Origin of the sequence: Pseudomonas sp. Sample_23 (assembly GCF_004307595.1) — a bacterium.
GTDB classification, from domain to species: domain Bacteria; phylum Pseudomonadota; class Gammaproteobacteria; order Pseudomonadales; family Pseudomonadaceae; genus Aquipseudomonas; species Aquipseudomonas atacamensis.
The window spans coordinates 1-54,378 of the sequence record NZ_RCNX01000052.1 but is presented as its reverse complement, the minus strand read 5'-3'; the positions used below and the strand labels follow the sequence as shown (position 1 = coordinate 54,378).

Sequence of the window (54,378 nt, the reverse complement as noted above, 5' to 3'; positions counted from 1 at the left end):
ATTCGTAGGGGGAGGTGGGATCGGTTTCGGGTGGGTTGGGTGTTGGTTTGATCATGGTGAAGCTCCTGAGGTTATGGAGCCACTTTCCCCCTGTCGCTAAACAAGTGAAGGTGGCAGCTGTACGCAGGTTAGCGAACCGGTCTCAGGCACCCCGGTAGACCCGAAGGTCTCCCGCATACAGCCGCCATAACGTTATTGCGGGCGACAAATCCCGCAACGAAGCCATGATCGCTGATGCACTGAGTTGATCCGAGTCGCTAAACCCGATCGCTGATTCTTCAGCGACCGGACCACAATAGAACCCGGCCCCCAGGTGCACAAGCCGGCGGATTCTGGCTTGGCTGTAGGCAATGGCGCAAGGATTTGTAGCCTTGAGACCGTGTCAGCAGGTGTCTTTTAAACAGCTTCGTTTAAATCGAAAAAATGCGCCGCATTCGATGGCCTTTTCGCGAGCAGGCTCGCTCCCACAGCGGCCGTATTCCAAATGTCCGATTGGGAATGCATTTCAAACGGTGGGAGCGAGCCTGCTCGCGAAGGGGTCAGCCCAATCAGCCGATAATCCCAAGTAAAACCGCTCTATTTCATTCCCTGGCAAAAGTTGGAAAGCTTCTTGCAATAGCCGCCCTGCGCCCGTTCGGGGCGTCAAAAGTTTGCTTTAAAGGAACGGGGAAAACCGGTGGATCGCACTCAGTTATTCAATACAGCACGCACCAACGTTGCCGACCTCAGTCGAGGCAATCTGGGCGTGCCGTTGTTGCTGCTGGTCATGCTGGCGATGATGATGTTGCCAGTACCGCCGTTCCTGCTCGACGTCTTCTTTACCTTCAACATCGCTCTGTCGATCGTCGTCCTGCTGGTCTGCGTGTATGCGCTGCGGCCGCTGGATTTCGCGGTGTTCCCGACCATTCTGCTGGTGGCGACGCTGCTGCGGCTGGCCTTGAACGTGGCGTCGACGCGGGTGGTGATGCTCCACGGTCAGGACGGCCACGCCGCTGCCGGTAAGGTGATTCAGGCCTTCGGTGAGGTGGTGATCGGCGGTAACTACGTGGTCGGTATCGTGGTCTTCGCGATCCTCATGATCATCAACTTCGTCGTGGTGACCAAGGGTGCCGGGCGGATTTCCGAGGTGAGCGCGCGTTTCACCCTCGATGCGATGCCCGGCAAACAAATGGCGATCGACGCCGACCTCAACGCCGGTCTGATCGACCAGAATCAAGCCAAGTCGCGCCGTCAGGAAGTCGCCCAGGAGGCGGAGTTCTACGGTTCGATGGACGGTGCGAGCAAGTTCGTCCGCGGTGACGCCATCGCCGGCCTGCTGATTCTGTTCATCAACCTCATCGGCGGTATGGCGGTCGGTATCTTCCAGCACGGCATGAGCTTCGGCGATGCCGGCAAGGTTTACGCTTTGTTGACTATCGGTGACGGTTTGGTGGCGCAATTGCCATCACTGTTGTTATCGACAGCGGCGGCGATCATGGTGACCCGTGCCTCCGGCTCGGAAGACATGGGCAAGCAGATCAACCGCCAGATGTTCGCCTCGCCGAAAGCGCTGGCCGTGGCCGCTGGTTTGATGGCGGTGATGGGCTTGGTGCCAGGCATGCCGCACTTCTCCTTCCTGAGCATGGCGGCGCTGGCTGCGGGCGGCGCGTACCTGTTCTGGAAGAAGCAGAACGTCGCCAAGGTTGTGGCGCTGGAAGAGGTCAAGCGTCAGCAGGAACTGCTGCCGTCGCCGGCCCGCGCCATGGAAACCAAAGAGCTGGGCTGGGACGACGTTACGCCGATCGACATGATCGGCCTGGAAGTCGGCTACCGCCTGATTCCGCTGGTGGACCGCAATCAGGGTGGGCAATTGCTTGCGCGGATCAAGGGCGTGCGCAAGAAGCTCTCGCAGGATCTGGGCTTCCTGATGCCGACCGTGCACATCCGCGACAACCTCGATCTGGCGCCGAGCGCGTATCGCTTGACGCTGATGGGCGTGATCCTCGCCGAGGCCGAGATCTACCCGGATCGCGAACTGGCGATCAACCCGGGCCAGGTGTACGGCTCGCTCAACGGTATCAACGCCAAAGATCCGGCTTTCGGCCTGGAGGCGGTGTGGATCGAAATCAGCCAGCGCGCCCAGGCGCAATCGCTCGGCTACACCGTGGTCGACGCCAGCACCGTGGTCGCCACCCACTTGAACCAGATTCTGTACAAGCACTCCAGTGAGCTGATCGGCCACGAGGAAGTGCAGCAACTTATGCAATTGCTGGCCAAGAGCTCGCCGAAACTGGCGGAAGAGCTGGTGCCGGGCGTGGTTTCGCTGTCGCAGTTGCTCAAAGTTCTGCAAGCGCTGCTCGCTGAGCACGTGCCGGTGCGTGACATCCGCAGCATCGCCGAGGCGATCGCGAACAACGCTGCCAAGAGTCAAGATACCGCCGCGCTGGTCGCCGCTGTGCGGGTCGGCGTATCCCGTGCAATCGTCCAAAGCATTGTAGGCACTGAGTCCGAGCTGCCTGTAATCACATTGGAACCAAGGTTGGAACAGATATTGCTCAATAGTCTGCAGAAGGCAGGACAAGGCTCGGAAGAGGGCGTTCTGCTGGAGCCGAGCATGGCCGAGAAGCTGCAGCGTTCGTTGATCGAAGCGGCCCAGCGTCAGGAAATGCAAGGCCAACCGGTGATCCTGCTGGTAGCCGGCCCGATTCGCGCGATGCTCTCGCGCTTCGGCCGCCTCGCAGTGCCAGGGCTGCATGTACTGGCCTACCAGGAAGTACCGGACAACAAGCAAGTGACCATCGTTGCGACAGTAGGGCCCAACGGCTGAGGTAGTGGTTTATGCAAGTTAAGCGTTTTTTCGCCGCCGATATGCGTCAGGCCATGAAGCTGGTTCGCGATGAGCTGGGCGCTGATGCCGCCATCATCGGCAACCGCCGCATTGCCGGCGGCGTCGAGTTGACGGCGGCTCTGGATTACAAATTGTCGGCGCTGGCGCCACGGGTTCCGAACATGGAACTCGAAGACGAGCTGCGCAAGACCCAGTCGCGCATCGTCACCGCCCAGGCCGAGCTGAGCCTGCGTGGCGAAGCCGACGGCAACACCAATCAGCAGTTGTTCGCCGGGCTGCCGTTGACCGCAGGCCTGCCGCTGACCGCTGCCGAGCCGCTGAGCGAGCCGACCTACGCCGCACCGACGCGCCCGGCCGCAGCGCCTGCGCAGGCCTCGGCGGGCGTCGATCCGCGTGCCCTGGATTCGATGCGTTTTGAATTGAACAGCCTGCGCGAGCTGATGGAAGTGCAGCTCGGCACCCTGGCCTGGAATCAGTTGCAAGGCAGCCGTCCGGCCCAGGCCAATCTGTATCGCCGTCTGCAGCGCATCGGCCTGTCCGGCCCGCTGTCGCGCGATCTGTTGGCGATGATCACCGATATCGAAGAACCCCGTCAGGCCTGGCGCATGCTGCTCGCGCACCTGGCGCGGATGATTGCCGTACCGGAAGTCGAGCCGCTGGAAGAGGGCGGTGTGATTGCCATGGTTGGCCCCGCCGGCATGGGCAAGACCACCACGCTGGCCAAGCTCGCCGCGCGTTACGTGCTCAAGTACGGCGCGCAGAACGTTGCACTGGTGAGCATGGACAGCTTCCGCATCGGCGCGCAGGAACAACTGAAAACCCTCGGGCGCATCCTCAACGTGCCGGTAACGCACGTCGATCCAGGTCAGTCGCTGGTGCAGGCATTGGATCCACTGCTACGCAAACGCGTGGTTTTGATCGATACTGCCGGGCTGCAAGCCAGTGATCCGGCGTTGCGCATGCAGCTTGAGAGCCTGGCCGGGCGTGGCATTCGCTCAAAAAATTATCTGGTCCTGGCAACCACCAGCCAGAAACAGGTTCTAACCGCCGCTTATCACAGTTACAAGCGTTGCGGGCTGGCCGGCTGCATCCTGACTAAACTGGATGAAACGGCCAGTCTCGGCGAAGTGTTGAGCCTGGCGATCAGTCATGAATTGCCGGTCGCGTATCTGACCGATGGCCCACGGATTCCGGATGATTTGCATCTGCCGCGCCGTCATCAACTGGTCAGCCGCGCCGTCAGCGTGCAAATGCAGGAAGAACCCAGCGAAGAAGCCATGGCTGACATGTTCGCTGATATCTATCACAGCCCGACCAAGCAGGTTGGCTGAGGTAATCATGAACAGTTTTTGTACCTACATCGATGGTCTGCCACGCATTGTTCCGATCAGGAACGCGCAGCCAGTAATGTGGCCTCCGTCTATGCAAGACAAGGTAAAGAAATAACATGGGCAGCATGCATCCCGTACAGGTGATCGCGGTGACCGGCGGCAAAGGTGGCGTCGGCAAGACTAACGTGTCAGTGAACTTGTCGCTGGCGCTGGCAGAGCTTGGCCGTCGGGTCATGCTGCTGGACGCCGACCTGGGCCTGGCGAACGTCGACGTTCTGCTGGGGCTGACACCCAAGCGCACACTGGCCGACGTTATCGAAGGCCGTTGCGAACTGCGCGACGTGCTGTTGCAAGGCCCGGGCGGGATTCGCATCGTGCCGGCGGCCTCCGGCACGCAGAGCATGGTGCACCTGAGCCCGGCGCAACACGCCGGCCTGATCCAGGCGTTCAGCGACATCGGCGACAATCTCGACGTGCTGGTGATCGACACCGCTGCGGGTATTGGTGACTCGGTAGTCAGTTTCGTACGCGCCGCGCAAGAGGTGTTGCTGGTGGTCTGCGACGAGCCGACTTCGATCACCGACGCTTACGCGCTGATCAAGTTGCTCAACCGCGACTACGGCATGAACCGCTTCCGCGTGCTGGCCAACATGGCGCAGAGCCCGCAGGAAGGGCGCAACCTGTTCGCCAAGTTGACCAAGGTCACCGATCGCTTCCTCGACGTCGCCCTACAATACGTCGGCGCCGTGCCGTACGACGAAAGCGTGCGCAAGGCAGTGCAGAAGCAGCGCGCCGTCTACGAAGCCTTTCCCCGTTCCAAGTGCGCGCTGGCCTTCAAGGCCATCGCCCAGAAGGTCGACACCTGGCCGCTGCCGGCCAACCCGCGCGGGCATCTGGAATTTTTCGTCGAGCGTCTCGTGCAGCAAACCGCAGGGCCTGTGATATGACCGCCAGTGGCATGAATCTTTACAAAAAGTCGGCGCGTGACGCGCAATACGAATTGATCGAGCGCTACGCGCCACTGGTCAAGCGCATTGCCTATCACTTGCTGGCGCGCCTGCCGGCCAGCGTGCAGGTCGAAGACCTGATCCAGGCCGGGATGATCGGTTTGCTCGAAGTCTCGACCAAATACGACGCCAGCAAAGGCGCCAGTTTCGAAACGTACGCGGGCATTCGAATCCGCGGCGCGATGCTCGATGAAGTGCGCAAAGGGGATTGGGCGCCACGCTCGGTTCACCGTAATACCAGGATGGTCAGCGACGCGATTCGCTCGATTGAAGCTAAAACCGGCCGTGACGCTAAAGATCACGAGGTTGCGGCCGAACTCCAATTGAGTCTCGACGATTACTACGGGATTCTGAATGACACCTTGGGCAGTCGCCTGTTCAGTTTCGACGACCTGTTGCAGGACGGCGAACACGAAGGGCTGCACGAGGATGGCGCGAGTGCTCATATGGAGCCGTCACGCGATCTGGAAGATGAACGCTTCCAGGCGGCGCTGGCGGACGCGATTGCCAATTTGCCGGAGCGTGAGCGACTGGTGTTGGCGCTGTACTACGACGAAGAGCTGAACCTCAAGGAAATCGGTGAAGTCCTTGGCGTCAGTGAATCGCGGGTCAGCCAGTTACACAGCCAGTGCGCGGCCCGTCTGCGGGGGCGTTTGGGGGAGTGGCGAGCGCGCTGAAGGCAGTGTGGGGACACTGCGAAACGAGGCTGGTGCGGTGATGAACGGCGCCGGTCTCGATCCGTTGTGCTCCAGACAAACTTTAAGTGCTGCGCCGATTGATTGAAGTGGCGCGTCCAGGTGCTGGGCGCGTTTAAGACTGCTTGGAGGTCGAATTGAACAAAGACATGAAAATCCTCATCGTTGATGACTTCTCAACGATGCGGCGGATCATCAAGAACCTGCTGCGCGATCTTGGGTTCACCAACACCGTCGAGGCCGACGATGGCACCACTGCCATTCCGGTGCTCAACAGCGGCAGCATCGACTTTCTGGTAACGGACTGGAACATGCCGGGCATGACCGGTATCGACCTGCTGCGTCACGTGCGCGCCGATGAAAAACTCAAGCACCTCCCGGTGTTGATGGTGACTGCTGAAGCCAAGCGCGAGCAGATCATCGAGGCCGCCCAGGCCGGTGTGAACGGTTACGTGGTCAAACCTTTCACGGCTCAAGCGTTGAAAGACAAAATCGAGAAGATTTTCGAACGCATCGGCTGATGAATGCGCGGGGGAGCTATGGAGCATAACGAATCATCACAGGGCGATTTCGAATCGACCCTGAAAAAACACGCGGTCGAACTGGTCGAGAGCCTTGAAAAAGGCAGGTTCGGCGACGCGGTGCAACTGATCCATGAGCTCAATCAGACCCGTGACCGCGGCCTGTATCAGGAAGTGGGCAAGCTCACACGTGAACTGCACAGTGCGATCGTCAATTTCCAGATTGATCCGCACATGCCGCAGGCCGAGGAAGTGTCGCAAATCACCGACGCCACCGAACGCCTGGGCTATGTGGTCAAGCTGACGGAAGCCGCGGCCAACCGCACCATGGATCTGGTGGAAAGCGCCACGCCGGTGGTCAACAGTCTCGCTGATGAAGCGCAGACGTTGAGCGCCGATTGGGGCCGCTTCATGCGTCGCGAGGTCGGGGCTGAAGAGTTCCGCGAACTGGCGCGCCGGGTCGACGGTTTTCTGTCACGCAGCAGCACGGACAACCGTGCGGTGTCGAGCAACCTCAACGACATCCTGCTGGCTCAGGATTACCAGGACCTCACAGGTCAAGTGATCAAGCGTGTGACCCAACTGGTCACCGAAGTCGAAAGCAATCTGCTCAAACTCGTGCTCATGGCCAGTCAGGTCGACCGCTTTGCGGGCATCGAACATGACCGCGCCGCAATGCTTGCTGAAAAAGATCCACAAAAACATCTCTCGCAGGGTGAAGGTCCGCAGATTCATGCCGATAAACGAGAAGACGTTGTGTCCGGTCAGGACGATGTGGACGATTTGTTATCCAGCCTTGGATTCTAGAGTTTCGGAATTCGGGTTTTTTGGGTTTTTAGACCTGTAGGAGCACCCCATTAATGAGCTTCGGCGCCGATGAAGAGATCCTTCAGGATTTCCTGGTTGAGGCCGGCGAGATTCTTGAGCAACTGTCCGAACAACTGGTCGAGCTGGAAAGCCGCCCGGATGATGCAGATCTGCTCAATGCAATTTTTCGCGGTTTCCACACTGTAAAAGGGGGCGCCGGCTTCCTTCAGCTCAATGAGCTGGTGGAGTGCTGTCACATCGCCGAAAACGTGTTCGACATCCTGCGCAAGGGTGAGCGTCGCGTTGATGCAGAACTGATGGACGTGGTGCTCGAAGCACTGGACGCGGTGAACAGCATGTTCAGCGAAGTCCGTGAACGTGCACCGATCACCGCTGCCACGCCGGAACTGCTGGCCGCGCTGGCGCGTCTGGCCGAGCCGCAATCGGCGGATGAAGCCGTTGCCGCGCCAGTGGAAGTGGTGGAAGAACCGGTCGCCGAAAGCGCATCGGACGACATCACCGATAACGAATTCGAACAACTGCTGGACTCGCTGAATGCCGTCAAGGCCCAGGCCGAGGCCCCGGCCGCTGCTGTGGCGCCCGCGCAGGTTGCCGACACGGCGGCCAGCGATGAAATCACCGACGCCGAATTTGAATCGCTGCTCGATCAACTGCACGGCAAAGGCCAGTTTGCTGTCGATGCTGTCGCTCCGGCGGCACCAGCAGCGCCGGCCGCACCTGCTGCGGGCGACAGCTCGGACATCACCGACGACGAATTCGAAGCCTTGCTCGATCAGTTGCACGGCAAGGGCAACTTCGCCGTTGACGCGCTGGAATCGGCCATCGCTTCGGCCCCGGCCGCACCTGCTGCACCGGCAGCCGCTGCGGCCGGCAGTGATCTGATCAGCGATCACGAATTCGAATCGCTGCTCGACGAATTGCACGGCAAAGGCAAGTTTGACGCCAGCGCTGCGACTGCCGGCTCTGCGTCGAGCGTCGCCACGCCAGCGGCGAAAGCTCCGGCTGCCGCTGCTGCGCCGAAACCTGCCGCCAAGCCTGAACCGAAAGCCGAGGCGCCGAAACCGGCCGCCGCTGCTGCACCGGCTGCGGCCCGTGCCCCAGCCGCTGCTCCGGCGGAAAAACCGGCCAGCGAAGCGGAAACCACCGTGCGCGTCGATACCGCGCGGCTCGACGAGATCATGAACATGGTCGGCGAGCTGGTGCTGGTGCGTAACCGTCTGGTGCGCCTGGGCCTCAACAGCGGCGACGAAGCCATGTCCAAGGCCGTGTCGAACCTCGACGTGGTCACCGCTGACCTGCAGACCGCCGTGATGAAGACGCGGATGCAGCCGATCAAGAAGGTCTTCGGGCGCTTCCCGCGTCTGGTTCGCGACCTCGCACGTCAGCTCAAGAAAGAAATCAACCTGGAACTGGTGGGTGAAGAAACCGACCTCGACAAAAACCTTGTCGAGGCTCTTGCCGACCCGCTGGTCCACTTGGTGCGCAACGCTGTCGACCACGGCATCGAGTCGCCGGAAGAACGCGAAGCATCGGGCAAGGCTCGTGGCGGTCGCGTGGTGCTGGCGGCCGAGCAGGAAGGCGACCATATCCTGCTGTCGATCTCCGACGACGGCAAAGGCATGGACCCGAACGTCCTGCGTTCGATCGCGGTAAAACGCGGTGTGATGGACAAGGACGCGGCCGATCGCCTGAGCGATACCGAGTGCTACAACCTGATCTTCGCCCCGGGTTTCTCGACCAAGACCGAGATCTCCGACGTGTCCGGCCGTGGTGTCGGCATGGACGTGGTGAAGACCAAGATTTCCCAGCTCAACGGTTCGATCAACATCTACTCGACCAAGGGCCAGGGCTCGAAGATCGTCATCAAGGTGCCGCTGACCCTGGCGATCATGCCGACGCTGATGGTCATGCTCGGCAATCAGGCGTTCGCGTTCCCGCTGGTCAACGTCAACGAAATCTTCCACCTCGACCTGTCGACCACCAATGTCGTCGACGGTCAGGAGGTGGTGATCGTGCGCGACAAGGCGCTGCCATTGTTCTACCTCAAGCGCTGGCTGGTCAGCTCCGCCGCTCACGAAGAGCAGCGCGAAGGCCATGTGGTGATTCTTTCGGTGGGCACACAGCGGATCGGCTTCGTCGTCGATCAGCTGGTCGGCCAGGAAGAAGTGGTCATCAAGCCATTGGGCAAAATGCTCCAGGGAACTCCGGGCATGTCCGGCGCCACCATCACCGGTGACGGCCGCATTGCGCTGATTCTCGATGTTCCAAGCATGCTCAAGCGTTACGCCACAAAGCGTATTTGAATCCGGGGCGGCGGCGCGATGACGCGCCGCTGCACCTAATGGAGTGTTTATGGCAGTCAAAGTCCTGGTGGTGGACGATTCGGGTTTTTTCCGCCGCCGCGTCTCGGAAATTCTTTCGGCGGATCCGAGCATCCAGGTGGTCGGCACGGCCACCAACGGTAAAGAGGCGATCGATCAGGCCATGGCCCTCAAGCCTGACGTGATCACCATGGACTACGAGATGCCGATGATGGACGGCATCACGGCAGTGCGGCACATCATGCAACGCTGCCCGACCCCGGTGTTGATGTTCTCCTCGCTGACCCACGAAGGCGCGCGGGTAACCCTCGATGCGCTGGACGCCGGCGCGGTGGATTTCCTGCCGAAGAATTTCGAAGACATCTCGCGCAACCCTGAGAAGGTCAAGCAACTGCTGTGCGAGAAAGTCCACAGCATCTCGCGCAGCAATCGTCGTTTCAGTGCCTACAGCGCGCCGGCTCCCGCCGCTGCGCCAGCGCCGACGCCTGCTCCGGCAGCGTCGAGCTACGGCAGCCACACGAGCCACAGCAGCCCTGTCCCGGCACGTCCGGCGCCCGCGCCAGCGCCTGCTCGCGCATCCGCTGCCAGCGCTTCGTCGCCAGCACCGAAACGCAAAGCCTACAAACTGGTAGCCATCGGTACTTCGACTGGCGGCCCGGTTGCGCTGCAACGCGTACTGACGCAGTTGCCGGCGAACTTCCCGGCGCCGATCGTGTTGATCCAGCACATGCCGGCGGCGTTCACCAAAGCGTTTGCCGAACGTCTCGACAAACTCTGCCGCATCAGCGTCAAGGAAGCCGAGGATGGCGACATCCTGCGTCCGGGCCTGGCGCTGCTGGCGCCGGGTGGCAAGCAGATGATGATCGACGGCCGTGGCGCGGTGAAGATTTTGCCGGGTGACGAACGTCTGAATTACAAGCCGTGCGTGGACATCACTTTCGGTTCTGCAGCCAAGTCCTACGGCGACAAAGTTCTGGCAGTGGTGCTGACCGGCATGGGCGCCGACGGCCGCGAAGGCGCGCGTCTGCTCAAGCAGGGCGGCAGTTCGGTGTGGGCGCAGGACGAAGCAAGCTGCGTGATCTACGGCATGCCGATGGCCATCGTCAAAGCCGATCTGGCTGACGCCGTGTATGGTCTGGACGACATCGGCAAGCACATCGTCGAGGCGTGTATCTGATGGATGTTCTCAGCCTTATCGGCCTCATCATGGCGTTCGTCGCCATCATCGGCGGCAACTACCTTGAAGGCGGCCACCTCGGCGCGCTGGCCAACGGCCCGGCAGCGCTGATCGTGCTGGGCGGCACGGTCGGTGCTGCGCTGCTGCAATCGCCGATGAGCGCGTTCAAGCGCGCTATGCAGATTCTCGGCTGGATCTTCTTTCCACCGCGTGTCGACCTGGCCGGCGGCATCGACCGCGTGGTCAATTGGAGCCTTACGGCGCGCAAGGAAGGCTTGCTCGGCCTCGAAGGCGTGGCCGACGCCGAACCTGACAGCTACTCGCGCAAAGGTCTGCAACTGCTGGTCGACGGCGCCGAGCCGGAGGCGATTCGCAGCATTCTCGAAGTGGATTTCTACACTCAGGAATCCCGCGATATCGAAGCGGCCAAGGTGTTCGAAAGCATGGGCGGCTACGCGCCGACCATCGGCATCATCGGTGCGGTGATGGGCCTGATTCACGTGATGGGCAACCTCGCCGATCCGTCGCAACTGGGTAACGGCATTGCCGTGGCGTTCGTCGCGACCATCTATGGCGTGGCCAGTGCCAACCTGATCCTCTTGCCGGTCGCGGCGAAGCTCAAGTCCATCGCGTTGCGGCAGTCGCGTTATCGCGAAATGTTGCTGGAAGGAATTCTGTCGATCGCCGAAGGTGAAAACCCTCGTTCCATTGAGTTGAAGCTGCAAGGCTTCATGGATTAAGGGAATAACCTCATGGCTCGTCGTCGCCACCAGGAAGAACACGTCAATCACGAGCGCTGGCTCGTGTCCTACGCGGATTTCATCACTTTGCTGTTCGCGTTTTTCGTGGTGATGTACTCGATCTCGTCGATCAACGAAGGCAAGTACAAAGTCATTTCCGAAGCGCTGATCGGCGTGTTTACCGACTCCGATCGCTCGCTCAAACCGATTCCGATCGGCGACGAACGACCGAAAACCGTGACCCCGGCCAAGCCGCTGGTCAAGGATGCCGAGCAGGTCGACGCCGGTATTTCCGGGGCCAGCGACCCGCTGAAAAGCATCGCCGATGACATCAGCGCCGCCTTCGGTGATTTGATCAGCTCCAACCAGATGACCGTGCGCGGCAACGAGTTGTGGGTCGAGATCGAGCTCAATTCCAGCCTGTTGTTTGGCAGCGGCGACGCCATGCCGAGCGACATCGCGTTCAACATCATCGACAAGGTCGCGGCCATCCTCAAACCGTTCGACAACCCGATCCACGTCGAAGGCTTCACCGACGATCAACCGATCCGCACCGCGCAGTACCCGACCAACTGGGAACTGTCTTCGGCGCGTTCGGCGAGCATCGTGCGGATGCTCGCCATGCAGGGCGTGAACCCTGGGCGACTGGCGTCGGTGGGCTACGGCGAATTCCAGCCAGTGGCCAACAACGCCACGGTCGAAGGCCGGGCGAAGAACCGTCGTGTGGTGCTGGTGGTGTCGCGCAATCTCGATGTGCGCCGCAGCCTGACGGGCACCGGAACCGCCAATGCGCAACCGGACGCGGCGTTGAAGCGCGCTGGCACACAAACTGCACCGACCCCGGTCAAGACGCCGGGACGCGAGAGTGCCGTCAATTCTCCGTCGCCCGCATTAACACGCTGAAGCATGTCTCGGTCAATCAACCTGGCCGGGAGGAACGAACTGAATGAGAGTCTGGGCAGTCGCCAATCAAAAGGGTGGTGTCGGTAAAACCACATCCTCCATCGCTTTAGCCGGATTGCTGGCCGAGGCGGGCAAGCGCGTGGTTGTGGTCGATCTCGACCCGCACGGCTCGATGACCAGCTATTTCGGCTACGACCCCGACAGCCTGGAACACAGCAACTACGACCTGTTTCTGCACAAGGGCAGCGTGCCGCACGGCCTGCCGGGGCAGTTGCTGTTGTCGACCAGCGACGAACGCATTTCCCTGCTGCCATCGAGCACCGCACTGGCCACCCTTGAGCGCCAGTCGCCGGGGCAGAGTGGCTTGGGTCTGGTGATCGCCAAGAGTCTGGCGCAACTGTGGCAGGACTTCGATTACGCGATCATCGACAGCCCGCCGTTGCTCGGTGTGCTGATGGTCAACGCCCTCGCGGCGAGCCAGCAATTGGTGATCCCGGTGCAGACCGAGCACCTCGCCGTGAAAGGTCTGGAGCGCATGGTCAACACCCTGGCGATGATCAATCGCTCGCGCAAACAGCCGTTGCCGTTCAGCATCGTGCCGACCCTGTTTGACCGCCGCACGCAGGCGTCGATGGGCACCTTGCGCGTGCTGCGTGACAAATTCCCCGACGACATCTGGCACGGCTACATCCCGGTCGATACCCGTCTGCGCGACGCCAGCCGGGCGGGCGTCACGCCTTCGCAATTCGACGGCAAGAGCCGTGGCGTGCTGGCCTACCGCGCGCTGCTCAAGCACCTGCTCGCGCAGCAACTTGTTCCGCAGGTGGCCTGAGATGATTTCGATCTGTTTGCCCGAACCCTGTGGGAGCGAGCCTGCTCGCGAAGCAGACAACGCGGTTTCCCTGTCAGGCGCTGATCACCGATGAACCGCCCAGTGAAACTCACGTCACGTCCGCAACAGGCCTTGCAGTCCTATCTGGAAGACCTGCTGCTCGACTTGCCCGAGGACTTGCCTGCGCCGGTCGAAGCGCTGCCGCCAGTCGTCGAACCGGCGCAGCCTGATGTGGTGGAAAGCACCGAGGCCATGGACGAGTTCCAGGCCGCGGTGCTGGAAGAGCAGGCCCGTGACGCGCAGAAATCTGCCGGCCCGGTCGCCGCGCCCGCTGCTGCCCCGGTGGCCAAAGCACCGGTGGCGCTGATCGATGAACCGCGTGCGCCACTGTCGACACTGGCGCCGCTGCTGCAAACACAATTATTGACCGTGCCGGAACCCGAACCGGAGCCAGAACCCGCGCCGCAGATTGCTGAGCCGCAGGTGCTGGTCCCGCCGCTGGTCGAAGTGCATCTGCCGCCGAACAACCCGCCGCCACCGGTCGAGCCCGATGGCCGTCCGGCCTGGGCTGCCGAAGCCTTCGAATGCTTGCTGTTCGATGTTGCCGGGTTGACCCTGGCGGTGCCGCTGGTGTGCCTTGGCTCGATCTATTCGCTGGCCGGCCACGAGCTGACGCCGCTGTTTGGCCAGCCGGAGTGGTTCCTCGGCATTCTGCCGAGCCAGGCCGGTAATTTGAAAGTCTTGGACACCGCGCGCTGGGTCATGCCGGATCGTTATCGCGATGACTTTCGGCAGGGCCTGCAATACGTGATTTCGGTACAAGGTTACGAGTGGGGGCTGGCGGTGCATCAGGTCAGCCGCTCGTTGCGCCTGGACCCGAATGAAATCAAATGGAGAAGTCACCGGGGTCAGCGGCCATGGCTCGCCGGCACCGTGATCGAGCACATGTGTGCATTGCTTGACGTATCCGCGCTGGCCGAGTTGATCGCCAGCGGCGGGGCAAAGCACTTGAGTGGCAACAAGCCGCTACATAAACCGACATAGCAGCCGACATAACAATCAGGCGATGGCATTTTCCAGTGCCACCACACAGAACACACACCGCCCGGGGCGGTTTTTTCGAGGGGTCAGGGTATGAGTAGTCAGGCGTCGAATGCAAAAGGTTCTGAAGATCCGATCCTGCAATGGGTGACCTTCAAACTGGATAACGAAACCTACGGCATCAACGTGATGCGCGTGCAGGAAGTGCTGCGCTACACCGAGATCGCGCCGGTGCCGGGTGCACCGAGCTACGTGCTGGGCATCATCAACCTGCGCGGCAACGTGGTCACCGTGATCGACACCCGTCAGCGCTTCGGCCTGCACAGCGGCGAGATCAGCGACAACACCCGTATCGTCATCATCGAAGCCGACAAGCAAGTCGTCGGCATCATGGTCGACAGCGTCGCCGAAGTGGTTTACCTGCGTCAGTCGGAAATCGAAACCGCACCGAACGTCGGTAACGAAGAGTCGGCCAAGTTCATCCAGGGCGTGTGCAACAAGAACAACGAACTGCTGATTCTGGTCGAGCTGGACAAGATGATGAGCGAAGAAGAATGGTCGGAACTGGAGAGCATCTGATTTGATTCTCGAGGTTGCGGTAATTGTTCTGTTCCTGTTCTGGGCCGGCACGCTGGCGATGTTCGTCTCGTACATCAAGGCGCAGCGAGTGATCGCTGCACAGCAGGCCCAGGGTGATGCGCTGCGTGATCAGCGCATCAAGGAACTGGCCAAACGCGTCGACGATTACCAGAACGGCAACGTGCGCATGGGCGAGGCCCTGCACGAGTTGCGCGCGGTGGTAAGCCCGTTGCCGGACAAGATCGTTGCCCTGGAACAACGCGACCCGTCGAGCCTGTCATTCGCCCAGGCGGCGAAACTGGTAGGCATGGGCGCCAGCGTCGATGAACTGACTCAGTCGTGCGGGTTGACCCAGGCTGAAGCGGAGTTGATGCGCAAGTTGCACAAGGGCAGCTAGGAGCTTCAGGCTTCGAGCGGCAAGCTAGACCAAAAGATCGCAGCCTTCGGTAGCGCCTACAAAAATCTCATGTAGGTGTTGCCGAAGGCTGCGATCTTTTCATTTGCGCATAAAGTACCGCCTGTCGGGACTGTCAGATCTTACAGTAGATAACGATGTTCCATGCTCAACATACTCGAAATTAATTCAATTTCATCCGGGTATGAATATGAAACTTATACTGCTATTGCCTTTGGTTTTTTCCGCCACTGTTAACGCCATGTCTGGTCAGGCGTTGGTGACGGATATGAATGCCCGATACAAAAGCACTGTATCGCAGTGTTCAAACGGAACACCTGCCTACTATTGCTCCGGTGTTCTTCTGCGGGCGGTGGATTACAGTACGAGTTTCGAGTTCTGGGATTACGGATTCAAGGCGACAACCCTCGGTTCTGTTGCGTTTACTTATATCCGCTCGGATGTGGGCAGTACGACGTTGAACGGAAACAGAAAAAGCGGGTTCATCCTGAAAGATCAAACGTCAGCTCTAGTTGACGACAAGGCACTGAATCTGCGCTGCATATATCCTTTCCCGACTGAATCACTTGATGCTCGCGCCGAGCATGGATGTGGGTTTGCGCCTAAATCGGCGCTACTGAATGTGGATCTGGCCAATTGCGCCAAGCTCGCGGTACCGGCTACAACAGCAGGGGCATGGCTGAAAAACTTTCAGGAGCATGGTTCGCTGCCCAAGAATCAATGTTCTTTGAGCACTGTGGTTGCGGTCCAGTTCAAGGCTACTCTGGAAGCTCACAAATTGGTGAGCGCGGCTTGGACGACTAAACCTACTGAAGTCCTGATAGAGACGTGGGACAGAAGTAGACCGGAAAAGCTGCCATTAGAGGCGCTGTTTTATGAAAGCTCAGCGCCGGAAAAGTTGGCAGATGCACAGAGATTTCAACGGGAATACTATTTAGAAACATCGCTGTATGTACCAATCGTGAGACTGAACCTCACAGCAGTGAATGCAAATGTATTCAGCTACTCGACTACTGATCAGGTGTTCGGTCAATCGGCAGCCGAACGTTTGAACAATAAATATGCCAACGTAGCAAACGACTGTGGAGGCCGGGCTGCTTACTATTGCAGTGGTGTGATTATGAGGGTGACCGGCACTAGTCCTAAATACCATGCTTGGGACCCGAGTCCACACTCGATAAAAACAGGCGGCGTGTCGTTCTCCTATTTTCGAAAGGATTTAGGCATCGAAACTCTGGTGTGGGGCGAAACTCAAGGGTTTATTTTCAAGGATTTTGATACTGCCGAGAAATTGGGTAGTTATTCCACGCCCCTGTTATGTTCGTATCCATCTGATGCGAATACATTTAGTCGGCCAACCGATAGGGGATGTGGCCCGAATGATTACTACCCGCAAACCAGTCGTTCATGTCCACAAGTGGGCGTGACGACAATTGAACAATGGAAAGTCCATTATCGTTCAGTGGGTGGGTCAGGTTATTTTTCTCAAAGAAATAGGAATCAATGCGGTTTTGCAGCTGATAAGAGTCAGTTCGCGTTAAGTCTACAAGCTCGGAATAATTTCGAGCGGCCAGCGGAAGAGCGGCCATACCATAATGAAGTGATGTTGAGAACTTGGCCGGAGGGGATACCTGCGCAATTACCTATTGCGGCTTTTTTTTACCTGTTTAACCAATCTCGTGCAGTAGGGGTGGAGGGGGCGAAATATGCGCAGCAAGATTATTTTAATGTTACAGGGGGCTTGTTGCCGGTTATACGGGTTACTTTGATCGATGGCTCGCCGACTGCATTCAGTTTTCATGAGGATGAGCAGTCGGAAATCTGGAAGTAAGCTTCGAAAAAACTTTATGGTTTACCGGCTTTTAAAGTGTTGATTTCTCTCCTTTTCAATGTTTTTTGAGGCTGAAAGAATGAAATGTCTTTTATGTTTATTTTCACTGTTTGTCGCGCAGGCTAGTGCCATGTCTGGTCAGGCGTTGGTGACGGATATGAATGCCCGATACAAAAGCACTGTATCGCAGTGTTCAAACGGAACACCTGCCTACTATTGCTCCGGTGTTCTTCTGCGGGCGGTGGATTACAGTACGAGTTTCGAGTTCTGGGATTACGGATTCAAGGCGACAACCCTCGGTTCTGTTGCGTTTACTTATATCCGCTCGGATGTGGGCAGTACGACGTTGAACGGAAACAGAAAAAGCGGGTTCATCCTGAAAGATCAAACGTCAGCTCTAGTTGACGACAAGGCACTGAATCTGCGCTGCATATATCCTTTCCCGACTGAATCACTTGATGCTCGCGCCGAGCATGGATGTGGGTTTGCGCCTAAATCGGCGCTACTGAATGTGGATCTGGCCAATTGCGCCAAGCTCGCGGTACCGGCTACAACAGCAGGGGCATGGCTGAAAAACTTTCAGGAGCATGGTTCGCTGCCCAAGAACCAATGCTCGTTGAGTACTGTGGTAGCCGCGCAATTCAAAGCCAGCCTCGAAGCGCATAAACTTGTTGATGCCAACTGGACGGCCAAGCCGCTAGAGGTTTTGGTTCAGACCTGGGATGAAACCAAGCCAGAGCTATTACCTGTAGAGGCGGTATTCTATGATGGCTCGACTCCAGCAAAATTGGCAGATGCACAGAAGTTTCAACGTGATTATTATTTGGCGACCTCGCTTTATATACCCATCGTCAAGTTGAATTTATCTGCATCTGACAAGAATGTGTTCAGTTTTTCCAGTGCAGAGCAGGTTTATGGGCAGACAGTAGCGGAGCAGCTGAATGCCCGTTTCTTGGATGTTTCAAACGATTGCAGTGGAAGATCTGCTTATTTTTGTAATGGCATATTGATCAGGGCAGCAAAGGCAACAAGCAGTTATCACGCTTGGGATCCCAGTCCCAACTCGATCACCCGCAACGGGGTGTCTTTCTCTTTCCTTCGCAAGGACCTAAAGGTGAAGGCACTTTATAACGCGGAGCAGCATGGTTTCATATTCAAGTCTATGGACTTTGCCATCAAGTCGAATTCACAACCTGTGACGGTACGTTGCTCATTTCCCGGAGATGGCGCAGCTGGAACGTATAGGGCGCAATACTGTGGGCGCCACCAGTATTTTCCAAATGAAGGCGATTCTTGTGAAGAAATGAATATTCTTACCCTTGATGCATGGAAAGCACACTATCACTCGGTCAGCGGGACGGCGAATCGCCTTTATCATCAGTGCAGTCTAGGTCCTGACAAAGCGCAGTTCACAATTTTTTTACAAGGACGAAGCCATTTTGAACACGCCGCTGATCTTGATTGGGCCAATGAAGTCGTTATCGCTCCATGGCCTGCAGGTATTCCGCAGAAGCTACCCTTGGAGGCGTTCGTTTATGTTTATTCCTCCACTCCGGCGGCTGCTTTGAATGGTGCCCGCTTCATGCAAAATGATTATTTTGAGCAAACAAGCAGTTACCTCCCCATTATACGGCTGACCTTCAACGGAGAGGCCGCATCATTTAGTTTTCATTTGGATGAACAGATAATTTCGCCAGTCGGGAAGCAGACGCACCAATGAGTTTTGAAGTGTGAGATCGAGGATGATTTTGCCGGGTTTGTAGCAGGATTGGTAATTGAGCTCGGTGTTTAAGTCTTGGTCAGAGGATGAAAATATGGAATGTAAGTCAAATTTCATTCCATGTTTTGAGTGTTTTCAAGGCTTGTTCATAGTGTTGCGCGCAGCAGTCGGGAGAACATCAGGTTATCGCCAGAGGCCGATCGATGAAGGCTGTAATTAATCAGTACCTCCTTGCCTCTATTTTCTGAGCGCCATTGCTCAGGAATGCTGAAGTTCATCGAAGAATCGTTCTGGATGGGCAGAGCTGACAGACGCCTCGCTATCGATTGCATCGACGACCTCCAGGATCGGAATGATCAGGTTTATCGGGGAAGGTTTTGCAATGGTCAATGTCTCGGTTCGGAAGGTATGCCGGCCCGAAGCGAAGCGTACTTTCAGGGTATGTCCTGCAACCATCCCGGTGTAATGGGGCACCTGCACATTGATGTAATGTCGGCCATACACATTGTTAAAATTCAGCTGGTCCGCCGGCGCTTCGAGTACCTTCGGGCGACGCAGATCCCATGACATCTGTTCAATAGCCATGCTTGACACTCCTTGCCTGATGTCTGCGCAATCGTGGATTGCACTGTTGTTTACAGCACCACTCTCAATACCTGGGAGAACTGGCTCTGTTCGTTTGAACCGGTTTGGTGAACGCTGTAGTTGATCAGCACAGTTGTTCCTTTGTTTTCATTCAGCCATACAGTCGGGATCGAAAACGCCGCCGTGTTATCGGGATGCATGTTCTGCCATTCCGTCCTGCGCGTAACGACTCCGCCCCAGCGCACTCGGGCCTGGTATCCGTCAGTCATTGCCGGATAACGTACGGTGACCAGGGTTTGGTCAGATGAAAATCTCGGTGGAGGTAGTTCGAACGGTTGAACATCTATTTTCAGTTGCAATGGTTCAGCGCGATGCAATGGGCCGTTGATAAAAGTGCGAACCGTAAAGTTGACAGGCACGGTACTTCCAATGGAATCCACAACTTCCATACGTGGAACCAAGATATTCATTGCACCGACCGCCGCTACGGTGGTGATGTCGCTGTCGTAGACATGACGCTCTGATGCCCAACGCACACGAACGGTTTGCCCGATCGCCATCCCCACGTATTGCTGAACCTGGACGGTGACGTGTCGTGCTTCATAAATATCGGCCATCTTCAGGCGATCATGATTTTCGCCGTAAGCCTCCAGTACCTTGGGCGGCTTGAGAACGATCGTGGTTTTGATGTTCACGGTTTTTGCGTCGGACGTGAGTTTTTCCTCGGAGCGTTCTACGCGCAACGTAATGCTGACGACACTCTGGTCGCTTTCATTGACCCATCCGGGGGGAATTGGAAACGCAAGGTCGCCGCTTCCCGAATAGGTCATCGGGTCCGTCTCATGTTCCGTACGCCCTTGCCATTGAACCCGGACATTGTCGCCGGCGACCAGTCCGACGCCTGAAGCAATCACCTGGACATTCTCGACAAAAGCCGGGTCCAGCACTCCTGCCTCTTCACCCGTCACGGTCGGCGCCGGGATTTTTTTAACGCGGACATTGACTTCAGTGGCAACGGACCACGCCGCGTGGTCATGCGGCCGGTTCCCGCAACGATCAATCACCTGGTAAGTAACCAAGTGTTTGCCATCCCCTGCACGCTTGATCAGATACTCATCAAACGTAAGCAGGATCGGATGATTTTGCGGATCACTGGCTTGCTCTGGCGTGACTGGATAGTAGATTACCTGCTCATCATTACCCCATCGCGCGACGATTCGGTCGTATACAGAGATGTTCTGATAGGACGCGATACGCTTGACAATGCCTTGCTTCGCCATCTCATTGTCAATGCCGGCCGTGATGTCCGGGATGAGCGTGTAGGGCAGTCCGGGATGACCAGATGGTTCCGGTTTGTCGAGTACTCCCCCTGGCAGCGCGCGTTTGACCAATATCTTGAGATTGACCGAGTCCGACTCGTTGCCGCTGCGGCGCTTGACGCGATAAAACACCGGAAAGGCGGCGCCATCCTGGATTTGGCTGGACGGGATACGAAAGTGTACGGGGAGGTTAAGTTTTTCTGGCGTATCGATAAACTCGGTGCGGACGGGGGTTATTTCGTCTTTCCAGAAAAGGAAGCATTTGTCGCCTATTTCCTGGTAAAGCCAGGGATCTACGATAACGAGTAAATCAGCGGTCAGGGCGGCGGCACCGAGGCCACCGTCATACCCCTCATCGCCGTCGATCGGCTTGACCAGCCCAGTTATATCCGGCGGGTATAACTGTGTGGAAGAGGTACTTGCAAACGTTTTTTTCGAGTCTGACTTCAAGGTCATCGGAGCGCTCCTGAAAGACGTATCGCCGGTATCGCGTTGATACCGGCGCTGTGGTCCTATCTGGAGCTACGACGAACTTTCATGCAACTGTCAGATCTGACAGTCGCGACGAATGGCTGGAGGCAGACTGCTCAGGCCCTCATGGACCTGATTTCAATAATCATTCCCGCGTGCGGTGATGTCCTTCTCGACCATCGGCGCGTTCGGGTCCTGTCCCTCGGGGAATTTGCCTTTCAGGTTCCAGGCAAACGCGATGATCTCGGCGATGGTGCGATAGAGCTCTTCGGGAATGCTGTCGCCCAGTTCCATCCGCGCCAGCAGGCGCACCAGTTCAGGGTTCTCGTAGATCGGCACTTCGTAATCGCGGGCGATGCGCAGGATCTCTTCGGCCAGTTCCTCGTCGCCCTTGGCGGTGAGGGTCGGGGCGTGGTTGCCGTCGTATTTGAGGGCGATGGCCTGGCGTGGAGCAGTGGAATCGTTCATGCGGTTTCGTCGACCCAGCGGTGTTCGAGGCGGGTTTGGTTGCCTTGCGGCGGCGTGCCGTGGTGGCAGTCGAGGTCGCCGACGTTGAGCCCGGAATCGAGCAAGCGCTGGCGCAAGGCAAACAGATTGTTCTCGATCAGATCGGCGGTGTACGGTCGCTCGGCCCACAGCTGACTGGACAGGCTGCCGGCGATCAGTTGCGCCTGAATCTGCATCGGCCCGAGCGGTTCCAGATCGAAGGCCAGATCGACGCGCCACAACTGCTGTTTGGCTTCGCGCTCATCGCGGCGTTCGTGGGGCTGCGGCTCGCGCTCCGGCGCTTCTTCACGCTGGAACTTGACCTGCAACGGCACGATGTCCTGCAAATTGCGCATCGGGATTTCCAGCTGCCAGGTGCTGAGCAGGCGGCCATCGTCGGTGACGCCGGTCTGTTCCAGGCTCGACAACTGATGGCTTTGCAGACGCGACACCGCTGCGGCGGCGAGGCGCAGCAGTTGTTCGAGATCACCTTCGCCTTCCAGTTTTGCCAGCAGTCGTTCGGGCAATGGGAAGCTGCTCGGCACCGGTTTGGCGCTGACCTGGCCGAGGGTGCCGAGGGCGTTCCGGACGAAACTCGGCAGCGCCTGCGCCAAGGTGTTGGCAGCGATGATCGCATTGAAATTGGTGTTGCTTGGCAGGCCCGGGGTCAGTTGCGCGATCAGTTTGAGCAGGTCGGCCTTCATGTCCGGGGCGAGCGTGGGATTTTGTCCGCCGAGCAATTTCGCTTCAAGGAACGCGCCGCTGTTGGCCAAGGCCAGCGCCACGCCTTTGGCGGTGCTCATTTGTTGCACGTCCGGCAGGCTGGCGAGCAGCTTGTCGACCACCGCGCGCAGATCGGCCGAGGTCTGGTCAGTCGCCGGTGGCAGATTTTGCAACATCTTCAGCAGGCCATCGAGCGAGCCCTGGCGACTTTGCTGACCGAGCAATTGCTGACTCACCGCCAGTTGTTCCTGACGGCTGCTCAGCGGCACGAATTTGAGGGTTTGCGCATCCTGCACCTGCGCCGACAACAAGGTGCCGATGCGCAGCGGCTGCGGGCTGTCGACGGTCAAGGTGCTGCCGCTCAATGCGGTGTTGAGCAGGGTGACCATCGAGCGAAATACCGCCGCTTGCCCCGGCGTCTGCGGCAGTGCCTGCGAGGTCACGACTTTGCCTTGCAGCAAGGTGCCGGCGGGCAATTGCGCGGTATCGATGCGGGTCAGGGTGGCGACGCTGCTGGCGATCGCTTGCTGCACGGTGATTGCCAGATTGCCGGCCGACGGCTGAGTGATCGCCAGGTTGGTGCCCTGTGGCAACGGCAGGTTGCTGCTGGCCTGTACGGTGGTCTGACGGCCGCTGTCGAGGGTCACTTTGAGCAACAATTCAAAGGTCTGATCGGCCTGCTTGAGCGACAACACCTCAGCCTTGGCGCTTTGCCCCGCGCTTATCAAGCCCTCGACCGGCGTCAGCAGCTTGAGCAGTTCACCCATCTGCGGGCGAGCGCTCGCCGGCACGGTGGGCGGCAGCGGGAGGATGTTCATTTCGCCTGTCATACGCGGACACAACCTGAGGAAATTGCGCTCTTGAGAGTAAGGCACGGCATGTATAATGCCGCGCGTCGTGCGCTTCGTTCAAAAAACCTGGCAATTGTTTGATCCAGCTCGCCAGTTCGAGCGATCAAAGCATCTATGCTGCATCTCTTTAACGGCCGCTCCAGAGCCGACTTGAACCGTATAAGGCCCGTGATCCCTTGACCAGTCCTGTCCTGCAAACCGTTGCCCTGGCGTGTGAACGCGATCTGCGGCTGCTTTTCGAAAACCTCGAATTGCGCCTGGCCAGTGGCGACATGGTGCAGATCAGCGGCCCCAACGGCAGCGGCAAGACCAGTCTTTTACGTCTGCTCGCCGGTTTGATGCAACCCACCGACGGCCAGGTGCTGCTCAACGGTCAGCCGCTGGCCGAGCAACGCAGCGAACTGGCGCGAAACCTGTTGTGGATCGGCCACGCCGCCGGGATCAAGGATCTGCTCACCCCCGAAGAAAACCTCTCGTGGCTGTGCGCCTTGCATCATCCCGCCGAGCGCGAGGCGATCTGGCAGGCGCTGGCAGCGGTAGGATTGCGCGGTTTCGAAGACGTTCCCTGCCACAGCCTTTCCGCCGGCCAACAGCGCCGCGTGGCACTGGCGCGGTTGTATCTGGACAGCCCGCCGTTGTGGATTCTCGACGAACCGTTCACCGCGCTGGACAAGCAGGGCGTTGCGCAACTGGAAGAGCATCTGGCCGGCCATTGCGAACGCGGCGGCCTGGTGGTGCTGACCACCCACCACACCCTGAGCCGTATGCCGGCCGGTTATCGCGACATCGATCTGGGGAAATGGGCGGTATGAGTGTCTTCGGCCTGCTGCTTGCCCGCGAATCGCGACTGCTGTTCCGCCGCCCGGCGGAGCTGGCCAATCCGCTGATTTTCTTTGCCATCGTCATTGCCCTTTTCCCGCTGGCCGTCGGCCCGGAAACTCAAGTCTTGCAAAACCTGTCCCCGGGGTTAGTCTGGGTGGCGGCGTTGTTGTCGGTCCTGCTGTCGCTGGACGGATTGTTTCGCAGTGACTTCGAAGACGGCTCGCTGGAACAGTGGGTCCTTTCGCCGCACCCGCTGCCGCTTCTGGTCCTGGCCAAGGTGCTGGCACACTGGCTGTTCTCCGGTCTGGCACTGGTGCTGCTGTCGCCTTTGCTGGCGCTGATGCTCGGGTTGCCGGCCGCGTGCCTGCCGGTGCTGCTGCTGTCGTTGTTGCTCGGTACGCCGGTGTTGAGCCTGCTCGGTGCAGTCGGCGCGGCGCTGACGGTCGGGCTGAAGCGCGGCGGTCTGTTGCTGGCGCTGCTGATTCTGCCGTTGTACATCCCGGTGTTGATCCTTGGCAGCGGCGCGTTGCAAGCGGCGCTGCAAGGCATGCCGGCGACCGGATACCTGTTGTGGATGGCCAGCCTCACAGCGCTGGCGATCACCCTGACACCCTTTGCAATAGCCGCTGGCCTGAAGATCAGCGTCGGCGAATAATAATGAGGCCTGGTCAAAAATTGACCACTTCTTCCAGAAGAAAGGCATGACCCTCTGCCAGCTCGCGATGATGAGCGGCAACCGTGATGGAAACAGTATGAACTGGACCTGGTTTCACAAGCTCGGCTCGCCCAAGTGGTTCTACGGCATCAGCGGCAAATTTCTGCCGTGGTTGAGCATTGCAGCGTTGCTGCTGATCGGCGTTGGCGTGGTCTGGGGTCTGGCCTTCGCGCCGCCGGATTACCAGCAAGGCAACAGCTTTCGCATCATCTATATCCACGTACCTGCAGCGATGCTCGCCCAGTCGATCTACGTAATGCTCGCCGTGTGCGGCGTGGTCGGGTTGGTGTGGAAGATGAAACTGGCCGATGTCGCCCTGCAATGCGCCGCACCGATCGGTGCGTGGATGACCGCCGTGGCGCTGGTTACCGGGGCGATCTGGGGCAAACCGACCTGGGGGTCGTGGTGGGTGTGGGATGCGCGCCTGACCTCGATGCTGATTCTGCTGTTTCTGTATTTCGGCGTGATCGCGCTGGGCAATGCCATCAGCAACCGCGAGAGCGCCGCCAAGGCCTGCGCGGTGCTGGCGATTGTTGGCGTGATCAACATTCCGATCATCAAATACTCGGTGGAGTGGTGGAACACCCTGCACCAGGGCGCGACGTTCACCCTCACGGAAAAGCCGGCGATGCCGGCGGAAATGTGGCTGCCGCTGCTGCTGACGGTGCTGGGTTTCTACTGCTTCTTCGGCGCCGTGCTGTTGCTGCGCATGCGTCTTGAAGTGCTCAAGCGCGAGGCCCGCGCCAGTTGGGTGAAGACCGAAGTGCAGCAGAGTCTGGAGGCGGTGCGATGAGTTTTGCTTCATTCGGCGATTTTCTCGCCATGGGCCATCACGGCCTGTATGTCTGGTCGGCCTACGGCATCTGTCTGGCGGTGCTGGCCCTCAACGTGGTGGCGCCGATTGCGGCGCGCAAGCGTTATCTGCAACAAGAGGCGCGTCGTCTGCGCCGGGAGAACGGCAAGTGAATGCGCTGCGCAAAAAACGTCTGATCATCATTCTGGCGATTCTGGTCGGAGTGGGCGCTGCTGTCGGCCTGGCCCTGAGCGCGCTGCAGGAAAACATCAATCTGTTTTACACGCCGACGCAGATCGCCAACGGCGAAGCGCCGCAAGACACGCGCATCCGCGCCGGCGGCATGGTCGAGGCCGGTTCGCTGCAACGCTCCAAGGATTCGCTGGACGTCAAATTCGTCGTCACCGACTTCAACAAATCCGTGACCATCGCCTATCGCGGCATCCTCCCGGATCTGTTCCGTGAAGGGCAGGGCATTGTCGCCCTCGGCAAGCTCAACGCTGATGGCGTGGTGGTCGCCGATGAAGTGCTGGCCAAGCACGACGAGAAGTACATGCCGCCGGAAGTGACCAAAGCGCTGAAGGACAGCGGTCAATCCGCACCGACGCCTGTGAAGGAGGGTTGATCGATGGCCGCCGCACTGTTTATTCCGGAGCTGGGCCACCTGGCCATGATCCTCGCGCTGTGTTTTGCACTGGTCCAAGCGCTGGTGCCGATGCTCGGCGCGTGGCGCGGTGACCGCTTGTGGATGAGCCTGGCGCAACCGGCAGCGTGGGGCCAGTTTGCCTTTCTGCTGTTTGCCTTCGGCTGCCTGACCTACGCGTTCATGACCGACGATTTCTCGGTCGGCTACGTGGCGATGAACTCCAACAGCGCGCTGCCGTGGTACTACAAATTCAGCGCGGTGTGGGGCGCCCACGAAGGTTCGCTGCTGCTGTGGGCGTTGATCCTCGGCGGCTGGACCTTCGCCGTGTCGGTGTTCTCCCGGCAGTTGCCGCAAGTCATGCTCGCCCGCGTCCTGGCGGTGATGGGCATGATCAGCACCGGGTTCCTGCTGTTTCTGATTCTTACCTCAAACCCGTTCGCGCGGATCCTGCCGCAGATTCCCGCCGACGGTCGCGACCTCAACCCGTTGCTGCAAGACATCGGCCTGATCGTGCATCCGCCAATGCTGTACATGGGTTACGTCGGTTTCTCCGTAGCGTTCGCGTTCGCTATCGCCGCGCTGCTCGGCGGGCGTCTCGATGCGGCGTGGGCGCGCTGGTCGCGGCCATGGACCATCGTCGCCTGGGCCTTCCTCGGCATCGGCATCACCCTCGGTTCGTGGTGGGCGTACTACGAGCTCGGCTGGGGCGGCTGGTGGTTCTGGGACCCGGTGGAAAACGCCTCGTTCATGCCGTGGCTGGTCGGCACCGCGTTGATTCACTCGCTGGCGGTTACCGAAAAGCGTGGCGTGTTCAAGAGCTGGACGGTGTTGCTGGCGATCGCCGCGTTCTCGTTGAGCCTGCTCGGCACCTTCCTCGTACGCTCGGGCGTGCTGACTTCGGTGCATGCCTTCGCTTCGGATCCCGAGCGCGGCGTGTTCATCCTGATTTTCCTGCTGTTCGTGGTCGGCGGTTCGCTGACGCTGTTTGCGCTGCGTGCGCCGGTGGTGAAAAGTCAGGTTGGCTTCAACCTGTGGTCGCGCGAGACTTTGCTACTGGGCAACAACCTGGTGCTGGTCGTCGCTGCATCGATGATCCTGCTTGGCACGTTGTATCCGCTGATTCTTGATGCCATCAGCGGCGCCAAGCTCTCGGTCGGCCCGCCATACTTCAACGCGTTGTTCATTCCGTTGATGGCGTTGCTGATGCTGGTCATGGCGATCGGCGTGATCGTGCGCTGGAAGGACACGCCAGTGAAATGGCTGGCGAGCATGCTCACTCCGGTGTTGCTCGGCAGCGTCGCATTGGCCGTGGTGGCCGGCGTGGCGTACGGCGATTTCAACTGGGCAGTGATCGCGACGTTCCTGCTGGCGGCGTGGGTGTTGCTCGCCGGCGTGCGCGATCTGTTCGACAAGACTCGGCACAAAGGCCTGATCAAAGGTCTGCCGACGCTGACCCGCAGCTATTGGGGCATGCAGATCGCCCACCTCGGCATCGCCGTGTGCGCGCTGGGCGTGGTGTTGTCGAGCCAGAACAGTGCCGAGCGCGACCTGCGTCTGGCACCGGGCGAGTCGATGGATCTGGCCGGTTATCAGTTCGTCTTCGAAGGCGCCAAGCATTTCGAAGGGCCGAATTTCACCTCGGACAAAGGCACCATCCGCGTCATTCGTGACGGCGAGGAAATCAGCGTGCTGCACCCGGAAAAACGTCTGTATACCGTGCAGAACTCGGTTATGACCGAAGCCGGCATCGATGCCGGTTTCACCCGCGATCTCTACGTCGCCCTCGGCGAGCCGCTGGATAACGGCGCCTGGGCCGTGCGCGTACACGTCAAACCGTTCGTGCGCTGGATCTGGTTCGGCGGCTTGCTCACCGGATTGGGTGGTTTGCTGGCGGCGCTGGATCGGCGTTATCGGGTCAAGGTGAAAAGCAAAGTGCGCGAAGCGCTGGGCATGACGGGAGCGGCGGCATGAGGCGTTGGTTGATGTTGTTGCCGCTGGCGATTTTTCTGCTGGTGGCGGTGTTTCTTTATCGTGGGCTGTATCTGGATCCGGCGGAGCTTCCGTCGGCGATGATCAACAAGCCGTTCCCGGAGTTTTCCCTGCCGAGTGTGCAGGGTGACAAGACGCTGACCAAGGCCGACATTCTCGGCAAACCGGCGCTGGTCAATGTCTGGGGCACCTGGTGCATCTCCTGCCGCGTCGAGCACCCGGTGCTGAACAAACTCGCCGAGCGCGGCGTGGTGATCTACGGCATCAACTACAAGGACACCAATGCCGACGCCTTGAAATGGCTGGCCGAGTTTCACAATCCGTATGCGCTGGATATTCGTGACGACGAGGGTTCGCTGGGCTTGAATCTTGGTGTCTACGGCGCGCCGGAAACCTTCTTCATCGACGCCAAAGGCATCATCCGCGACAAGTTCGTCGGGGTGATCGACGAGCAGGTCTGGCGCGAAAAACTCGCAGCCAAGTATCAGGCGCTGGTCGATGAGGCCAAGCCATGAAGCGTTTTCTCGCAGCAGTGGTGTTGGGCTTGAGCCTGGCTGGTGTCGCCCATGCGGCCATCGACACCTACGAATTTGCCAAAGAGGGCGACCGCGAGCGTTTCCGCGAACTGACCAAGGAACTGCGCTGCCCCAAATGCCAGAACCAGGACATCGCCGACTCCAACGCACCGATTGCCGCCGACCTGCGCAAAGAGATTTTCCGCATGCTAGGCGAGGGCAAGGACAATCAGCAGATCATCGACTTCATGGTCGATCGCTACGGTGATTTCGTCCGCTACAAACCGGCGCTCAATGCCAAGACCGCGCTGCTGTGGTTCGGCCCGGCCGGGCTGCTGCTCGGTGGTTTCGTGGTGATCGCGCTGATCGTGCGCAGGCGTCGCGGGCAACGCGCCGAAACGCCGTCATCGCTGTCTGCCGAAGAACGTCAGCGCCTCGACCAACTGTTGGATAAAAACCAAGAATGATTGATTTCTGGCTCGCCGCAGGGCTGTTGCTTCTGGTCGCCCTGAGTTTTCTGCTGATCCCGGTACTGCGCGAACGCCGCGCCCAGCGGGAAGAAGATCGCACCGCGTTGAACGTCGCGCTGTACCAGGAACGGGTGGCCGAGCTGCAAGCGCAGCAGGCCGAGGGCGTGCTCGACGCCGCGCAACTGGACAGCGGCCGCGCGGAAGCTGCGCGTGAACTGCTCGCCGACACCGAAGGCGCCGCCGCGCCGCGTGTCTCGCGCCTGGGTAAACCGTTGCCGCTGCTGGCCGCTGTGCTGGTACCGGTGCTGGGCCTCGGTCTGTACCTGCATTTCGGCGCCGCCGACAAGGTCGAACTGACCCGCGAATTCGCTCAGGCACCGCAGTCGATGGAAGAGATGACCCAGCGTCTGGAACGTGCGGTTGCCGCACAACCGGATTCCGCTGAAGGTCTGTATTTCCTCGGCCGTACCTACATGGCTCAGGACCGCCCGGCAGACGCGGCGAAGATGTTCGAACGCGCCGCCAACCTCTCCGGTCGCCAGCCGGAGCTGCTCGGCCAATGGGCGCAGGCGCAGTATTTTGCTGACGGTAAAAAGTGGTCGGAGCAGATTCAGAAACTGACCGACGAAGCGCTGAAGGCCGATCCGAAGGAAGTCACCAGCCTCGGTCTGCTCGGCATCGCCGCGTTCGAAGGCGAGCGTTATCAGGAGGCCATCGACTACTGGAATCGCCTGCTCGCGCAACTGCCGCCGGATGACAACTCTCGCGCTGCGCTGCAAGGCGGCATCGAGCGTGCCGCCGAACGCCTGACAGCCAGCGGTGGCCAGGTTGCCCAGGCAGCGGCGACGAAAGGCGCGTTGCTGACAGTCAGCGTTGATCTGGCCAGCGAACTCAAAGACAAGGTGCAACCGGGCGACAGCGTGTTCATCTTCGCCCGCGCCACTTCTGGCCCACCGGCGCCGCTGGCGGCCAAACGTCTGACCGTGGCTGACCTGCCGGTGACCGTCGAACTGGGCGATGCCGATGCAATGATGCCGCAGCTGAAACTGTCCAACTTCTCTGAAGTCCAACTGGTTGCGCGCATCTCACGGGCCGGTCAACCGACCTCCGGTGAGTGGATCGGTCGCAGCGGCCCACTGGCCAGCAGCACCACCGCGCCACAAAAACTGACTATCGACAGCCCGGACAAATAACCGGATCCAACAGGAAAGCACCGCCATGCACACCATCGCCCGCATCACAGTCCTCACACTGGCCCTGGGCTTGAGTGCATGTGCGGTACAACGCCCGGAACCGACCACCAGCCTGCCGCCGATCCCGCCGTCGCAGCCAAGCCCAACCCCGTCGACCTCGCCAAGCCCTGGCAAGAGCATCCCGGCCAAACCCGCCAAGCCCGTGCCACGTACCTCGGCCAGCTTCGCCCCGCCACCGGGCGGTAACAGCCACTGGGACCAGAAGCTCGGCGTCTACGTGCTCGACGACCAGACCAACACCTTCTACCGCCAGCGCACCTACTACCGCTGGAACAACGGCTGGAGCCGCTCGGTCAGCCCCAACGGCCCGTGGGAAGACACCAACATCCACGGCGTCCCGCCGGGGTTGGGCAAGAAGTTCGGGCAGTGATGAGAAACGGCGATCTTGGGATCGTCGTTTTTTCGTTTGCGGGGTATTGGAGTGCGGCGCAAAACCTGTAAGAGCGAGCCTGCTCGCGAAGGCGTCGGGTCAGTCAAATCAGCTGAGACTGAAACTCCGCTATCGCGAGCAGGCTCCCTCCTGCAGTAGTTTTCGGCGATGCCCTATTCCGCATCCGTCAAGAACCTGTGGGAGCGAGCTTGCTCGCGAAAGCGTCAGGGCAGTCAAATTATCTGTAACTGAAACACCGCTTTCGCGAGCAGGCTCGCTCCCACACTGGTTTTGTGCATTGCAGTGATTCGCAGGTCACCCAAAACCTGTGGGAGCGAGCTTGCTCGCGAAGCTTTTGAAGCCTTAAGCCGTGGCCAATGAAGCGCGTCGTGAAACACTCAGAAACCGCACCAACGCCAACAACGGAAACACGCTGCCAACAATCACGATCCACAACCAGCCGCCATGCTCGTACACCGCGCTGGCCACCGACGAGCCGAAGGCGCCGCCGATAAAGATGCTGGTCATGTACAGCGCGTTCAAACGGCCACGACTTTTCGCGTCCAGCGAGTACACCGCGCGTTGGCCGAGGACCATGTTCATCTGCACGCAGAAGTCCAGCACCACGCCGGTCACGGCCAGGCCGATGACGCTGTAGGCCGGGTGAATGAAGGCGGGGAGAAAGCTCAGGCTGGCGAAGAGCATGGCCAGCAGCGAGGCGATGCGTGTGTGACCGGCATCGGCGAGGCGGCCGCTGATTGGCGCGGCGATGGCACCGATGGCGCCGACCAGAGCGAAGATCGCGATTTCGCTTTGCGACAGGCCATGGTTGCGTGCAAGTTCCAGCGGCACGGCGGTCCAGAACAGGCTGAACGTGGCAAACATGCAGCCCTGGTAAAAGGCCCGCTGACGCAGCACCGGTTGCTGGCGCAGCAGCGTCCACAGCGAGCCGATCAACTGGCCATAAGTTGCGCTGTGATCCGGCTGGCGCTTGGGCACGGTCAGCGCCAGCACCACGCTGATTGCCGCCATCAACGCTGCGGCGATCATGAACATGGCGCGCCAGCCGAGGTGATCGGCGACCACACTCGACACCGGTCGCGCCAACAGAATGCCCAGCAGCAAACCGCCCATGATCCCGCCCACCACCCGGCCACGGGATTCTTCCGGCGCCAGATGCGCGGCCAGCGGAATCAGGATCTGCACCGACACCGAGCTGAAGCCGACCAGCAACGAGATCAGCAAGAACACATTCGGCTGATCGGTAAACGCCGCCGCCAGCAGGCTGGCGATTGCCACGAGGGTGGTGACGATCATCAACCGCCGGTTTTCCAGCAGATCGGCCAGCGGCACCAGGAAGAACAGGCCCAGCGCATAACCGATCTGCGTCAACGAGACGATGAAGCTGGCCATCGTGTCGGACAGGCCGATGTCCGGCGCGATCAGGCCGATGATCGGTTGTGCATAGTAGATGTTGGCAACGATGGCGCCGCAGCAGAAGGCGAACAGCAGCACCATGCCTCGGGTCATTGCGTGAGTGGTGGGCATAGGAATACTCGGGTCGGGCACAGGAAAGCGGTGAAGGCTAATGGACAACGCGGGTTGGCAGAAGACAGTTTCGGATGATAACTCTTATTACGTTGTGTAATGACTGATCGGTTGATCGAGGATAGTCGCGAGGGAGGTGGTCATAAGATTACTGTTCTCGCCCAAAAGCCCCTCACCCTAGCCCTCTCCCGGGGGGAGAGGGGACTGATTGGGGGATGCTTGGGATCCTGCCGATCTGAACGTTACTCGGTGAATCCATAATCGACTCGGTCTCGCAGGTCGATGTCTGACGCAAGGCACCTCGGTCGGCCCCCTCTCCCTCTGGGAGAGGGCTGGGGTGAGGGTAACCGGGCTCAACAAAAAGGCGACCTCAGTGGGTCGCCTCTTGTTTTTCAGAGCAAGCCTTATTGGCCCGTGTAAATCTGATCAAATACCCCACCATCATTGAAGTGCGTCTTCTGCACCGTGCGCCAGTCACCAAACGTTTTCTCCACCGAAAGGAAATCCACTCTCGGGAAACGGTCGGTGTACTTCGCCAGCACCGCCGGGTCACGCGGGCGCAGGTAGTTGGCCGCCGCAATTTCCTGACCTTCCGGCGACCACAGGTACTTCAGGTACTCATCAGCCGCAGCGCGCGAGCCCTTCTTGTCGACCACTTTGTCGACCACCGAAACCGGTGGCTCGGCTTCTGCGGAGACGCTTGGGTAGATAACTTCGAACTGATCGCGACCGAACTCGCGGGCGATCATTTCCGCTTCGTTTTCGAAGGTCACCAGTACGTCGCCGATCTGGTTGGTCATGAACGTGGTGGTGGCCGCGCGGCCACCGGTGTCGAGCACCGGCGCCTGCTTGAACAGCTTGCCGACGAAATCCTTGGCCTTGTTCTCGTCACCACCGTTTTTCAGTACATAGCCCCAGGCCGACAGGTAGGTGTAGCGGCCGTTACCCGAGGTTTTCGGGTTCGGCACAATCACCTGTACGCCGTCCTTGAGCAAGTCCGGCCAGTCTTTCAGCGCTTTCGGGTTGCCCTTGCGGACGATGAACACCGTCGCCGAGGTAAACGGCGCGCTGTTGTTCGGCAGGCGCGTGACCCAGTTGTCCGGGACCAGTTTGCCGTTGTCGGCGAGGGCATTGATGTCGGTGGCCATGTTCATGGTGATGACGTCAGCCGGCAGGCCGTCGATCACCGAACGCGCCTGCTTGCTCGAGCCGCCGAAGGACATCTGCACGGTGATGTTTTCGTTGTGCTCGGCTTGCCAGTGCTTCTGGAACGCAGTGTTGTAGTCCTTGTAGAAATCGCGCATCACGTCGTAGGAAACGTTGAGCAGCGTCGGTGCAGCCTGAGCGATGTTGGCCAAGGCCAGGCCGGCGGCGAGAAGTGAGGCGCCAAAGAGTTTTTTCACTGCGCATTCCTTGTTCTGTGGGGTGTCGTGTCAAAAATGAGGCGATTTGCCAGCGACTATAGCGGGCCACGCATAGTCGCTTAAAGATTAAAAAGCTCTGTGCTTATTCCACTTTCTTGAACAGCTGACTGCCGCAGCGCGAACAGAACGCTGCACTCTGTTCATGGCTCTTTTTCTGGCAGCCTGGGCAGTCATGTTGCAGCTGTTCGCCGCGCATGGCGTTGGCCAGCTCAGCGGTGAAAATCCCTGTGGGCACGGCGATGATCGAATAACCGGTGATCATCACCAGCGAGGAAATCACCTGGCCCAGCGGCGTCTTCGGCACGATGTCGCCGAAGCCCACAGTGGTCAACGTCACGATTGCCCAATAGATGCCTTTGGGAATGCTGGTGAAGCCATGTTCCGGGCCTTCGATCACGTACATCAGCGTGCCGAACACTGTCACCAGCGTGCACACGCTGACCAGAAACACGACGATTTTCTGCTTGCTGCCACGCAGCGCCGACATCAGATAATTGGCTTGCTTGAGATACGGGCTGAGCTTGAGCACGCGGAAAATCCGCAGCATCCGAATGATGCGGATGATCAGCAGATACTGCGCATCGCTGTAATACAGCGCGAGGATGCCCGGCACGATCGCCAGCAGATCCACCAGGCCATAAAAGCTGAAGGCATAGCGCAGCGGCTTGGGTGAGCAGTACAGACGCAGGATGTACTCGCCGAGGAAAATCGCCGTGAAGCCCCACTCGATATAGGCTAGAACGTCGGCGTAATTACGGTGAATGCTGTCGATACTGTCGAGCATCACGATCACCAGGCTGGCGAGGATGATCACCAGCAGGATGCCGTCGAAGCGACGCCCGGCCGGGGTGTCGCTCTGGAAAATCATGACGTAAAGCCGTTCGCGCCAATTGTTGCTGCTGTCCATGGATAACGCCTGAATCGAAGATCAGCGCAGCCTAGGGTGATTCTCCTCGTGAGCGCAAGACTCATGCGCAAGCGACGCTTTGCCAAGCATTTGAATGCCAGCCCGGATCAACCAGCAGGCGAGGATGAACGGCGCGGTTAGCGTCGCCAATCCAAGGGCAGCAAACAGCGGCGTCACCAGCAGTGCCAGAACAATTGCGAGCAGCGGCAGCCACGGATGTTGCCGTTGCGAGCTGAAGGCGAGGGCGGCGAGTACGGCGTTGTAGCCACCGAGCCCGAGCAGTGCGGCGGACGTTTCGTGGTGCAGCAGGCTGGAACCGAGGCCGATCGCCGACGCCAGCAGCGCCCAGCAGAACGCACGGCGATCGGCGAGCAGCAAACCGCTGGCGATCAACGCCCCGGCCAATGGATGGTCGAGGAACATCACCTGGCCGAATCCGCGCAGTTCAGCGGCCAGCAGATTTGTCGTGCTCAGGTCGACCAATGCCATCGGCGCGGACGGCTCGGCGAACACCAGCAGCACCCAGCTGAGCGCCACGAACGGCGAGGTATACGCCGGTATGGCGCGACTGCGGTACACGTGTTTGAGCCACTGCTGAGTGAGCATCGCACTCAAGCCGCCCGCCGCAAGAATCAACGGCGGCAGCAGTGGCGACCAAGGGAAATACAGGCTCAGCAGCAGACCGAGCAGCACGCCGTTGTAGCTGAACAGACCAGCCTGGCGATCGGCCTTGGCGTAGTTGCGCCGCTGCGCGGTGAGCAGACCGGCAACGCCACCGAGCAGCGCCCCGGCGAACAGCACCGGCGCGGTCAGCAGAATCGCCAACAGACACAGCAGGCCGCACAGCGGATGACGCTGAAAGAAAATTTGACTGAAACCGTTGAGCAAAGCCTCGGCCCAGTCGGGGCAGTGGGTGTTGAAGTGATTGGCAGGCATGGCAGTTCTGAAAGTCAGGGAAACCGAGGCGCCTGCTTCGCGAGCAAGCTCGCTCCCACATGGATCTGCGTCCAGTCATTGAGTTTGTGGTGCACACAAATCAACTGTGGGAGCGAGCCTGCTCGCGAAGAGGCCGGTACAGGCGCTAAATCAACGTCTCGATGCGCAGCGAATTGGTCGACCCCGGCTGCCCGAACGGCACGCCAGCGGTGATCAGCAGCGTGTCGCCACGCTCGGCCATGCCTTGCGCCTGAGCAATCTCCAGTGCGGTCGAGCAGACTTCGTCGACCTGACGCAGGCGATCGTTGACCACCGAATGAATGCCCCACGCCACGCTCAAGCGCCGCGCCGTTTGCAGGTTCGGCGTCAGATTGAGGATCGGTGCTTTCGGCCGTTCCCGCGATGCGCGCAACGTCGAGGCGCCGGACTCGCTGTAATTGACCAGCACCGCGACCGGCAGCACGTTGCTGATCCGGCGGATCGCACAGCTGATCGCATCGGAAACCGTCGCCTCGGCTTTCGGTCGACTGACGTCGAGCTGGGTCTGATAGTCCGGGCCGTTCTCAACCTGACGGATGATCTTGCTCATCATCTGCACGGCTTCCAGCGGGTACTCACCGGACGCGGTCTCCGCCGAGAGCATCACGGCATCGGCGCCCTCGGCCACGGCGTTGGCGACGTCGGTGACTTCGGCGCGGGTCGGGGCAGGGGAGAAACGCATCGACTCGAGCATCTGCGTCGCCACCACCACCGGTTTGCCCAGCGCACGGCAGGTGGTGATGATGTTTTTCTGAATCTGCGGCACGCTTTCCGCCGGCACTTCCACACCAAGATCACCGCGAGCGACCATGATCGCGTCGCTCAACTCAGCAATCTCACGCAGTTGCTCGACCGCCGAAGGCTTCTCGATTTTCGCCATCAGAAATGCCTTGTCGCCGATCAACGCGCGGGCTTCGACAATGTCCTGCGGGCGCTGTACGAACGACAGCGCGACCCAGTCCACACCCAATTCCAGGCCGAAGCTCAGATCGCGGCGATCCTTGGCGGTCAGCGGGCTCAGGTCCAGCACCGCTTGCGGCACGTTCACACCTTTGCGATCAGACAGTTCGCCGCCGTTGAGCACGGTGGTGTCGATCGCATCGGCGTACTTGGTGACCACGCGCAGACGCAGCTTGCCGTCGTCGAGCAGCAGGTCCATGCCGGCTTCCAGCGCGGCAATGATCTCCGGATGCGGCAGGTTGACCCGGCGCTCATCGCCCGCTGTCGTATCGAGATCGAGGCGGAACGCCTGACCGCGATGCAACTGCACCTTGCCGTCAGCGAACTTGCCTACGCGCAGTTTCGGCCCCTGCAGATCCATCAGAATGCCCAGCGGGTAGTTGAGCTGACGCTCGACTTCGCGGATCCACTGATAGCGCTTGGCGTGGTCGGCGTGATCGCCGTGGCTGAAGTTCAGGCGGAAGATGTTGACCCCGGCCTCGACCAGCTCGCGGATGTCGTCGATACCGTCGACGGCAGGGCCGAGGGTGGCGAGGATTTTGACCTTTTTATCAGGCGTCATGATTTGCAGTTCTCAAGGATCAGAATGGCGCGGAAGTCGTTGACGTTGGTGCGGGTCGGCTCGGTGACGATCAGCGCATCAAGCGCCTGGAAGTAGCCGTAGCCGTTGTTGTTGTCCAGCTCGTCGCTGGCGCTCATACCCAGTGCGGCGGCGCGGGCGTAGCTGTCCGGGGTCATGATTGCGCCGGCGTTGTCTTCCGAGCCGTCGATGCCATCGGTGTCGCCCGCCAGCGCGTAGACGCCGGGCTGGCCCTTGAGGCTGTCGGTCAGGCTGAGGAGGAACTCGGCGTTACGCCCGCCACGGCCATTGCCGCGCACGGTTACCGTGGTTTCACCGCCGGAGAGAATCACGCAGGGCGCCGCCAGTGGCTGGCCGTGATTGATGATTTGCCGGGCGATGCCGGCGTGGACTTTCGCCACTTCACGGGACTCGCCTTCGAGGTCGCCGAGAATCAAGGTGCTGAAACCGGCCTGACGGCATTTCACCGCCGCCGCGTCCAGCGATTGCTGCGGGCGGGCGATCAACTGGAAATGACTGCGCGCCAGGCTTGGGTCGCCGGGTTTGACCGTCTCCGATTGCGGACTTTGCAGCCAGGTGCGCACGGAGGCAGGAATGTCGATGCCGTAGCGCTTGATAATCGCCAGTGCTTCGGCTGAGGTGCTCGGGTCGGCCACGGTCGGGCCGGAGGCAATGACGGTGGCGAGGTCGCCCGGCACATCGGAAATCGCGTAGGTGTAAACCGTCGCCGGCCAGCAGGCCTTGCCGAGGCGGCCACCCTTGATCGCCGAGAGGTGCTTGCGCACGCAGTTCATCTCGCCGATGGTTGCGCCGGATTTGAGCAGGGCTTTGTTGATCGCCTGTTTGTCGGCGAGAGTGATGCCTTCGGCCGGCAGGGCGAGCAGGGCAGAGCCGCCGCCGGAAAGCAGGAAGATCACGCAGTCGTCTTCAGTCAGGTTGCTGACCAGCTCCAGCACACGTTTGGCCACGGCCAGACCGGCGGCGTCCGGCACCGGGTGCGCGGCTTCGACCACTTCGATTTTTTCGCATGGAGCGCCGTGGCCGTAGCGGGTCACCACCAGGCCGGTGACTTCACCCTCCCAGCAGCGCTCGACCACTTGCGCCATGGCGGCAGCGGCTTTGCCGGCGCCGATGACGATCACCCGGCCGGTACGATCGGCGGGCAAATGGGCTTCGAGGACTTGGTTCGGATGAGCCGCGTCGATGGCTGTGGCAAACAGCTCGCGCAGCAGTTGTTGCGGATCGACCGACATGGCGGGCTCCCGGAATTCTTGTTATTCGAAAGGGCAACTCGGAACCCTTGTGGGAGCGAGCCTGCTCGCGAACGCGGTATGTCAGCCAACATGGATGTTGAATGTGAAGCCGCTTTCGCGAGCAGGCTCGCTCCCACAGGGTTTTGTGCAGGCTTTATTTATTGTCGCGAATCGAGAAATTGGCCATGTGCTCAAGGCCCTTGATCAGCGCCGAGTGGTCCCAGTTGCTGCCGCCGATGGCCGCGCAGGTGCTGAATACCTGCTGGGCATTGGCGGTGTTCGGCAGGTTGATGTTCAGCTCCTTGGCGCCTTGCAGGGCCAGGTTCAGGTCCTTCTGGTGCAGGCTGATGCGGAAGCCCGGGTCGAAGGTGCCTTTGATCATGCGCTCGCCGTGCACTTCGAGAATCTTCGAAGAAGCGAAACCGCCCATCAGCGCTTCACGCACCTTGGCTGGATCGGCACCGTTTTTCGAGGCGAACAGCAGGGCTTCAGCGACAGCCTGAATGTTCAGCGCCACGATGATCTGGTTCGCCACTTTGGCGGTCTGGCCGTCGCCATTGCCACCGACCAGGGTGATGTTCTTGCCCATGGCCTGGAACAGCGGCAGGGCGCGTTCGAAGGCATCGGCGTCGCCACCGACCATGATGCTCAGGGTTGCGGCCTTGGCGCCGACTTCACCGCCGGACACTGGCGCGTCGAGGTACTGCGCGCCTTTCTCGTTGATCTTGGCGGCGAAGGCTTTGGTCGCGGTCGGCGAAATCGAGCTCATGTCGATGACCACTTTGCCTTTACCGATACCGGCGGCAACACCGTCGGCGCGGAACAGCACGTCGTCGACCTGCGGAGTATCCGGAACCATGACGATGATGAATTCGGCTTCCTGCGCCACTTCGCGCGGGTTGGCCAGGGCGACGGCGCCAGCGGCGACCAGATCGGCCGGGGCCGCGTCGTGGTGTTGCGACAGGAACAGGCTGTGACCGGCTTTCTGCAGGTTCGCCGCCATTGGGTGGCCCATGATGCCGGTGCCGATGAATCCGATTTTAGCCATGAGAAAATCCTCTTGTTTTTGTCGTGCTCAAGCAAATAGGGGAGCTACTTTTCATGTGGGAGCGAGCCTGCTCGCGAATGCGGTGGAACATTCAATATCCGTGTTGACTGAACCACCGCATTCGCGAGCAGGCTCGCTCCCACAGGGGATTTGCTGTGTTTCTTAGATTGCGTTATGGGTTTTCAACCAACCCAGGCCCGCTTCGGTGGTGGTCAGCGGTTTGTATTCGCAACCGACCCAACCCTGATAGCCGATGCGATCAAGGTGTTCGAACAGGAAGCGGTAGTTGATCTCACCAGTGCCCGGCTCGTTGCGTCCCGGGTTGTCCGCGAGTTGCACGTGGTTGATCTCGCCCAGGTGCGATTGCAGGGTGCGGGCCAGATCGCCTTCCATGATTTGCATGTGATAGATGTCGTATTGCAGGAACAGATTGGCGCTGCCGACCTGTTCGCGAATCGACAGGGCTTGCGCCGTGTTGTTCAGGTAGAAACCGGGAATGTCGCGGGTGTTGATCGCTTCCATCACCAGTTTGATGCCCACCGCTTGCAGCTTGTCGGCGGCATATTTAAGGTTGGCAACGAAGGTCTTCTCCACGGTGGCATCGTCAACGCCTTGCGGGCGGATACCGGCCAGGCAGTTGACCTGGGTGTTGCCCAGCACTTGTGCGTAAGCGATCGCCAGATCGACCCCGGCGCGGAACTCTTCGACCCGATCCGGCAGGCAGGCAATACCGCGCTCGCCCTTGGCCCAGTCACCGGCCGGCAGGTTGAACAGCACTTGGGTCAGCCCGTTGGCCTCGAGTTTTGCCTTGATTTCAGCCGAGCTGAAGTCGTACGGGAACAGGTATTCCACGCCACTGAAACCGGCCTTGGCGGCGGCGTCGAAACGGGCAAGGAAATCCTGTTCGGTGAACAGCATGGACAGGTTGGCTGCGAAACGCGGCATGGTGGTCTCCCGTAAATCTTGTGAGGTCCCCTGTGGGAGCGAGCTGTGGCGAGGGGATTTATCCCCGTTCGGCTGCGAAGCAGTCGTAAACCATTGTATGCGGTGTACCTGATACGCCGCGGTTTCAGGTTTTGAGGCCGCTTCGCGCCCTAACGGGGATAAATCCCCTCACCACACAGGCTCGCTCCCACAGGGAGAGCAGTCAGCAGTTAATCCAACATCGAAATCGCCGTCGGCGCATCGTTGCCGACCAGTGCCAGGTCTTCGAACTCGTTGACCGCGTTGATCTCGGTACCCATGGAGATGTTGGTCACACGCTCCAGAATGATCTCGACGATCACCGGCACTTTGAATTCTTCGATCATCTGTTCGGCCTTGCGCAGGGCAGGGGCGATTTCCGACGGTTCGAACACGCGCAGCGCCTTGCAGCCGAGGCCCTCGGCGACTGCGATGTGGTCAACCCCGTAACCGTTGAGTTCCGGCGCATTCAGGTTATCGAAGGACAGCTGCACGCAGTAGTCCATTTCGAACCCGCGCTGGGCCTGACGGATCAGGCCCAGGTACGAGTTGTTCACCACTACGTGGATGTACGGCAGTTTGAACTGAGCGCCGACCGCCAGTTCTTCGATCATGAACTGGAAATCATAGTCCCCCGACAGGGCCACGACTTTGCGGTTCGGATCGGCCTTCACCACGCCCAGCGCCGCCGGAATGGTCCAGCCCAACGGGCCGGCCTGGCCGCAGTTGATCCAGTGACGCGGCTTGTAGACGTGCAGGAACTGCGCGCCGGCAATCTGCGACAGACCAATGGTGCTGACGTAGCAGGTGTCCTTGCCGAACACCTGGTTCATTTCTTCGTAAACGCGCTGCGGCTTGACCGGCACGTTGTCGAAGTGGGTCTTGCGATGCAGGCTGGCCTTGCGCTGCTGGCAATCCTGCAGCCAGGCGCTGCGGTTCTTCAGCTTGCCGGCGGCTTGCCATTCACGGGCGACTTCGATGAACACGGTCAGCGCTGCGGCGGCGTCGGAAACGATGCCCAGATCCGGCGTGAACACACGACCGATCTGCGTGCCTTCGATGTCGACGTGAATGAACTTACGACCTTCGGTGTAGACGTCAACCGAACCGGTGTGGCGGTTGGCCCAACGGTTACCAATGCCCAGCACCACGTCGGATTTGAGCATCGTCGCGTTGCCGTAACGGTGCGAAGTCTGCAGACCGACCATGCCGACCATCAGCGGGTGGTCGTCAGGGATGGTGCCCCAGCCCATCAGGGTCGGGATGACCGGAATACCTGTCAGCTCGGCGAACTCGACCAGCAGGTCGCTGGCGTCGGCGTTGATGATGCCGCCGCCGGCCACCAGCAGTGGGCGCTCAGCTTGATCCAGCAAAGCCAAAGCTTTTTCAACCTGAACGCGGGTCGCAGTCGGCTTGGCCAATGGCAGCGGTTGGTAAGCGTCGATGTCGAATTCGATTTCGGCCATCTGCACGTCGAACGGCAGGTCGATCAGTACAGGGCCTGGACGGCCGGAGCGCATTTCATAGAAGGCTTTCTGGAATGCGTAAGGCACTTGGCCCGGCTCCAGAACCGTGGTTGCCCACTTGGTGACTGGCTTGACGATGCTGGTGATGTCGACAGCCTGGAAATCTTCCTTGTGCATACGGGCGCGGGGTGCTTGCCCGGTGATGCAGAGGATTGGAATCGAGTCGGCCGAGGCGCTGTAGAGCCCGGTGACCATGTCGGTGCCGGCCGGGCCGGACGTGCCGATGCACACGCCGATGTTGCCGGCCTTGGTGCGGGTGTAGCCCTCGGCCATGTGCGAGGCGCCTTCAACGTGGCGAGCAAGGACGTGATCGATGCCACCGACCTTCTGCAAGGCGGAGTACAGCGGGTTGATCGCGGCGCCCGGGATGCCAAAAGCGGTATCAACCCCTTCACGGCGCATCACCAGAACGGCGGCTTCGATTGCTCTCATTTTGCTCATGGTTTTGTGCCTCTTTACGTTTTGTAATTGTATACAAGTGGCTTTGCGCAGAGTGTATTCACGGCGGACGGCGCAGGTCAATCCATTTTCTCAAGCGGCTGTTTCATTCGTCGGAAGCCCGATGTGCTGTGGCTTTTCGTCGCATGTGGCGCTTTTCGAGAATTATTGTATACAAAAAAATAACTCATTGTGTTCTATTTGTGTCACCGGACTGCGGCACAAACGCGCAGTCCCACGACTTTCCCTATAACAAAATGAGGACGGCACCATGAGCGCTTTAACCTTGAAAGTCGCAGTCAACCTGGTCAGCGAAGCCATCAACGCAGGACGCGGCATCAACGCCGCACCGCTGACCATCGCGGTACTCGATAACGGCGGCCACCTGATCGCCCTGCAACGCGAAGACGGCGCCAGCCTGCTGCGCCCCGACATCGCCATCGGCAAGGCCTGGGGCGCCATCGCCCTGGGTAAAGGCTCACGCCTGCTCGCCCAGGACGCCCAACAACGCCCGGCGTTTTTTTCGTCGTTGAACAGCATGGGGCACGGCAGCGTTGTGCCGGCACCGGGTGGCGTGCTGATTCGCAACCAGGCGGGTGAAGTGCTGGGCGCGATCGGGATCAGTGGGGATTTGTCGGACGTGGATGAGCAGGTGGCAATCAGAGCGGTGGAGGCGCTGGATTTGCGGGCGGATGGCGGGGTGGTTGGTTGAATGTCAGTGTCTGAATAACCGCTTTCGCGAGCAGGCTCGCTCCCACATTGAGTTTGGGTTGGACACAAAATGTTCGAGTGTTCGAAAGCCCCTGTGGGAGCGAGCCTGCTCGCGAATACGATCTGCGCTACACATCTTGCTAAAAGTCTGACGCTCTCTTCGCCATCTCCACGGCTAGCCTTCTCATGATCAACCTGTGAGAAGGCAACGGAATGCCGGGTTTATCTGCTTCACATCGCTTGCGCATCGGACGCTATTCAGAACACAACCGCATTTACCTTCTGACCGCCAATACCGCCGGGAGAGAACCCGTATTCAGCGATTTCTTCCTTGGCAGAATGCTTGTAAGCCAATTCCGGGCAGCTGAGGAAACGGGATTGGCCAATTCTCTGGCTTGGGTCGTAATGCCAGATCATTTTCACTGGCTGATTGAATTGAAGAGTGGCTCGCTCGGCGAATTGATGCAGCGAACCAAATCCCTCAGCACCAAAGCGGTAAAGCTTTCGACGGGTCGAAAGACCAGCCTTTGGCAACCTGGCTTCCATGATCGGGCACTGCGTAAAGAGGAGAATTTGGTGAAGATGGCGCGGTATGTCATTGCCAACCCATTGCGGGCAGGGCTGGTCAAAAGCCTTGGCGACTATCCGTTGTGGGATTCGATCTGGTTGTGAGTTGAGGTCTGCGGTGCGGCTATTCGCGAGCAGGCTCGCTCCCACAGGAGAATGCATTCCAAATGTGGGAGCGAGCCTGCTCGCGAAGCGGTTCCCCCGATCTCACTGATCCGGCTCACACCCCTTCAACACCAACCGGATAATCGTCTGCGCCGCCGCTTCATAATCGGCCTCATCAAGCTTGTCCTTCCCGGTCACTGCGGAAATCTGCCAGTCGAAGTCGGCGTAGGTCTGGGTCGCGGCCCAGATGCTGAACATCAGGTGGTTGGGGTCGATCGGGGCGATCTGGCCGCGGTCGATCCAGCTCTGGATGCAGGCGATGTTGTGTTTGGCCTGGGCGTTGAGCTGCTCGACCAGGTCGGCGCTCAGGTGCGGGGCGCCGTGCATGATTTCGCTGGCGAACACCTTGGAGGCGTAGGGCAGGTCGCGGGAGATGCGGATCTTCGAGCGGATGTAGCCGCTCAGCACCTCGCTCGGCACGCCGTCCGGGTTGAACGGGGTCGAGGCCTGCAGAATCGGCTCGATGATGCTTTCCAGCACCTCGCGGTAGAGGTTTTCCTTGGATTTGAAGTAGTAGTAGACGTTGGGCTTGGGCAATCCCGCCTTGGCGGCGATGTCGCTGGTTTTGGTCGCCGCGAAGCCCTTGTCGGCAAACTCTTCGCTGGCGGCGCGCAGGATCAGTTCTTTGTTACGCTCGCGGATTGTGCTCATAAACCCGGTGGTTCCTTGCCTGTTCTGGCGGTGGCGCATGGTAGCACCGGCCTTGAGCGGCGCTCAACAATGCAGCCTGTGGCCGGCGGTCGCGTTATGCTTGGCAACATTCATACACAGAAGGAAACAGGATTCATGGCAGGAAGCAGTTTGCTGGTGCTGATCGATGACATCGCCACCGTTCTGGATGACGTTGCATTGATGACCAAGATGGCCGCGAAGAAGACCGCCGGGGTGCTCGGTGATGATCTGGCGCTCAATGCCCAGCAGGTTTCGGGCGTGCGCGCCGAGCGGGAAATTCCCGTGGTCTGGGCGGTGGCCAAGGGCTCGTTCGTCAACAAACTGATCCTCGTGCCGTCGGCATTGGCGATCAGCGCTTTCGTACCGTGGCTGGTGACGCCGCTGTTGATGGTCGGCGGTGCGTACCTGTGCTTCGAGGGCTTCGAGAAGCTCGCGCACAAGTTTCTGCACAGCAAAGAGGAGGACGAGGCAGGGCACACGCAGTTGACCGAAGCAGTGGCCGATCCGGCCACCGATCTGGTGGCTTACGAAAAGGACAAGATCAAAGGCGCAATCCGCACTGACTTCATTCTGTCGGCAGAAATCATCGCCATCACCCTCGGCACCGTGGCAGATGCCTCGCTGACGCAGCAAGTGGTGGTCATGTCCGGCATCGCCATTGTCATGACCGTGGGCGTCTACGGTTTGGTGGCGGGCATCGTCAAGCTCGACGATCTGGGGCTGTGGCTGACACAGAAGCCCGGGCAGATGGCGAAAAAGATCGGTGGCGGCATTCTCAGCGCCGCGCCGTACATGATGAAAACCCTGTCGGTGGTCGGCACGGCGGCGATGTTCCTGGTCGGCGGCGGCATCCTCACCCATGGCGTGCCGGTGCTGCATCACTGGATCGAAGGTGTTGGCGCAGCGGCAGGGAGCGCCGGGTTCGTCGTGCCGATGCTGCTCAATGGTGTGGCGGGGATTATTGCTGGCGCGGTGGTGTTGGCGGTGGTTTCGGTCGTAGGCAAGCTCTGGAAAGCGCTGAAGGGTTAATCAGCAACACATAACAAATGTGGGAGCGAGCCTGCTCGCGAATGCGGTAGCCCAGTCAATATTGATAGAGACTGGTACTCCGCGTTCGCGAGCAGGCTCGCTCCCACAGTGTTTTCCGGCAGCCGATTTACTCGGCGATCTGCAACTTGCGCGCTTCGGTATACACGTACCGCACTTTCTCGTACTCGAACGGCGAGTTCATCTGACCATAGCGGAAGCTGGTCTGGTAGCGCTTGTCGATCGCACGCAAAGCCCAGACTTCCGGGTGGTTGGAGCTGACTTCGGCGACGTTGAGGAAGTTGATCGCAGTGTCGGCGGTGTAATCCACGGCCAGACCTGCGGTGTCGCGGATGTTCGACGGACCGAAGATCGGCAGTACGAAGTAGGCGCCGCCCGGTACGCCGTAGAAGCCCAGAGTCTGACCGAAGTCTTCGTTCTGGCGTGGCAGGCCCATGGCGGTGGCCGGGTCCCACAGGCCGGCGATGCCGATGGTGGTGTTGAGCAGCAGGCGCGCGGTGGTTTCCATCGAGCGCTGGCCCTTGAACTGCAACAGGCTGTTGACCAGGTTCGGCACGTCACCAATGTTGTTGAAGAAGTTGCTCACCCCGGTACGCACAAAGCTTGGCGTGATGTAGCGATAGCCATCGACTACCGGCAGGAACACCCACTGGTCAAAGCGATAGTTGAAGTGGTAGACCCGGCGGTTCCACGATTCCAGCGGGTCATAGACGTTCAGCGCGTTGAGCGTCGAACGTTCGAACTCGCGCTGGTCCAGGCCCGGGTTGAACTTGAGTTTGGTCAGCGGTTCCTTGAAGCCGTCGCTGTCGACCACTACCGGGGCATCGGCTTTACTGTTGTCGGCCTGGGCCACGCCTGCACAGAGGAACGCTGCAATCAGCAGGAGATATTTAGCCACGGAAGAACTCCAGCATGGCGTCGCTGTTGACGCGATAGTTAAGGTTGCCGCAGTGGCCGCCCAGTGGATAAACGGTCAGGCGATCACCGAAGGTTTTACGCAGGAAGCCCAGGTCGCCAGGGCCGAGGATGACGTCGTCGGCGTTGTGCATGACGGCGATTTTCGGGCTGTCGTGCAGGTAATCCTTAAGCGCATACAGGCTGACCTGATCGATCAGTTGCAGCAGGCTGCCGCCGTCAGTGCGCGCGCGCCACATCGGAATGACCTGCTCGGTGATGTAGCAGTCGAAGTCGCATTGCAGCGCACGCTTGAGGAACGGCGTGAGGCTGGTGCCTTCGGTGATCGGGAATTTCGGCGGGGTAATCAGACCGCGACGGTTGACCAGGTCCGAGGTGTAGGCAATGTCGGCTGCCGAGAAGCGGAACGACGTGCCAATCAGCATGGCCATCTGTTCGTTGGTCAGGTGCTGCTTGGACTGCTGGAAGTCATACAGCAGCGCATCGTTGAGGTCGATGTAGCCTTTCTGCTGGAAGTAGCGGGTCAGCTTGCTCAGTACCAATTCATAGAAGGTGGTGCTGTTGTTGATGCCTTTCACCTCGGTCTGTACCAGCTTGTCGAGGTTGGTCACCGAGGTATAGAGGTTGACCGGCGGGTTCAGCAACAGGACTTTCTTGAAATTGAAACTGCGGCGGGTCTCGTCCAGATGTGCGACGAATGCAGCATCAAGGGCGCCGAGGCTGTAACCGGTCAGATAGTACTCGGTGACCGGCAGTTTCGGGTTCTGCGCCCGCACGGCCTGCATCACCCGATACATGTCTTCGGCATCTTCCTTGGTCACGCCCGGGGTGGCGAAACGCGAGGCGGCGCTGATGAAGTCGAAGCTGGTCGGCGACGACAACTGCACGACATGGTAGCCGGCCTTGTAATACAGCTTTTTCAGGTATTCGTTGAGCGTGCTGTCAAAGCGCGCACCGGTGCCGGCGATCAGGAAGATCAGCGGCGCCGGTTTGTCCTGCGTGGCGATGCGGTAAGTGAGCTTCTTCACTGCCCAGAAATTGTCCGGCAGCTGGAATTCACGCTCCGGGCGCAGGGTGAGGCTGCGGTCCGTTTGATTGATGTCGTCGTCCAGCGGCAACTCCGGACGCAGATCCGGCGGTGTCGTGGCGATCGTCGCCTCGAACGGGTTGGTCAGCGGGTAGCCATAGCTGGCGGCGTCGATATCCACCGCCAGCGCGGACGCACTCAAGATAAGGCCGCTGAACAGCGCGGCGAAGCGCAAGGAACGGAGCATGACTAGATCCCTTAGAGGAAGGTGCCGATTGAAGTTCGCAGGCTATGACCACCGGCCGTGCGCCAAAGTGCCATGCTGCGGCACCAAACAGGCGGAATTCGGGGTAATAGTAGCTGGACGATACACGTTGCGAGGGCTTGCTGAACAGTTAACAGTTGTTAGTGCTTGCGAATGCCGGTCGGCAGATTAAGCTGGCCGCCGATTTCCGCAGATTGGAGTGCCCCATGTCCCGCCGCTTGCCCGTGATTGTGCTGCTTGTTTTGTTGCCGCTGTGGCTGGCCGCCAGTTATGCCGCGCGCTATGGCTTCATGGAAGACGGGGAGTGGGTGGGCATCTGCGTCGACGAGGCCAGTCGTTGGCAATGCCTGGTGCGTTCGAATCTGGGGCTGATGATTCATTTCAGGGTGCTGGGCTGGGCGGCGGTGGGCGCGGCGGTATTGGCGTTTGTCGTGCCGGGACGGGCAGGGTGGTGGCTGGCGGTGCTGGCGCTGGTGTTTGGCCTGCCGGCGTTGGCGTTGTACAACACCACATTAGCGGTGTTTGCGGTGGTGATTGCCGGGTTGCGCCTGGTCCGCGTGTCCCGCAGCGCCTGACAGTCAGTCATCGCGGGCAAGCCCGCTCCCACAGGGAATTTGTGAACGCTACAGATCCAATGTGGGAGCGAGCCTGCTCGCGAAGAGGCCTGAACCGCTCTGATGATCAGAGGTTGCGAACCCGCAGACAGCGCCACAACGCCACCACCATCAAACCACTCACCAGCGCCCAGCCCCACGCCTGCTGATTCAGCATCCCTTCCTGATACAACTGCGGTGCAATCCCGGCGCCGATGATAAAGGTCAGCAGAGCAATCTCCCGACGCGGCACGCTCACCGGGCGGCACAGGTAGACCAGCGCCGGCAGCACGAACGCCATGCTGGCGAAACTGCGATAACGCGGATCGAAGACCATCTCCAGCATCATCACCGCCGCGGCAAAACCGGCCGCCACGACCAGCCAGCCGGCGCGCCGTTCGAGGAAATCGAAGGCTCGCGCGCGCCAACCGCTACGCGCGCTTAGCGTCAGCGCGGCATGCGCAAGGACCAATAGATTCAACCCGGTCAGCAAGCCGACCCACAGCCATTCACCGGCAAACCGCGTGGTCAATCGAGCCAGATCGCCCCAGGCGCCAATCGAGCAAGCAGCGACGGCGCCTAGCAGTGGCAGCAGCAGCGCCGAACGTGTAGTGCGGACGGCACCGCCAAGCATCAGCGTGCCAAGGAAAATCAATCCGCCTACCGCCAGCCATTCTTTCCAGTACGGCACATTGCTCACCGGCCCGGCGAGTACGCCCTTGTCCTGTCGATCGGCATCGAACAGCCCCCAATAGCCGCCGACCGCGCCTTCACTGCCGCGCTTCCACGGTTGGTCGAAGGCTTCGATCAGGTTGTAACGCCAGCCTTCCTGCTCGGCCATCGCCACGAATCCACGAATGAATTTTGCCTCGTTGACCCGGCTCGGTACGGCGGTCTCGCGCTGGCGGCCTTCGCTCGGCCAGCCGGTTTCGCCAATCATCACGTCTTTCGGAGCGAATTTGTTGCCGAACACCTGGCGCACATCCGCCACATGCCGCAGCGCCACGTCGATGTTCGATGGATCGTCTTCCCAGTACGGCAGCAGGTGAATGGTCAGAAAGTCCACGGCCGGGGCGATTTCCGGATGCTTGAGCCAGAATTCCCAGACGTCGGCGTAGGTCACCGGTTGCTTGACCTGGCTTTTGACCTTGCTGATCAGCCGGGCCAGTTGCGCGCCGGTGACCTCTTTGCGCAGCAGTGCCTCGTTGCCGACGATTACGGCTGTGACCACGTCGGGGTTGGCATTGGCCGATTTGATCAGCAGCTCGACTTCCTGCTCGGTGTCGACCGGGTTGCTGTTGACCCAGGCGCCGATCATCAACTTCAGACCGTGCTTGCGCGCCAGATCGGGCAGGGCGTCGAGGCCGGTCATCGAGTAGGTGCGGATGCATTCGAAGCGCGTCGCCAGCAGCGCGAGGTCGGCGTCCATGCGCTCGGGGCGCAATTTGAACGGCACGTCGAACGGCGATTGGTCCTTGTCGAACGGTGTGTAGGAGGCGCATTGCAACTTGTGTGTCGGCGTTGCAGCGTCCGGCAGGATCACCGGTTGGCCGAGGCCATACCAGAAACCGCCAAGGGCCAGGAGCCCGAGCAGGCAGGCGAACAGATATGGCAGAAAAGGAAATCGGGACGTTGCGGACATGGTCAGGCCGAGTGGCTGCAAAGCGACGCATGTTACCTGCATTTATACAAGGGCAGGTGGCTCGCAGGCGTTGTACATGCAAAGTTCGGGCGGATTGTCTGGCGTCAATTAATCGCGCTTGATTAATGGCTTTCTGATGTCGTTTCTCGCTGCCTTGAGGTCGCTGACAGAGCAGGTCGCCGGCCGCTTGAGGTTGATGATCAAACCATCAGTACCCTTTTTGAAAAATCGGCTGATGTTCGGTGTGTGAGGTCCGGCGTGATGGGGGCGCTGTGCACCATAACAATACGTTGACGATGCCCGGCATCCGTCGGGCGCAGCATTTCGGGGAAGTAAACGATGAAGATGCGACGACTTTTAGGCGCAGGTGCCGCTCTGGCGCTTGCGATGAGTTCCACTTTCGCCAACGCTGAAAAACAGACCCTGAACATCGGTTACGTTGACGGCTGGTCCGACAGCGTCGCGACCACTCACGTGGCGGCCGAAGTGATCAAACAGAAACTCGGTTATGACGTGAAGCTGCAGGCCGTCGCCACCGGGATCATGTGGCAGGGCGTGGCCACCGGCAAACTCGACGCGATGCTCTCGGCCTGGCTGCCCGTGACCCACGGTGACTACTGGACGAAAAACAAGGATCAGGTCGTCGATTACGGCCCGAACTTCAAGGACGCGAAGATCGGCCTGATCGTGCCGGAGTACGTCAAAGCCAAATCGATCGAAGACCTGAAAACCGACGATACCTTCAAAAACCGTATCGTCGGCATCGACGCCGGTTCAGGCGTAATGCTCAAGACCGATCAGGCGATCAAGGATTACGGTCTGGACAAGTACAGCCTCAAGGCCAGTTCCGGCGCCGGAATGATTGCCGAACTGACCCGCGCCGAGAAGAAGAATGAATCCATCGCTGTCACCGGTTGGGTGCCGCACTGGATGTTCGCTAAGTGGAAACTGCGCTTCCTCGACGACCCGAAAGGCGTGTATGGCCAGGCTGAAACCGTGAACAGCATCGGCAGCAAAGGCCTGGACGCCAAGGCGCCGGAAGTGGCCAAGTTCCTGAAAAACTTCCAGTGGGCGTCGAAAGACGAAATCGGCGAGGTCATGCTGGCAATTCAGGACGGCGCCAAGCCTGATGCAGCGGCCAAGGACTGGGTGGCCAAACACCCGGATCGTGTAGCTGACTGGACCAAATAATTTAAACACCGCCACACCCCTGTGGGAGCGAGCCTGCTCGCGAATGCAATCTGTCAGTTGATGCGATATCGACTGATACGGCGCCTTCGCGAGCAGGCTCGCTCCCACAGTTGTTTTTGGGTGTCCGGAAAATGGCCAAAACATCATGGCCATCTACTACTAAGGTCGTCTGGAACCTCTCTCGCAGCCGCATACATTAGCTACGTTCCAACAATAATTTGTGCTGCGAGGATAAAAACAATGAACGACAGCATTTACCTCTCGATTCAAAACAGTCCCCGATTCAAGGAGCTGGTTCAGAAAAGGGAACGATTCGCCTGGATTCTCTCGGCAATCATGCTTGGGCTGTACTCCGCATTCATCCTGCTGATCGCATACGGGCCGCACGTGCTCGGGGCGAAACTCAGTCCTGAATCTTCGATCACCTGGGGCATCCCGATCGGTGTCGGCCTGATCATTTCAGCCTTCGTCCTGACCGGCATCTACGTGCGCCGCGCCAATGGCGAGTTCGACGACCTGAACAATGCGATTCTCAAGGAGGCTCAGCAATGATCCGGCGTCTACTGGCTCTATTGAGTGTTGCGGCTTTCGCGCCGAGTGTCTGGGCGGCTGACGCGTTAACGGGGGAGGTGGCCAAACAGCCGCTGAACATCCCGGCGATCCTGATGTTCGTGGCCTTCGTCGGCGCGACGTTGTACATCACCTACTGGGCTTCGAAGAAAAACAACTCGGCCGCCGATTATTATGCGGCGGGTGGCAAGATCACCGGTTTCCAGAACGGCCTGGCGATCGCTGGCGACTACATGTCGGCGGCGTCCTTCCTGGGTATTTCCGCGCTGGTGTTCACCTCCGGCTACGACGGCCTGATCTACTCGATCGGCTTCCTCGTGGGCTGGCCGATCATTCTGTTCCTGATCGCCGAACGCCTGCGTAACCTGGGTAAATACACCTTTGCCGACGTGGCGTCCTACCGCCTCGGGCAAACCCAGATTCGCACCCTGTCCGCCTGCGGCTCGCTGGTGGTGGTGGCGTTCTACCTGATCGCGCAGATGGTCGGTGCCGGCAAGCTGATCCAGCTGCTGTTCGGCCTCGATTACCACGTTGCGGTGATTCTGGTCGGCGTGCTGATGTGCATGTACGTGCTGTTCGGCGGCATGCTCGCGACCACTTGGGTGCAGATCATCAAGGCAGTGTTGCTGCTGTCCGGTGCCTCGTTCATGGCGCTGATGGTGATGAAGCACGTGGGCTTCGACTTCAACACGCTGTTCTCCGAAGCTATCAAGGTTCATGCCAAGGGCGAAGCGATCATGAGCCCGGGCGGTCTGGTCAAGGATCCGATCTCGGCGTTCTCGCTGGGTCTGGCACTGATGTTCGGTACCGCTGGCCTGCCACACATTCTGATGCGCTTCTTCACCGTGAGTGACGCAAAAGAAGCGCGCAAGAGCGTGCTGTACGCTACCGGTTTCATTGGCTACTTCTACATCCTGACCTTCATCATCGGCTTCGGCGCGATCCTGCTGGTCAGCACCAACCCGGCCTTCAAAGATGCAGCGGGCGCCTTGCTCGGCGGCAACAACATGGCGGCGGTGCACCTGGCCAACGCGGTGGGCGGCAGCATCTTCCTAGGCTTCATCTCGGCAGTGGCGTTTGCAACCATTCTGGCGGTGGTAGCCGGTCTGACGCTGGCGGGTGCTTCGGCGGTTTCTCACGACCTGTACGCCAGTGTGATCAAGAAGGGCAAAGCCAACGAGAAGGATGAGATTCGCGTGTCGAAGATCACCACCATCGCCCTGGCGGTGCTGGCGATTGGTCTGGGCATTCTGTTCGAAAGCCAGAACATTGCGTTCATGGTCGGCCTGGCGTTCTCCATCGCGGCGAGCTGCAACTTCCCGGTACTGCTGCTTTCGATGTACTGGAAGAAGCTGACTACTCGCGGCGCGATGATCGGCGGCTGGCTGGGTCTGGTGAGTGCTGTTGGTCTGATGATCCTCGGCCCGACCATCTGGGTGCAGATTCTGCATCACGAGAAGGCGATCTTCCCTTACGAATATCCGGCGCTGTTCTCGATGATGATTGCCTTCATCGGGATCTGGTTCTTCTCGATTACCGACAAGTCGGCGGCTGCGGACAATGAGCGGGCGCTGTTCTTCCCGCAGTTTGTGCGTTCGCAGACCGGGTTGGGGGCGAGTGGGGCGGTTTCGCACTAAGAGATCAGATGTAAGCTACAAGCTGCAAGAAAACGCCCTGATTGAGAGATTGGGGCGTTTTTTTGTGGGCGGTTATCGGTTGGTTTTGGGTGTATATCCGTTTTTTGAGGTGATGCGGCTGGCGGTTTCGCCCTTACGGCGACTTACTTTTTTTACAAACGCCTAAAAAAAGTAAGCAAAAAAACGCTTGCTCCTACGTTCGGCCCTCGCAGGCTCGGGTTCCTTCGCTGCGGAATCGATCCGGGCGCAGCGGCTACGGTTTGCTTCGCTGCACCTCCTTCCGCTGTGTCTGGCTGCGCCAGACGGTCGCTACGCTCCCACCCCCGAATCAATCCCTCCACTCAGCCTTCCGACGTCGCCGGTGGCTCAAGATCAAGAGCACTCGAGCTTGCGCTCATTGTTGAGTGGTTAGAAGCGTCGCATGGCTTGAGATTTTCGGTGGATTCGCCCCTCACCCCAGCCCTCTCCCGAGGGAGAGGGAGCCGATTTGTGTGGTGTTCAAAACCTGCATTCGACTCGGTATCGCAAGTCGGCGTGTTTCGCCCAAACACCTCGGTCAGTCCCCTCTCCCTCTGGGAGAGGGCTAGGGTGAGGGGCTCTTGATCTGGCTTTGGCTTTCGCTTTTGATCTTTTGGCCCTTCGGCAGCTGCGCCCGGATCGGTCCCGTAACGAAGGAACCCCGAGCCCCAGCGAGCGGGCCGTACGCCGGGGAAAAGCCTTTTGGGTTACGTTTTCGCTGGGCCGGCGCTCCGGCGTTTGGAAAAGGTGACTCGCTGTAAGAGCGAAACCGCCAGCGGCAGCACCCGCAGCAACGGATATGCCCCCAGAATCCAAGAACCAGTCGGCCCGAAGGCCGCTGAGACCACAAACAAAAACGGCCTCTATATAAGAGGCCGTTCCTGACACACCACTAAACCATTACAAAAAAAGAAAAACCCTTATTTGCGATCTTCCAGCTTGGTGATGTCACGCGACTCG

50 protein-coding genes are annotated in these 54,378 nt (G+C 59.7%); 33 read left to right on the top strand and 17 right to left on the bottom strand.

Annotation, left to right across the window (positions count from 1 at the left end; translation table 11 throughout):
* Positions 1 to 676: 676 nt before the first annotated feature.
* The 16 genes from flhA (at position 677) to D8U82_RS14365 (ending at position 18,768) form a co-directional block, all read left to right on the top strand.
* On the top strand, positions 677 to 2,806 hold the full coding sequence (gene flhA / locus D8U82_RS14440; RefSeq protein ID WP_016771062.1) for a flagellar biosynthesis protein FlhA: 2,130 nt from the start codon (positions 677 to 679) through the stop codon (positions 2,804 to 2,806).
* Positions 2,807 to 2,817: 11 nt separating this feature from the next.
* A complete protein-coding gene (gene flhF / locus D8U82_RS14435; protein WP_024012117.1) occupies positions 2,818 to 4,158 on the top strand; it encodes a flagellar biosynthesis protein FlhF in 1,341 nt (446 codons plus the stop codon).
* Between the two features lie 116 nt (positions 4,159 to 4,274).
* A complete protein-coding gene (fleN, locus tag D8U82_RS14430; RefSeq protein WP_016771060.1) occupies positions 4,275 to 5,105 on the top strand; it encodes a flagellar synthesis regulator FleN in 831 nt (276 codons plus the stop codon).
* Positions 5,102 to 5,842 carry an RNA polymerase sigma factor FliA gene (fliA, locus tag D8U82_RS14425; protein WP_016771059.1) on the top strand — a complete coding sequence of 247 codons (741 nt, stop codon included), beginning with the start codon at positions 5,102 to 5,104 and terminating at the stop codon, positions 5,840 to 5,842. The genes fleN and fliA overlap by 4 nt, the downstream gene beginning before the upstream one ends.
* A 167-nt stretch (positions 5,843 to 6,009) precedes the next feature.
* Entirely contained in the window at positions 6,010 to 6,381 is a 372-nt protein-coding gene (locus D8U82_RS14420) for a chemotaxis response regulator CheY (RefSeq protein WP_024012118.1), read from the top strand.
* A gap of 18 nt (positions 6,382 to 6,399) precedes the next feature.
* Positions 6,400 to 7,188, top strand: coding sequence for a protein phosphatase CheZ (locus D8U82_RS14415; protein ID WP_042607546.1), 789 nt, complete (start codon positions 6,400 to 6,402; stop codon positions 7,186 to 7,188).
* Positions 7,189 to 7,241: 53 nt separating this feature from the next.
* On the top strand, positions 7,242 to 9,512 hold the full coding sequence (locus D8U82_RS14410) for a chemotaxis protein CheA (RefSeq protein WP_130902404.1): 2,271 nt from the start codon (positions 7,242 to 7,244) through the stop codon (positions 9,510 to 9,512).
* A gap of 49 nt (positions 9,513 to 9,561) precedes the next feature.
* Positions 9,562 to 10,707 (top strand): chemotaxis response regulator protein-glutamate methylesterase, encoded by a 1,146-nt coding sequence (locus D8U82_RS14405; protein ID WP_056783833.1) that lies wholly within the window; start codon positions 9,562 to 9,564, stop codon positions 10,705 to 10,707.
* Positions 10,707 to 11,447, top strand: a complete 741-nt coding sequence (locus D8U82_RS14400; RefSeq protein ID WP_016771055.1) for a flagellar motor protein — start codon at positions 10,707 to 10,709, stop codon at positions 11,445 to 11,447. Before D8U82_RS14405 ends, D8U82_RS14400 begins: the two co-directional genes overlap by 1 nt.
* A gap of 12 nt (positions 11,448 to 11,459) precedes the next feature.
* Positions 11,460 to 12,350 (top strand): flagellar motor protein MotD, encoded by an 891-nt coding sequence (motD, locus tag D8U82_RS14395; protein ID WP_016771054.1) that lies wholly within the window; start codon positions 11,460 to 11,462, stop codon positions 12,348 to 12,350.
* 43 nt (positions 12,351 to 12,393) lie between these two features.
* A complete protein-coding gene (locus tag D8U82_RS14390; protein WP_130902403.1) occupies positions 12,394 to 13,182 on the top strand; it encodes a ParA family protein in 789 nt (262 codons plus the stop codon).
* 90 nt (positions 13,183 to 13,272) lie between these two features.
* Positions 13,273 to 14,226 (top strand): CheW domain-containing protein, encoded by a 954-nt coding sequence (locus D8U82_RS14385; RefSeq protein WP_130902402.1) that lies wholly within the window; start codon positions 13,273 to 13,275, stop codon positions 14,224 to 14,226.
* A 90-nt stretch (positions 14,227 to 14,316) separates the two neighbouring features.
* Entirely contained in the window at positions 14,317 to 14,802 is a 486-nt protein-coding gene (locus D8U82_RS14380; RefSeq protein ID WP_016771050.1) for a chemotaxis protein CheW, read from the top strand.
* Position 14,803: 1 nt separating this feature from the next.
* On the top strand, positions 14,804 to 15,199 hold the full coding sequence (locus tag D8U82_RS14375) for a DUF2802 domain-containing protein (protein ID WP_016771049.1): 396 nt from the start codon (positions 14,804 to 14,806) through the stop codon (positions 15,197 to 15,199).
* 208 nt (positions 15,200 to 15,407) lie between these two features.
* The gene (locus tag D8U82_RS28120; protein ID WP_177434134.1) at positions 15,408 to 17,048 is read left to right on the top strand and encodes a hypothetical protein; all 1,641 of its coding nucleotides are present in this window, start codon (positions 15,408 to 15,410) and stop codon (positions 17,046 to 17,048) included.
* 130 nt (positions 17,049 to 17,178) lie between these two features.
* On the top strand, positions 17,179 to 18,768 hold the full coding sequence (locus D8U82_RS14365) for a hypothetical protein (protein ID WP_241668061.1): 1,590 nt from the start codon (positions 17,179 to 17,181) through the stop codon (positions 18,766 to 18,768).
* A 258-nt stretch (positions 18,769 to 19,026) separates the two neighbouring features.
* Here the strand turns inward: D8U82_RS14365 and D8U82_RS14360 are convergent, their stop codons facing one another.
* The 4 genes from D8U82_RS14360 to D8U82_RS14345 all read right to left on the bottom strand — a co-directional run bounded on the left by D8U82_RS14360 (position 19,027) and on the right by D8U82_RS14345 (position 23,182).
* Positions 19,027 to 19,353, bottom strand: coding sequence for a hypothetical protein (locus D8U82_RS14360; protein WP_130902400.1), 327 nt, complete (start codon positions 19,351 to 19,353; stop codon positions 19,027 to 19,029).
* A 50-nt stretch (positions 19,354 to 19,403) separates the two neighbouring features.
* Positions 19,404 to 21,128 carry a hypothetical protein gene (locus tag D8U82_RS14355; protein WP_130902399.1) on the bottom strand — a complete coding sequence of 575 codons (1,725 nt, stop codon included), beginning with the start codon at positions 21,126 to 21,128 and terminating at the stop codon, positions 19,404 to 19,406.
* A gap of 153 nt (positions 21,129 to 21,281) precedes the next feature.
* Positions 21,282 to 21,611, bottom strand: coding sequence for an EscU/YscU/HrcU family type III secretion system export apparatus switch protein (locus D8U82_RS14350; protein ID WP_076566625.1), 330 nt, complete (start codon positions 21,609 to 21,611; stop codon positions 21,282 to 21,284).
* A complete protein-coding gene (locus tag D8U82_RS14345; RefSeq protein WP_130902398.1) occupies positions 21,608 to 23,182 on the bottom strand; it encodes a flagellar hook-length control protein FliK in 1,575 nt (524 codons plus the stop codon). The genes D8U82_RS14350 and D8U82_RS14345 overlap by 4 nt, the downstream gene beginning before the upstream one ends.
* Positions 23,183 to 23,379: 197 nt before the next feature.
* Here D8U82_RS14345 and ccmA point away from each other — a divergent pair, with 197 nt between their 5' ends.
* From ccmA to D8U82_RS14295, 10 genes are all read left to right on the top strand, one after another.
* Entirely contained in the window at positions 23,380 to 24,015 is a 636-nt protein-coding gene (ccmA, locus tag D8U82_RS14340) for a cytochrome c biogenesis heme-transporting ATPase CcmA (RefSeq protein WP_041479623.1), read from the top strand.
* Positions 24,012 to 24,680 carry a heme exporter protein CcmB gene (ccmB, locus tag D8U82_RS14335; protein ID WP_130902397.1) on the top strand — a complete coding sequence of 223 codons (669 nt, stop codon included), beginning with the start codon at positions 24,012 to 24,014 and terminating at the stop codon, positions 24,678 to 24,680. Before ccmA ends, ccmB begins: the two co-directional genes overlap by 4 nt.
* A 97-nt stretch (positions 24,681 to 24,777) precedes the next feature.
* Positions 24,778 to 25,533 carry a heme ABC transporter permease gene (locus tag D8U82_RS14330; protein ID WP_130902396.1) on the top strand — a complete coding sequence of 252 codons (756 nt, stop codon included), beginning with the start codon at positions 24,778 to 24,780 and terminating at the stop codon, positions 25,531 to 25,533.
* Positions 25,530 to 25,706, top strand: a complete 177-nt coding sequence (gene ccmD, locus D8U82_RS14325) for a heme exporter protein CcmD (RefSeq protein WP_016771045.1) — start codon at positions 25,530 to 25,532, stop codon at positions 25,704 to 25,706. Before D8U82_RS14330 ends, ccmD begins: the two co-directional genes overlap by 4 nt.
* Positions 25,703 to 26,158: a cytochrome c maturation protein CcmE gene (gene ccmE, locus D8U82_RS14320; protein WP_016771044.1), complete on the top strand. Its 456-nt coding sequence runs from the start codon at positions 25,703 to 25,705 to the stop codon at positions 26,156 to 26,158. The genes ccmD and ccmE overlap by 4 nt, the downstream gene beginning before the upstream one ends.
* 3 nt (positions 26,159 to 26,161) lie before the next feature.
* Complete coding sequence (locus D8U82_RS14315; RefSeq protein ID WP_130887164.1) at positions 26,162 to 28,150, top strand: heme lyase CcmF/NrfE family subunit; 1,989 nt, start codon at positions 26,162 to 26,164, stop codon at positions 28,148 to 28,150.
* Positions 28,147 to 28,683, top strand: coding sequence for a DsbE family thiol:disulfide interchange protein (locus tag D8U82_RS14310; RefSeq protein ID WP_016771042.1), 537 nt, complete (start codon positions 28,147 to 28,149; stop codon positions 28,681 to 28,683). Before D8U82_RS14315 ends, D8U82_RS14310 begins: the two co-directional genes overlap by 4 nt.
* Positions 28,680 to 29,150: a cytochrome c-type biogenesis protein gene (locus tag D8U82_RS14305; protein WP_016771041.1), complete on the top strand. Its 471-nt coding sequence runs from the start codon at positions 28,680 to 28,682 to the stop codon at positions 29,148 to 29,150. The genes D8U82_RS14310 and D8U82_RS14305 overlap by 4 nt, the downstream gene beginning before the upstream one ends.
* Positions 29,147 to 30,346 (top strand): c-type cytochrome biogenesis protein CcmI, encoded by a 1,200-nt coding sequence (gene ccmI, locus D8U82_RS14300; protein WP_130902395.1) that lies wholly within the window; start codon positions 29,147 to 29,149, stop codon positions 30,344 to 30,346. Before D8U82_RS14305 ends, ccmI begins: the two co-directional genes overlap by 4 nt.
* Positions 30,347 to 30,371: 25 nt before the next feature.
* Positions 30,372 to 30,776: a hypothetical protein gene (locus tag D8U82_RS14295; RefSeq protein ID WP_016771039.1), complete on the top strand. Its 405-nt coding sequence runs from the start codon at positions 30,372 to 30,374 to the stop codon at positions 30,774 to 30,776.
* 363 nt (positions 30,777 to 31,139) lie between these two features.
* Here D8U82_RS14295 and D8U82_RS14290 read toward each other — a convergent pair whose 3' ends face one another.
* From D8U82_RS14290 to gcl, 9 genes are all read right to left on the bottom strand, one after another.
* The gene (locus D8U82_RS14290; RefSeq protein WP_130887160.1) at positions 31,140 to 32,324 is read right to left on the bottom strand and encodes an MFS transporter; all 1,185 of its coding nucleotides are present in this window, start codon (positions 32,322 to 32,324) and stop codon (positions 31,140 to 31,142) included.
* A 404-nt stretch (positions 32,325 to 32,728) separates the two neighbouring features.
* A complete protein-coding gene (locus D8U82_RS14285; protein ID WP_130887159.1) occupies positions 32,729 to 33,727 on the bottom strand; it encodes a sulfate ABC transporter substrate-binding protein in 999 nt (332 codons plus the stop codon).
* Between the two features lie 103 nt (positions 33,728 to 33,830).
* Positions 33,831 to 34,655, bottom strand: coding sequence for an ion transporter (locus D8U82_RS14280; RefSeq protein ID WP_024012136.1), 825 nt, complete (start codon positions 34,653 to 34,655; stop codon positions 33,831 to 33,833).
* A 21-nt stretch (positions 34,656 to 34,676) separates the two neighbouring features.
* Entirely contained in the window at positions 34,677 to 35,591 is a 915-nt protein-coding gene (locus D8U82_RS14275; RefSeq protein WP_125927010.1) for an urea transporter, read from the bottom strand.
* Between the two features lie 145 nt (positions 35,592 to 35,736).
* Entirely contained in the window at positions 35,737 to 37,152 is a 1,416-nt protein-coding gene (gene pyk / locus D8U82_RS14270; RefSeq protein WP_073472724.1) for a pyruvate kinase, read from the bottom strand.
* Positions 37,149 to 38,423 (bottom strand): glycerate kinase, encoded by a 1,275-nt coding sequence (locus D8U82_RS14265; RefSeq protein WP_130902394.1) that lies wholly within the window; start codon positions 38,421 to 38,423, stop codon positions 37,149 to 37,151. The genes pyk and D8U82_RS14265 overlap by 4 nt, the downstream gene beginning before the upstream one ends.
* Before the next feature lie 154 nt (positions 38,424 to 38,577).
* Positions 38,578 to 39,471, bottom strand: coding sequence for a 2-hydroxy-3-oxopropionate reductase (locus D8U82_RS14255; RefSeq protein ID WP_016771028.1), 894 nt, complete (start codon positions 39,469 to 39,471; stop codon positions 38,578 to 38,580).
* Positions 39,472 to 39,633: 162 nt separating this feature from the next.
* Positions 39,634 to 40,416: a hydroxypyruvate isomerase gene (gene hyi / locus D8U82_RS14250; protein WP_122691603.1), complete on the bottom strand. Its 783-nt coding sequence runs from the start codon at positions 40,414 to 40,416 to the stop codon at positions 39,634 to 39,636.
* 209 nt (positions 40,417 to 40,625) lie between these two features.
* Complete coding sequence (gene gcl / locus D8U82_RS14245; protein WP_016771026.1) at positions 40,626 to 42,401, bottom strand: glyoxylate carboligase; 1,776 nt, start codon at positions 42,399 to 42,401, stop codon at positions 40,626 to 40,628.
* 268 nt (positions 42,402 to 42,669) lie between these two features.
* On the opposite strand from gcl, the gene D8U82_RS14240 reads away from it, so the two are divergent.
* Both D8U82_RS14240 and D8U82_RS14235 read left to right on the top strand, forming a co-directional pair.
* Positions 42,670 to 43,110: a heme-binding protein gene (locus tag D8U82_RS14240; RefSeq protein WP_130902393.1), complete on the top strand. Its 441-nt coding sequence runs from the start codon at positions 42,670 to 42,672 to the stop codon at positions 43,108 to 43,110.
* A 212-nt stretch (positions 43,111 to 43,322) separates the two neighbouring features.
* Positions 43,323 to 43,781: a transposase gene (locus D8U82_RS14235; RefSeq protein ID WP_073472715.1), complete on the top strand. Its 459-nt coding sequence runs from the start codon at positions 43,323 to 43,325 to the stop codon at positions 43,779 to 43,781.
* Between the two features lie 102 nt (positions 43,782 to 43,883).
* On the opposite strand, the gene D8U82_RS14230 is transcribed toward D8U82_RS14235, so the two are convergent.
* Entirely contained in the window at positions 43,884 to 44,492 is a 609-nt protein-coding gene (locus D8U82_RS14230) for a TetR/AcrR family transcriptional regulator (RefSeq protein ID WP_051600396.1), read from the bottom strand.
* A 135-nt stretch (positions 44,493 to 44,627) separates the two neighbouring features.
* Here D8U82_RS14230 and D8U82_RS14225 point away from each other — a divergent pair, with 135 nt between their 5' ends.
* A complete protein-coding gene (locus D8U82_RS14225; RefSeq protein ID WP_130902392.1) occupies positions 44,628 to 45,542 on the top strand; it encodes a DUF808 domain-containing protein in 915 nt (304 codons plus the stop codon).
* A gap of 127 nt (positions 45,543 to 45,669) precedes the next feature.
* Here the strand turns inward: D8U82_RS14225 and D8U82_RS14220 are convergent, their stop codons facing one another.
* Together D8U82_RS14220 and D8U82_RS14215 are read right to left on the bottom strand one after the other, a co-directional pair.
* The gene (locus D8U82_RS14220) at positions 45,670 to 46,458 is read right to left on the bottom strand and encodes a VacJ family lipoprotein (protein ID WP_024012144.1); all 789 of its coding nucleotides are present in this window, start codon (positions 46,456 to 46,458) and stop codon (positions 45,670 to 45,672) included.
* A complete protein-coding gene (locus D8U82_RS14215; RefSeq protein WP_016771020.1) occupies positions 46,451 to 47,749 on the bottom strand; it encodes a serine protein kinase PrkA in 1,299 nt (432 codons plus the stop codon). The genes D8U82_RS14220 and D8U82_RS14215 overlap by 8 nt, the downstream gene beginning before the upstream one ends.
* 224 nt (positions 47,750 to 47,973) lie before the next feature.
* Between D8U82_RS14215 and D8U82_RS14210 the strand changes: the two genes are divergently transcribed.
* Entirely contained in the window at positions 47,974 to 48,342 is a 369-nt protein-coding gene (locus D8U82_RS14210; protein WP_130902391.1) for a hypothetical protein, read from the top strand.
* A 106-nt stretch (positions 48,343 to 48,448) separates the two neighbouring features.
* Here D8U82_RS14210 and D8U82_RS14205 read toward each other — a convergent pair whose 3' ends face one another.
* Positions 48,449 to 50,044, bottom strand: a complete 1,596-nt coding sequence (locus D8U82_RS14205; protein WP_130902390.1) for a beta (1-6) glucans synthase — start codon at positions 50,042 to 50,044, stop codon at positions 48,449 to 48,451.
* 297 nt (positions 50,045 to 50,341) lie between these two features.
* On the opposite strand from D8U82_RS14205, the gene D8U82_RS14195 reads away from it, so the two are divergent.
* The 3 genes from D8U82_RS14195 to D8U82_RS14180 all read left to right on the top strand — a co-directional run bounded on the left by D8U82_RS14195 (position 50,342) and on the right by D8U82_RS14180 (position 53,400).
* Positions 50,342 to 51,193 carry a glycine betaine ABC transporter substrate-binding protein gene (locus D8U82_RS14195; RefSeq protein ID WP_041479599.1) on the top strand — a complete coding sequence of 284 codons (852 nt, stop codon included), beginning with the start codon at positions 50,342 to 50,344 and terminating at the stop codon, positions 51,191 to 51,193.
* A gap of 240 nt (positions 51,194 to 51,433) precedes the next feature.
* Positions 51,434 to 51,745 carry a DUF485 domain-containing protein gene (locus tag D8U82_RS14185; RefSeq protein ID WP_016771016.1) on the top strand — a complete coding sequence of 104 codons (312 nt, stop codon included), beginning with the start codon at positions 51,434 to 51,436 and terminating at the stop codon, positions 51,743 to 51,745.
* A complete protein-coding gene (locus D8U82_RS14180; RefSeq protein WP_016771015.1) occupies positions 51,742 to 53,400 on the top strand; it encodes a cation acetate symporter in 1,659 nt (552 codons plus the stop codon). Before D8U82_RS14185 ends, D8U82_RS14180 begins: the two co-directional genes overlap by 4 nt.
* The last annotated feature ends 978 nt before the right edge of the window (positions 53,401 to 54,378 follow it).

Coding starts and splice junctions, on each gene's coding strand:
- flhF (WP_024012117.1), top strand. CDS start 2,818: ATGCAAGTTAAGCGTTTTTTCGCCGCCGATATGCGTCAGGCCATGAAG.
- fleN (WP_016771060.1), top strand. CDS start 4,275: ATGGGCAGCATGCATCCCGTACAGGTGATCGCGGTGACCGGCGGCAAA.
- fliA (WP_016771059.1), top strand. CDS start 5,102: ATGACCGCCAGTGGCATGAATCTTTACAAAAAGTCGGCGCGTGACGCG.
- D8U82_RS14420 (WP_024012118.1), top strand. CDS start 6,010: ATGAAAATCCTCATCGTTGATGACTTCTCAACGATGCGGCGGATCATC.
- D8U82_RS14415 (WP_042607546.1), top strand. CDS start 6,400: ATGGAGCATAACGAATCATCACAGGGCGATTTCGAATCGACCCTGAAA.
- D8U82_RS14410 (WP_130902404.1), top strand. CDS start 7,242: ATGAGCTTCGGCGCCGATGAAGAGATCCTTCAGGATTTCCTGGTTGAG.
- D8U82_RS14405 (WP_056783833.1), top strand. CDS start 9,562: ATGGCAGTCAAAGTCCTGGTGGTGGACGATTCGGGTTTTTTCCGCCGC.
- D8U82_RS14400 (WP_016771055.1), top strand. CDS start 10,707: ATGGATGTTCTCAGCCTTATCGGCCTCATCATGGCGTTCGTCGCCATC.
- motD (WP_016771054.1), top strand. CDS start 11,460: ATGGCTCGTCGTCGCCACCAGGAAGAACACGTCAATCACGAGCGCTGG.
- D8U82_RS14390 (WP_130902403.1), top strand. CDS start 12,394: ATGAGAGTCTGGGCAGTCGCCAATCAAAAGGGTGGTGTCGGTAAAACC.
- D8U82_RS14385 (WP_130902402.1), top strand. CDS start 13,273: ATGAACCGCCCAGTGAAACTCACGTCACGTCCGCAACAGGCCTTGCAG.
- D8U82_RS14380 (WP_016771050.1), top strand. CDS start 14,317: ATGAGTAGTCAGGCGTCGAATGCAAAAGGTTCTGAAGATCCGATCCTG.
- D8U82_RS28120 (WP_177434134.1), top strand. CDS start 15,408: ATGAAACTTATACTGCTATTGCCTTTGGTTTTTTCCGCCACTGTTAAC.
- D8U82_RS14365 (WP_241668061.1), top strand. CDS start 17,179: ATGTCTGGTCAGGCGTTGGTGACGGATATGAATGCCCGATACAAAAGC.
- D8U82_RS14360 (WP_130902400.1), bottom strand. CDS start 19,353: ATGGCTATTGAACAGATGTCATGGGATCTGCGTCGCCCGAAGGTACTC.
- D8U82_RS14355 (WP_130902399.1), bottom strand. CDS start 21,128: ATGACCTTGAAGTCAGACTCGAAAAAAACGTTTGCAAGTACCTCTTCC.
- D8U82_RS14350 (WP_076566625.1), bottom strand. CDS start 21,611: ATGAACGATTCCACTGCTCCACGCCAGGCCATCGCCCTCAAATACGAC.
- D8U82_RS14345 (WP_130902398.1), bottom strand. CDS start 23,182: ATGACAGGCGAAATGAACATCCTCCCGCTGCCGCCCACCGTGCCGGCG.
- ccmB (WP_130902397.1), top strand. CDS start 24,012: ATGAGTGTCTTCGGCCTGCTGCTTGCCCGCGAATCGCGACTGCTGTTC.
- D8U82_RS14330 (WP_130902396.1), top strand. CDS start 24,778: ATGAACTGGACCTGGTTTCACAAGCTCGGCTCGCCCAAGTGGTTCTAC.
- ccmD (WP_016771045.1), top strand. CDS start 25,530: ATGAGTTTTGCTTCATTCGGCGATTTTCTCGCCATGGGCCATCACGGC.
- D8U82_RS14315 (WP_130887164.1), top strand. CDS start 26,162: ATGGCCGCCGCACTGTTTATTCCGGAGCTGGGCCACCTGGCCATGATC.
- D8U82_RS14310 (WP_016771042.1), top strand. CDS start 28,147: ATGAGGCGTTGGTTGATGTTGTTGCCGCTGGCGATTTTTCTGCTGGTG.
- D8U82_RS14305 (WP_016771041.1), top strand. CDS start 28,680: ATGAAGCGTTTTCTCGCAGCAGTGGTGTTGGGCTTGAGCCTGGCTGGT.
- ccmI (WP_130902395.1), top strand. CDS start 29,147: ATGATTGATTTCTGGCTCGCCGCAGGGCTGTTGCTTCTGGTCGCCCTG.
- D8U82_RS14295 (WP_016771039.1), top strand. CDS start 30,372: ATGCACACCATCGCCCGCATCACAGTCCTCACACTGGCCCTGGGCTTG.
- D8U82_RS14290 (WP_130887160.1), bottom strand. CDS start 32,324: ATGCCCACCACTCACGCAATGACCCGAGGCATGGTGCTGCTGTTCGCC.
- D8U82_RS14280 (WP_024012136.1), bottom strand. CDS start 34,655: ATGGACAGCAGCAACAATTGGCGCGAACGGCTTTACGTCATGATTTTC.
- D8U82_RS14275 (WP_125927010.1), bottom strand. CDS start 35,591: ATGCCTGCCAATCACTTCAACACCCACTGCCCCGACTGGGCCGAGGCT.
- pyk (WP_073472724.1), bottom strand. CDS start 37,152: ATGACGCCTGATAAAAAGGTCAAAATCCTCGCCACCCTCGGCCCTGCC.
- D8U82_RS14265 (WP_130902394.1), bottom strand. CDS start 38,423: ATGTCGGTCGATCCGCAACAACTGCTGCGCGAGCTGTTTGCCACAGCC.
- D8U82_RS14255 (WP_016771028.1), bottom strand. CDS start 39,471: ATGGCTAAAATCGGATTCATCGGCACCGGCATCATGGGCCACCCAATG.
- hyi (WP_122691603.1), bottom strand. CDS start 40,416: ATGCCGCGTTTCGCAGCCAACCTGTCCATGCTGTTCACCGAACAGGAT.
- gcl (WP_016771026.1), bottom strand. CDS start 42,401: ATGAGCAAAATGAGAGCAATCGAAGCCGCCGTTCTGGTGATGCGCCGT.
- D8U82_RS14240 (WP_130902393.1), top strand. CDS start 42,670: ATGAGCGCTTTAACCTTGAAAGTCGCAGTCAACCTGGTCAGCGAAGCC.
- D8U82_RS14235 (WP_073472715.1), top strand. CDS start 43,323: ATGCCGGGTTTATCTGCTTCACATCGCTTGCGCATCGGACGCTATTCA.
- D8U82_RS14230 (WP_051600396.1), bottom strand. CDS start 44,492: ATGAGCACAATCCGCGAGCGTAACAAAGAACTGATCCTGCGCGCCGCC.
- D8U82_RS14225 (WP_130902392.1), top strand. CDS start 44,628: ATGGCAGGAAGCAGTTTGCTGGTGCTGATCGATGACATCGCCACCGTT.
- D8U82_RS14215 (WP_016771020.1), bottom strand. CDS start 47,749: ATGCTCCGTTCCTTGCGCTTCGCCGCGCTGTTCAGCGGCCTTATCTTG.
- D8U82_RS14210 (WP_130902391.1), top strand. CDS start 47,974: ATGTCCCGCCGCTTGCCCGTGATTGTGCTGCTTGTTTTGTTGCCGCTG.
- D8U82_RS14205 (WP_130902390.1), bottom strand. CDS start 50,044: ATGCAGGTAACATGCGTCGCTTTGCAGCCACTCGGCCTGACCATGTCC.
- D8U82_RS14195 (WP_041479599.1), top strand. CDS start 50,342: ATGAAGATGCGACGACTTTTAGGCGCAGGTGCCGCTCTGGCGCTTGCG.
- D8U82_RS14185 (WP_016771016.1), top strand. CDS start 51,434: ATGAACGACAGCATTTACCTCTCGATTCAAAACAGTCCCCGATTCAAG.
- D8U82_RS14180 (WP_016771015.1), top strand. CDS start 51,742: ATGATCCGGCGTCTACTGGCTCTATTGAGTGTTGCGGCTTTCGCGCCG.